This window comes from Streptomyces caniscabiei, from assembly GCF_014930365.1.
Taxonomy (GTDB): Bacteria; Actinomycetota; Actinomycetes; order Streptomycetales; family Streptomycetaceae; genus Streptomyces; species Streptomyces caniscabiei.
Genome location: NZ_JABXWI010000001.1, coordinates 550,717 through 606,252, shown reverse-complemented (window position 1 = coordinate 606,252; position 55,536 = coordinate 550,717). Strand labels below are relative to the sequence as shown.

Annotated in this window: 53 protein-coding genes and 1 pseudogene (2 of these 54 cut by a window edge); 23 read left to right on the top strand and 31 right to left on the bottom strand. The window is 71.6% G+C overall.

The genetic code is table 11. The features are described from left to right. On the top strand, positions 1–597 hold the 3' portion of the coding sequence (locus HW837_RS02970) for a Uma2 family endonuclease (protein WP_093790263.1). Its footprint begins 24 nt before the window's first position; 597 of the gene's 621 nt are visible here — the last part of the coding sequence; the start codon falls outside the window, past its left edge; its stop codon occupies positions 595–597. Between the two features lie 324 nt (positions 598–921). Further along, the gene (locus HW837_RS02965; RefSeq protein ID WP_045558616.1) at positions 922–2,265 is read left to right on the top strand and encodes a helix-turn-helix domain-containing protein; all 1,344 of its coding nucleotides are present in this window, start codon (positions 922–924) and stop codon (positions 2,263–2,265) included. A 41-nt stretch (positions 2,266–2,306) separates the two neighbouring features. On the opposite strand, the gene HW837_RS02960 is transcribed toward HW837_RS02965, so the two are convergent. From HW837_RS02960 to HW837_RS49535, 4 genes are all read right to left on the bottom strand, one after another. Beyond that, positions 2,307–3,071, bottom strand: a complete 765-nt coding sequence (locus tag HW837_RS02960) for a hypothetical protein (protein WP_237269845.1) — start codon at positions 3,069–3,071, stop codon at positions 2,307–2,309. A gap of 89 nt (positions 3,072–3,160) precedes the next feature. Further along, complete coding sequence (locus tag HW837_RS02955) at positions 3,161–3,763, bottom strand: SigE family RNA polymerase sigma factor (RefSeq protein ID WP_045558618.1); 603 nt, start codon at positions 3,761–3,763, stop codon at positions 3,161–3,163. Positions 3,764–3,895: 132 nt separating this feature from the next. Continuing rightward, on the bottom strand, positions 3,896–4,492 hold the full coding sequence (locus tag HW837_RS02950) for a hypothetical protein (RefSeq protein ID WP_045558619.1): 597 nt from the start codon (positions 4,490–4,492) through the stop codon (positions 3,896–3,898). A 118-nt stretch (positions 4,493–4,610) separates the two neighbouring features. Next, positions 4,611–5,153, bottom strand: a complete 543-nt coding sequence (locus HW837_RS49535; RefSeq protein WP_234442583.1) for an Ig-like domain-containing protein — start codon at positions 5,151–5,153, stop codon at positions 4,611–4,613. Positions 5,154–5,384: 231 nt separating this feature from the next. Between HW837_RS49535 and HW837_RS02940 the strand changes: the two genes are divergently transcribed. The 3 genes from HW837_RS02940 to HW837_RS02930 all read left to right on the top strand — a co-directional run bounded on the left by HW837_RS02940 (position 5,385) and on the right by HW837_RS02930 (position 7,943). Continuing rightward, positions 5,385–5,888, top strand: a complete 504-nt coding sequence (locus HW837_RS02940) for a SigE family RNA polymerase sigma factor (RefSeq protein ID WP_045558620.1) — start codon at positions 5,385–5,387, stop codon at positions 5,886–5,888. After that, entirely contained in the window at positions 5,878–6,828 is a 951-nt protein-coding gene (locus tag HW837_RS02935) for a L,D-transpeptidase family protein (protein ID WP_045558621.1), read from the top strand. Before HW837_RS02940 ends, HW837_RS02935 begins: the two co-directional genes overlap by 11 nt. A gap of 134 nt (positions 6,829–6,962) precedes the next feature. After that, entirely contained in the window at positions 6,963–7,943 is a 981-nt protein-coding gene (locus HW837_RS02930) for a hypothetical protein (RefSeq protein ID WP_045558622.1), read from the top strand. Here HW837_RS02930 and HW837_RS02925 read toward each other — a convergent pair. Continuing rightward, a complete protein-coding gene (locus HW837_RS02925; RefSeq protein ID WP_045558623.1) occupies positions 7,918–8,490 on the bottom strand; it encodes a TlpA family protein disulfide reductase in 573 nt (190 codons plus the stop codon). The genes HW837_RS02930 and HW837_RS02925 overlap by 26 nt on opposite strands. Positions 8,491–8,812: 322 nt before the next feature. On the opposite strand from HW837_RS02925, the gene HW837_RS02920 reads away from it, so the two are divergent. Further along, the gene (locus tag HW837_RS02920) at positions 8,813–9,253 is read left to right on the top strand and encodes a hypothetical protein (protein WP_052682909.1); all 441 of its coding nucleotides are present in this window, start codon (positions 8,813–8,815) and stop codon (positions 9,251–9,253) included. A 38-nt stretch (positions 9,254–9,291) separates the two neighbouring features. On the opposite strand, the gene HW837_RS02915 is transcribed toward HW837_RS02920, so the two are convergent. Together HW837_RS02915 and HW837_RS02910 are read right to left on the bottom strand one after the other, a co-directional pair. Continuing rightward, complete coding sequence (locus HW837_RS02915) at positions 9,292–9,804, bottom strand: DUF3515 family protein (RefSeq protein ID WP_193379393.1); 513 nt, start codon at positions 9,802–9,804, stop codon at positions 9,292–9,294. Between the two features lie 234 nt (positions 9,805–10,038). Further along, a complete protein-coding gene (locus tag HW837_RS02910; RefSeq protein ID WP_045558625.1) occupies positions 10,039–10,386 on the bottom strand; it encodes a LuxR C-terminal-related transcriptional regulator in 348 nt (115 codons plus the stop codon). Positions 10,387–10,622: 236 nt separating this feature from the next. Here HW837_RS02910 and HW837_RS02905 point away from each other — a divergent pair, with 236 nt between their 5' ends. Further along, positions 10,623–11,318 (top strand): hypothetical protein, encoded by a 696-nt coding sequence (locus tag HW837_RS02905; protein WP_045558626.1) that lies wholly within the window; start codon positions 10,623–10,625, stop codon positions 11,316–11,318. On the opposite strand, the gene HW837_RS02900 is transcribed toward HW837_RS02905, so the two are convergent. The 5 genes from HW837_RS02900 to HW837_RS02880 all read right to left on the bottom strand — a co-directional run bounded on the left by HW837_RS02900 (position 11,305) and on the right by HW837_RS02880 (position 19,865). After that, positions 11,305–12,048, bottom strand: coding sequence for a L,D-transpeptidase (locus tag HW837_RS02900; RefSeq protein WP_193383069.1), 744 nt, complete (start codon positions 12,046–12,048; stop codon positions 11,305–11,307). The two genes, HW837_RS02905 and HW837_RS02900, sit on opposite strands and share 14 nt — an antisense overlap. A 153-nt stretch (positions 12,049–12,201) precedes the next feature. After that, positions 12,202–14,862, bottom strand: coding sequence for an SdrD B-like domain-containing protein (locus HW837_RS02895; RefSeq protein ID WP_234442584.1), 2,661 nt, complete (start codon positions 14,860–14,862; stop codon positions 12,202–12,204). A 284-nt stretch (positions 14,863–15,146) separates the two neighbouring features. Further along, positions 15,147–17,975: a SpoIIE family protein phosphatase gene (locus tag HW837_RS02890; protein WP_193379394.1), complete on the bottom strand. Its 2,829-nt coding sequence runs from the start codon at positions 17,973–17,975 to the stop codon at positions 15,147–15,149. A gap of 485 nt (positions 17,976–18,460) precedes the next feature. Beyond that, on the bottom strand, positions 18,461–18,853 hold the full coding sequence (locus tag HW837_RS02885) for an SCO5389 family protein (protein ID WP_045558629.1): 393 nt from the start codon (positions 18,851–18,853) through the stop codon (positions 18,461–18,463). A gap of 28 nt (positions 18,854–18,881) precedes the next feature. Next, complete coding sequence (locus HW837_RS02880) at positions 18,882–19,865, bottom strand: ATP-binding protein (RefSeq protein WP_045558630.1); 984 nt, start codon at positions 19,863–19,865, stop codon at positions 18,882–18,884. Between the two features lie 501 nt (positions 19,866–20,366). Between HW837_RS02880 and HW837_RS02875 the strand changes: the two genes are divergently transcribed. Next, entirely contained in the window at positions 20,367–21,296 is a 930-nt protein-coding gene (locus HW837_RS02875; protein WP_193379395.1) for an LAETG motif-containing sortase-dependent surface protein, read from the top strand. 87 nt (positions 21,297–21,383) lie between these two features. Here HW837_RS02875 and HW837_RS02870 read toward each other — a convergent pair whose 3' ends face one another. The 4 genes from HW837_RS02870 to HW837_RS02855 all read right to left on the bottom strand — a co-directional run bounded on the left by HW837_RS02870 (position 21,384) and on the right by HW837_RS02855 (position 23,626). Beyond that, on the bottom strand, positions 21,384–22,133 hold the full coding sequence (locus tag HW837_RS02870; protein ID WP_193379396.1) for a calcium-binding protein: 750 nt from the start codon (positions 22,131–22,133) through the stop codon (positions 21,384–21,386). 143 nt (positions 22,134–22,276) lie between these two features. Beyond that, positions 22,277–22,663 (bottom strand): hypothetical protein, encoded by a 387-nt coding sequence (locus tag HW837_RS02865; RefSeq protein WP_045558633.1) that lies wholly within the window; start codon positions 22,661–22,663, stop codon positions 22,277–22,279. A gap of 83 nt (positions 22,664–22,746) precedes the next feature. Continuing rightward, positions 22,747–23,031, bottom strand: coding sequence for a YciI family protein (locus HW837_RS02860; RefSeq protein WP_045558634.1), 285 nt, complete (start codon positions 23,029–23,031; stop codon positions 22,747–22,749). A gap of 43 nt (positions 23,032–23,074) precedes the next feature. Beyond that, positions 23,075–23,626: a hypothetical protein gene (locus HW837_RS02855; RefSeq protein ID WP_159040908.1), complete on the bottom strand. Its 552-nt coding sequence runs from the start codon at positions 23,624–23,626 to the stop codon at positions 23,075–23,077. A 248-nt stretch (positions 23,627–23,874) separates the two neighbouring features. Here HW837_RS02855 and HW837_RS02850 point away from each other — a divergent pair, with 248 nt between their 5' ends. After that, positions 23,875–24,309, top strand: a complete 435-nt coding sequence (locus HW837_RS02850) for a hypothetical protein (protein WP_052682910.1) — start codon at positions 23,875–23,877, stop codon at positions 24,307–24,309. Here the strand turns inward: HW837_RS02850 and HW837_RS02845 are convergent. After that, entirely contained in the window at positions 24,291–24,761 is a 471-nt protein-coding gene (locus HW837_RS02845) for a DUF6174 domain-containing protein (protein ID WP_045558830.1), read from the bottom strand. The two genes, HW837_RS02850 and HW837_RS02845, sit on opposite strands and share 19 nt — an antisense overlap. A gap of 181 nt (positions 24,762–24,942) precedes the next feature. On the opposite strand from HW837_RS02845, the gene HW837_RS48365 reads away from it, so the two are divergent. Further along, entirely contained in the window at positions 24,943–25,329 is a 387-nt protein-coding gene (locus tag HW837_RS48365) for a hypothetical protein (protein WP_078853560.1), read from the top strand. A gap of 222 nt (positions 25,330–25,551) precedes the next feature. Here the strand turns inward: HW837_RS48365 and HW837_RS02835 are convergent, their stop codons facing one another. From HW837_RS02835 to HW837_RS02820, 4 genes are all read right to left on the bottom strand, one after another. Continuing rightward, on the bottom strand, positions 25,552–26,121 hold the full coding sequence (locus HW837_RS02835) for a hypothetical protein (protein WP_193379397.1): 570 nt from the start codon (positions 26,119–26,121) through the stop codon (positions 25,552–25,554). A gap of 398 nt (positions 26,122–26,519) precedes the next feature. Then, positions 26,520–27,917: a glycoside hydrolase family 43 protein gene (locus HW837_RS02830; protein ID WP_390623552.1), complete on the bottom strand. Its 1,398-nt coding sequence runs from the start codon at positions 27,915–27,917 to the stop codon at positions 26,520–26,522. Continuing rightward, positions 27,914–29,914, bottom strand: a complete 2,001-nt coding sequence (locus HW837_RS02825) for a ricin-type beta-trefoil lectin domain protein (protein WP_045558640.1) — start codon at positions 29,912–29,914, stop codon at positions 27,914–27,916. Before HW837_RS02825 ends, HW837_RS02830 begins: the two co-directional genes overlap by 4 nt. Positions 29,915–30,236: 322 nt before the next feature. Further along, positions 30,237–30,575: a winged helix-turn-helix transcriptional regulator gene (locus HW837_RS02820; protein WP_045558641.1), complete on the bottom strand. Its 339-nt coding sequence runs from the start codon at positions 30,573–30,575 to the stop codon at positions 30,237–30,239. A gap of 98 nt (positions 30,576–30,673) precedes the next feature. Here HW837_RS02820 and HW837_RS02815 point away from each other — a divergent pair, with 98 nt between their 5' ends. Continuing rightward, positions 30,674–31,555, top strand: coding sequence for an NAD(P)-dependent oxidoreductase (locus tag HW837_RS02815; RefSeq protein WP_193379398.1), 882 nt, complete (start codon positions 30,674–30,676; stop codon positions 31,553–31,555). Positions 31,556–31,659: 104 nt separating this feature from the next. On the opposite strand, the gene HW837_RS02810 is transcribed toward HW837_RS02815, so the two are convergent. Further along, entirely contained in the window at positions 31,660–35,637 is a 3,978-nt protein-coding gene (locus tag HW837_RS02810) for a glycoside hydrolase family 2 TIM barrel-domain containing protein (protein ID WP_093790767.1), read from the bottom strand. Between the two features lie 216 nt (positions 35,638–35,853). Between HW837_RS02810 and HW837_RS02805 the strand changes: the two genes are divergently transcribed. From HW837_RS02805 to HW837_RS02790, 4 genes are all read left to right on the top strand, one after another. Further along, the gene (locus HW837_RS02805) at positions 35,854–36,705 is read left to right on the top strand and encodes a DMT family transporter (RefSeq protein ID WP_045558643.1); all 852 of its coding nucleotides are present in this window, start codon (positions 35,854–35,856) and stop codon (positions 36,703–36,705) included. Positions 36,706–36,819: 114 nt separating this feature from the next. After that, positions 36,820–37,749 (top strand): hypothetical protein, encoded by a 930-nt coding sequence (locus HW837_RS02800; protein WP_093790766.1) that lies wholly within the window; start codon positions 36,820–36,822, stop codon positions 37,747–37,749. Between the two features lie 175 nt (positions 37,750–37,924). After that, positions 37,925–39,301, top strand: coding sequence for a serine hydrolase domain-containing protein (locus HW837_RS02795; RefSeq protein ID WP_045558645.1), 1,377 nt, complete (start codon positions 37,925–37,927; stop codon positions 39,299–39,301). A 29-nt stretch (positions 39,302–39,330) separates the two neighbouring features. After that, positions 39,331–39,927 (top strand): 3'-5' exonuclease, encoded by a 597-nt coding sequence (locus HW837_RS02790; RefSeq protein WP_045558646.1) that lies wholly within the window; start codon positions 39,331–39,333, stop codon positions 39,925–39,927. 174 nt (positions 39,928–40,101) lie between these two features. On the opposite strand, the pseudogene HW837_RS02785 reads toward HW837_RS02790, so the two are convergent. After that, positions 40,102–41,321: pseudogene (locus HW837_RS02785) on the bottom strand (RNA-guided endonuclease InsQ/TnpB family protein). 220 nt (positions 41,322–41,541) lie between these two features. On the opposite strand from HW837_RS02785, the gene HW837_RS02780 reads away from it, so the two are divergent. Both HW837_RS02780 and argG read left to right on the top strand, forming a co-directional pair. Further along, the gene (locus HW837_RS02780; RefSeq protein ID WP_237269841.1) at positions 41,542–41,916 is read left to right on the top strand and encodes a VOC family protein; all 375 of its coding nucleotides are present in this window, start codon (positions 41,542–41,544) and stop codon (positions 41,914–41,916) included. A gap of 99 nt (positions 41,917–42,015) precedes the next feature. Beyond that, positions 42,016–43,470: an argininosuccinate synthase gene (gene argG, locus HW837_RS02775; protein ID WP_193379399.1), complete on the top strand. Its 1,455-nt coding sequence runs from the start codon at positions 42,016–42,018 to the stop codon at positions 43,468–43,470. A 128-nt stretch (positions 43,471–43,598) separates the two neighbouring features. Here the strand turns inward: argG and HW837_RS02770 are convergent, their stop codons facing one another. From HW837_RS02770 to HW837_RS02760, 3 genes are all read right to left on the bottom strand, one after another. Next, positions 43,599–45,065: a HEAT repeat domain-containing protein gene (locus tag HW837_RS02770; RefSeq protein WP_473774452.1), complete on the bottom strand. Its 1,467-nt coding sequence runs from the start codon at positions 45,063–45,065 to the stop codon at positions 43,599–43,601. Positions 45,066–45,313: 248 nt separating this feature from the next. Further along, positions 45,314–45,508, bottom strand: coding sequence for a hypothetical protein (locus tag HW837_RS02765; RefSeq protein ID WP_045558651.1), 195 nt, complete (start codon positions 45,506–45,508; stop codon positions 45,314–45,316). 136 nt (positions 45,509–45,644) lie between these two features. Continuing rightward, entirely contained in the window at positions 45,645–45,833 is a 189-nt protein-coding gene (locus HW837_RS02760) for a hypothetical protein (RefSeq protein WP_045558652.1), read from the bottom strand. Between the two features lie 172 nt (positions 45,834–46,005). Here HW837_RS02760 and HW837_RS02755 point away from each other — a divergent pair, with 172 nt between their 5' ends. Next, positions 46,006–46,602 carry a hypothetical protein gene (locus HW837_RS02755; RefSeq protein WP_193382396.1) on the top strand — a complete coding sequence of 199 codons (597 nt, stop codon included), beginning with the start codon at positions 46,006–46,008 and terminating at the stop codon, positions 46,600–46,602. Positions 46,603–46,671: 69 nt separating this feature from the next. Here HW837_RS02755 and HW837_RS02750 read toward each other — a convergent pair whose 3' ends face one another. Continuing rightward, entirely contained in the window at positions 46,672–47,271 is a 600-nt protein-coding gene (locus tag HW837_RS02750; RefSeq protein ID WP_234379805.1) for a TetR family transcriptional regulator, read from the bottom strand. Positions 47,272–47,396: 125 nt separating this feature from the next. Here HW837_RS02750 and HW837_RS02745 point away from each other — a divergent pair, with 125 nt between their 5' ends. Both HW837_RS02745 and HW837_RS02740 read left to right on the top strand, forming a co-directional pair. Beyond that, positions 47,397–48,149: an NADPH-dependent F420 reductase gene (locus tag HW837_RS02745; protein ID WP_093790762.1), complete on the top strand. Its 753-nt coding sequence runs from the start codon at positions 47,397–47,399 to the stop codon at positions 48,147–48,149. A gap of 213 nt (positions 48,150–48,362) precedes the next feature. Beyond that, positions 48,363–49,151: a dienelactone hydrolase family protein gene (locus tag HW837_RS02740; protein WP_193382397.1), complete on the top strand. Its 789-nt coding sequence runs from the start codon at positions 48,363–48,365 to the stop codon at positions 49,149–49,151. A 42-nt stretch (positions 49,152–49,193) separates the two neighbouring features. Here HW837_RS02740 and HW837_RS02735 read toward each other — a convergent pair whose 3' ends face one another. Then, the gene (locus HW837_RS02735; protein WP_193382398.1) at positions 49,194–50,636 is read right to left on the bottom strand and encodes an alpha/beta hydrolase; all 1,443 of its coding nucleotides are present in this window, start codon (positions 50,634–50,636) and stop codon (positions 49,194–49,196) included. Between the two features lie 186 nt (positions 50,637–50,822). Here HW837_RS02735 and HW837_RS02730 point away from each other — a divergent pair, with 186 nt between their 5' ends. Continuing rightward, complete coding sequence (locus HW837_RS02730) at positions 50,823–51,518, top strand: TetR/AcrR family transcriptional regulator (protein WP_093790759.1); 696 nt, start codon at positions 50,823–50,825, stop codon at positions 51,516–51,518. Between the two features lie 16 nt (positions 51,519–51,534). Here the strand turns inward: HW837_RS02730 and HW837_RS02725 are convergent, their stop codons facing one another. Together HW837_RS02725 and HW837_RS02720 are read right to left on the bottom strand one after the other, a co-directional pair. Continuing rightward, positions 51,535–51,735, bottom strand: a complete 201-nt coding sequence (locus HW837_RS02725) for a ferredoxin (protein ID WP_093790758.1) — start codon at positions 51,733–51,735, stop codon at positions 51,535–51,537. A 26-nt stretch (positions 51,736–51,761) separates the two neighbouring features. Then, the gene (locus HW837_RS02720; RefSeq protein ID WP_237269839.1) at positions 51,762–53,030 is read right to left on the bottom strand and encodes a cytochrome P450; all 1,269 of its coding nucleotides are present in this window, start codon (positions 53,028–53,030) and stop codon (positions 51,762–51,764) included. Positions 53,031–53,187: 157 nt separating this feature from the next. Here HW837_RS02720 and HW837_RS02715 point away from each other — a divergent pair, with 157 nt between their 5' ends. Then, positions 53,188–53,661, top strand: coding sequence for a MarR family winged helix-turn-helix transcriptional regulator (locus HW837_RS02715; protein ID WP_093790757.1), 474 nt, complete (start codon positions 53,188–53,190; stop codon positions 53,659–53,661). A gap of 165 nt (positions 53,662–53,826) precedes the next feature. Here the strand turns inward: HW837_RS02715 and HW837_RS02710 are convergent, their stop codons facing one another. Beyond that, the gene (locus HW837_RS02710; protein WP_193382399.1) at positions 53,827–54,969 is read right to left on the bottom strand and encodes an SCO2400 family protein; all 1,143 of its coding nucleotides are present in this window, start codon (positions 54,967–54,969) and stop codon (positions 53,827–53,829) included. A 419-nt stretch (positions 54,970–55,388) separates the two neighbouring features. Between HW837_RS02710 and HW837_RS02705 the strand changes: the two genes are divergently transcribed. Then, positions 55,389–55,536: the start of a lysyl oxidase family protein gene (locus tag HW837_RS02705; RefSeq protein ID WP_045558662.1), read on the top strand. It continues 1,667 nt past the right edge of the window; 148 of the gene's 1,815 nt are visible here — the first part of the coding sequence; its start codon is at positions 55,389–55,391; its stop codon lies off the right edge, out of view.

Below are 55,536 nucleotides of genomic sequence, written 5' to 3'. Positions count from 1 at the left end.
GTCAGCGGTCCTTTCGACGACCCTGACGGCGACAGCGACGTGCCTGACCACACAGGTGCGAGCGTCGAGCAGGTCTTCCAGCTCTTCAGCGCGACGGCCCCCAGGGGCTGGCGCGTAGAGCTGATCGAGGGAGAGATCTGCGTGACGCCTCCGGCCGACGGGGAGCATGAGGAGATCCTGGCGGAGCTGACGGGGCAGATCATCGACCGCCGCCGTGACCGATCCCTTCGCAACTACACCGGCATCGGGCTGGACGTCCCCGGTGGCTCCATGACAGGGCACGTGGTCCCTGATCTCGCAGTCGCCCCCAAGGGAACCTTCGACGACGAGCAGGAGTGGCACGATCCCTCCGCTGTCCTTCTCGTGGCCGAGGTCACCTCGACCAGCACCGGGGACCGTGATCGCGAGACGAAGATCCTCGGCTACGCCCGCGCCGGTATCCCGGTCTACCTCCTCATCGACCGCGAGGAAGCCGAGGTCACGGTGTTCTCGGAGCCGTCCGCCGACAGGTACGCGAAGGCGGTGAAGTGCAAGCTGGGCATGGTGGTCCCCCTGCCCAGCCCCCTCGGCTTCGACGTGGACACCGCCGAGTTCTGAGCCCGCGCGGGACGGCTCGCCCCGTCAGCGCGGGAACGCGTTGGCCGCCGTCATCAGGGCGGTGATCGCGAGGAGCGCGGCTGCGGCGGAGCGGGCGTGGCGGGTGAGCAGGTCTCGGATCACGGGGCCTCCCAGCGGCGGCGACGGCGACGGCGTTGCGACGGTGGCTACGACGGTGACCGGGTGGCTGACTCGGTGAGTTAAGCGTGCTTAACGTGTCGCTTAACGTAAGGCTTTGGCCTGGCAACGGCAAGAGGCTGTATGGGAGTTGGTTGAAACGGCCGGTGTAAGCGGGCTTACTGGCATGCTTACGTCATGGCAGGTATGGCCGAGCGTGACGACCCCGACGTCATCGGGCGCAGAGTGCAGCAACTGCGGACGGAACGGGGCCTCACACAGCGGCAGTTGGCGGAACCGGCGTACACCCCGGCATATATCTCGACCCTGGAGGCCGGCCGGGTGCGGGCCTCGGAACCCGCGCTGCGGCATATCGCCGAACGGCTCGGCGTCGGATACGAGGAACTCGCCACCGGACGCCCCGCGGGCTTCGCCACCGAGCTGCGGCTCCGTCTGACCGGCGCCCAGCGCACGCTCGCCAGCGGGGCCGGCGAGGCCGCAGCCGAGGGGTTCACGGCCGTCCTCGCCGAGGCGGAGGAGTACGGCCTGGTCGCCGAAGAGGCCGACGCCCTGCTCGGACTCGGTGAATGCGCCCTGGAGACCGGTGACCTGGAGACCGCCCAGCTGCGGTTCGAGCAGGTCGAACAGCGCCTCGGCGACGCCCCCCTCCCGGCCCGCGTCCCCGCCCTGCGCGGCCGCGCGACCGCCCACTACCTCGCCGGTGAACTCCGCTACTCCTGCTACCTCTACGAGTCCACACTCGACGAGCTGAACCGCAACGGCCTGCACGACCCCGACGCCCTGCTCCTCCTCTACACCGGCGTCATCGCCCCCTACATGGACATGGGCGCCCACGCCCGCGCCGCCCAGGCCGCCGAGCTGGCCCTCGCGCTCGCCCCGCGGTCCGGTGACCCGGCCCTCGTCGCCCGTATGCACCGCTCGGTCGCCCGGACGATGATCGCCGAGGGACGGATCGCCGAGGCCGACGCCTCCCTCGCCAAGGCCTCCGAGCTGTACCGGCAGCTCCAGATCCGCACCGAGCTGGCCAACTGCCACTGGATGCGCGGCTACCTCCACGCCCAGAACGGCGACTACGCCCGCGCCGAGGAGGAACTGCGCGAGGCCCGCCGCATGCTCTCCGCCAAGCGTGCCGCGCTCTACACCAGCCAGGTCGCCGTGGAACTCGCCGACGTCCTGCACCGCCGGGGCAAGTCCGAGGAGGCCGCCGAGCTGCTCCGCGAGGTCCTCAGCGACCTCAGCTCCGAACGCGGCGCCCTGCACTCCGCCGCCGCGCACCGCCTCCTCGGCATCATCGCCGAGGACGCGCGCGACGCCGATGCCGCCGAGGAGCACTACGTACGGGCGCTGAGCCTGCTGGAGCGGGCCGGTGCCGCCGGTGACCTGGCCGACCTGTGCCGGCTGCTGGGCGACCTGTACCGCCGCGGCGGCCGTGTGGAGGCCGCGCTCGACGCCTACCGCACGGGCCTCGGTCACCGTACGGCCCCCGGCACCACGACCCTCGGCCCGGCCCCCGCACAGCCGCCGCTCTGACCCGGGTCCTGTATGAGAAGCGGTGACTCTCCTCGTGGGGCTCAGCCGAGGTCCTGCGAGGCGACCACGCCGCCGTCCCTGTCGTACACCGTGACCTTGCGGGTGATGCCCCGCATGTGTTCGGGGTTCGAGACGCCCTCCCCGACGGTCGCGAGCAGGTACCAGCCGCCCCACTCCTTGTTGCCGGCCAGCCGGACGACCGTGCCGTCGAAGGTCCTGCCGTCGTACAGCTCGATCCGTACGCCGGCCGCCTCCGTCGAACCGCCGTAGTACACGCCGGTGAGGAAGACCTTCTCGGGGCCCCGCGGAGTCTCCTGCACCGAGACACCGGGGCGGCTCCGGTCGATGTTGCCGTCGACGACACTGCTGAACTCCGGCACCTCGGAGACGCCGGGCGTGTCCCCGTACTTGCCCTCCTCGGTCAGCCAGAGCCGGGTGCCGTCGCCGATGCGCACCTTCTCGCCCGGCTCGACGACCCGCGCCTGCCCGGCCAGGGGGGTGGACAGACGCGAGGCCGGCGGCGAGGCGGACGCGCTCGGCTTCGGGCCGGGCGGGGCCATGGGCCGCACCGTGGCCGAGGAGCCGTCGGGGCGGAGGGCCAGCACCACGACCAGCGGGAGCAGCAGCAGCCCGCAGCCCGTGCTCAGCGCGGCGGCCCGGCGCCGTCGCCGACGGCTGCGGCCCTCCCGCTCGATGGCCTCCAGCGGCACGGGCGGAGGCGTGAGCCCGTACGCGGCCTCCGCGAACGCCGCGCGCAACCGCCGCCCGGTGTCGCCGCTGTCGCTGGTGTCGTCTGTGTCGCCCATGCCGCCTGTGTCGACGACAGCCACTTCTGCCTCTGTTCCTGCTGTCGCTGTCGCGGTCGTGTCCGGGCCGGTCCCGGAGGTCGGGTGGTTCATGGGCGGGCTCCGGGGACGGGTGAGGGTGGCGCCGGGACGAACGGGAGGGAGGGGGCGGAGCCGTGGCCGCGGCGGTCCGCGTAGGCCGCGCCGGTGAACTCGGGGTGGGCGCGCAGGGCTTGGAGCCCCCGGCGCACATGGGTCTTGACCGTGCCGAGCGAGCAGCCCAGCAGCTGGGCGATCTCGCTCTCGCTGAGGTCCTCCCAGAAGCGGAGCACCAGCACGGACCGCTGCCGGGCCGACAGCGCGGCCAACGCCTGGGTGACAGCCGCCCGTTGGGCGATCGACTCGGCGTGCCCGGCCTGCCGCTCGTGCACACGCTCGGGCAGGAACGGGGTCAGCAGGTGCGCCACGCGTCTCTTCCGTACGCGGCTGATGTTGTTGTTCACCAGCGAGCGCCGTACGTAGAAGTCGACGTCGTCGCGCGGTATGCGCCGCCAGCGGGCGTACACCTTCGCCAGGGTGGTCTGCACGAGGTCCTCGGCCTCGTGGAAGTCGCCGGTCAGCATGTGCGCGGTGCGCACCAGACGGGGCCAGGCGGCGGTGGCGTACGCGGCGAAGTCGCCGGCCTCCGGTGCTCCGGGTTTCTCCTGCGGCACGGGCGACGGTCCTCGGGGTCGGGAACAGGAACGGGAACGGGAACAGGTACGGCAACAGGTCCGGGAGGTGGGGGAGTTCGGCGGGTGCGGGAGCGGGGCGGTCACCCCCCCCGCCCCCGCACCGCCGTGGGCTCAGCGCAGACGCAGCTGCGAGTACACGCCGCCCTTGGTGTCGCGGACGGTCACCCCGCGCAGGAACTCCTGTCCGTCGTCCACCGCGGGCAGGTCGGCGACGGCGTACCAGACACCCCAGCCCGGCTTGCCGGGCAGTTCGAGCAGCTTGCCGTGGACCGTGCCGGTGCTCGTCCGGACCGCCACACGGGAGGCGGTCCCCTTGCCTCCGTAGTAGACACCGGAGAGGTAGTAGCGGCCCTCGAAGGCGGACGCCTGGAGCGAGACTCCGGGGCGGCTCCGGTCGATGTTGCCGTCGACGACGCTGCGGAACTGCTCGAAGTCGGGCAGGTCCGGCTCCATCCAGTGCTTGCCCTCCTCCGTCAGCCAGAACTCGAAGCCCGGCGCGGCGACGACGTGTTCACCGGGCTGGACGATGCGCGGAGTCGGCGCCTTCCTGGCGGCCGTCGCGGCCGCCGTGGCCTCCGCCGCCACCGTGGTGCCGGCGCCGTGCGCCGCCTCCCCCCGCGAGGCGGCGTACGACGTCGTCGACGCCCCCGCCAGCAGCGTGGTCAGCGCTGCGACGGCGACGAGTGTGTGCATCCGTGCCGTGGTCATGTACGGACGACCCCCAAAAGATGTGTTGGTCCAGGTGCTTGGTCTGACACTCCTGAAACCCGTGAGGCGTACGGGACGGATGACACCGGCGGAGAACTTTTTCTCCGGCTTCTCAGGCTCAGCGAGGGCCGACGGTGACGTGCCGGACGAGGTCCGCGCCTACCTCGACGGTGATCTTCGTGCCGGGCCGCCAGGAGGTGCGCGGGCGGAAGTCGACGCGCTGCCCGTCGGCGAGGGCCCGGTCCTCGACCCAGCCCCAGCCGCCCTCGGTGCCGTCGGTGCCGTCGTCCATGGTGACCTTCAACTGCCTCTCGACGGCCTCGCGTTCGGCCTTCGGGACCGGGCGGGCGAAGGTGACGGAGATCGGCATGCCGACGCCGACGGTCTGTCCCTCGGCGATGCCGACCCGCACGCCGTCGAAGGCCGGCAGCGGCGTGGTGCGGTCCCCGGCGTTCACGTTCTTCGCGCTGGTCCCGGTCCCGTCCCCGCCGGTGCCCCCCTCCTCGACCCCCTCCTCGGTCCCCTCCTCGGTCCCCTGCGCGTCCGCCCGGGCCTGGGCTCTCGGTATCTCGCTCGGGCCCTCGACCCGCACTCCCTCCCCGCTCCCCGCACAGCCCGCGAGCGCGAACGCGACCACGCACGCGGCCGTCGCGGCGATCACGCGCCCCGGCCGCCTACGCGGCCGCGCCCCCGACCGACCGCCCCGGCTTCCCCCGGCCCCGCTCCCGTCGGCCCGACTCCCCGTGGTCCCGCTCCCCGTGGTCATGGTGTCCCCCAGTCGCTTTCGGCGATGTGTTTCGATGTGCTGCGGCGTACGGTCGTGACATGTACGCACGGCGGGGGCCACCGGGTTGCATGGCGATGCACGGGACTTCGGACAACGGCGGGGGGCATGACCGAGGAAGAGTTCGACGCGTTCTACGCCACCGCGTTCCCCCGTCTGACCGGCCAGCTCTACGCCTTCACCGGGGACCACGGCGAGGCGCAGGACGTGGTGCAGGAGGCCTTCGTACGCGCCTGGGACCGGCGCCGGGACTTCCTCGCCGAGGGAGCGCCCGAGGCGTGGATCCGGACCGTGGCGATGCGGCTCGCGGTGAGCCGGTGGCGCCGGGCGCGCCGCTGGCTGGAGCTGGTGCGCCGTGATCCGCCGCCGGAACACGCGCCGGGACCCGATCCCGAACGGGCGGTGCTGGTGCAGGCGTTGCGCAGGATCCCGGAGGCCCAGCGGATGGCAGTGGTTCTGCACCATCTGTGCGACTTGAGTGTCGAGGAGGTAGCCTCCGAGACCGGTGCCCCCGTGGGCACGGTCAAGGCCCGGCTGTCCCGTGGCCGGGCGGCGCTGGCGCGCGAACTGGCCCCCGGCAAGGGTGCGAAGGAGGACGGCCGTGTCCGATGAACTCACCCTCCGGCTACGCGAGTTGGCCGAGTCCGCCGAGTCCCTGCCGCCCGGGTCCGGCGCCGAGGTCCGCGCCACCGCCGGACGCCGTCGCCGTCGGCGCCGTACGACCGCGGCGGTCGCGGGGGGCTGCGCGGCGGCGGGCCTGGCCGCCGTCCTCACCCTGAACACCGTCTCGCACGGCACCGAGCGGGACTCGGCCCTGGCCGCGAGCGCCCCGCCCAGCGCGACGGCTGAGTCTCCCGACGCCACGGTCGACCTCTCCCGCCGCGTCCTCACCGTCGCCGGCCGTGAGCTGCCCATCTCGGCGGGCACGGCGGAGACACCGACCCCGACCGGCCTGATGACCGTCACCGCCAAGGCCGACGTCAAACTCGTGCCCGGGGCGACGGTCGGCTTCGGCGACGAGTACGACGGGCAGCTGACGTGGGTCCTGGAACTGACCCCGGTCGGCACGGACGCCACTGGCGCCACGGCCGCCACGGGCGGGTCGGCCTGGACCGAGGCGACCGCCGGTACCGCCGGGACCGGCACGAACGCCGGAGCCGACGCCTTCGACCCGGCCGACCCGAGCGCCGAGCCCGACCGGACCGAGCCGACCGACGGGACCACGGGCGGGTCCGACGGGACCGGCCCGACCGACGGGACCACGGACGGGCCCACGGACGGGACCGGCCCCGGTGAGCGGTTCAGCGCAGTTCCGACGCGGCCCCCGGGCGACAGCGAGGTCTGGATCGCCGCCCTCCCCCTCTACGAGCTCTACGAGAGGGCCCCCGGCACCTCCGACATGACCTCCGGCTGGATCGGCCTGCGCACCACGGACGCCCGCTGGTTGTACGGCCGCCTGCCCACGGGCGCGATCGTGGAGATCCGGGGCACCTCCCCCACCCCGCCCACGGTGGTCCCCACCCCCGCTCCCTCCCAGACTCCCCCCGGCTGACCGACCGGCCACCTCACCAGGAACCCTGCGCTGTCCGGGGGACCACCTCACCCGTACGCCCCCGTGCGCTGGTGGGCGGGCACGAGCGGTGTTGGCGTGGGAACGGCAACGTCGTGCTCTCGGGAGGCTCCGCCATGCGTCGTCCGTACCGTGTTCTCGCCCGGGTCCTGGCCCTAGGGATGCTCGCGGGGGCGGCGGGCTGTGTCGTGGACGACCCCGGGCACCCCCGCGGCTTCCCCGAGGCCGCCTCCGTCGACGAGACGACGGCCTCCGCCTCGCCCACCGCCCCGGCCGCCTCCGCACTCACCGACGCCCGCGCCCGGAGCGCCCTGCTCCGCCAGGACGACCTCGGCGACGCCTGGTCCGGCACCCAGGGCGCGGCGACCTGGCGCGACGGCCTGCTCAAGGGCCGCACCGACCGCCCCGAGTGCCAGCCGCTCCTCGACGGGATCTATGCCGAGGACGTCCTCGGCGAGCCCAGGGGCGGCACGGCCGTCACCGGCTTCGACGACTACGAGTACGGCGCCCAGCTGCGCTACCAGGTCGGCGCGTACGACAAGGCCGACGTCGACGCCCGCCTCCGTCGCCTCGGCCAACTCGTGGGTGAGTGCGAGGAGTTCACCATCACGGGGGTTCAGGGGCGGGAGTACGGCGCCGAGGTCGCTCCCGTCGAACTGCCCGGCAATCTCGGTGACGCCCGCCAGGGCCTGCGGCTGACCGTCAGCGGTGACCCGGAGAGCGACGAGAGCGCCCTCACCCTCGACCTCGCCACGGTGCGCGTCGGCGACACCGCCGCCCTCCTCACCCACGGCGGCCTCTACGGCATCGACGACAGCGCCACCACCGAGGCGGCGAAGGCCGGCATCAAGCGCCTCCAGACCCTCCTGAAGGAAGAGAAGGAGAAGAAGGAAGAGAAGAAGAAGCCGAAGAAGCCGAAGAAGCCGAAGAAAGCGACAAAGGCCCCCGGCACGAAGGCGCCGTCCGGCGAGCGGTCCGCCGGCTCCGGCGAAGACGACGGCTCCTCGGACGAGGCCCGAGCGCGGTCCGCCGCCCGCACCGCAGCGCTCGCCGCAGCCCTCGCCGCCTCCGCTACTCCTCCTCCAGCATCGGCGTGACCACGCTCCGCACGTCCTCCTCCGTCACCGTGCTCTGTACGGCCCCGGCGATCCGGCCCGCACGGTCGACGAAGAGGGTGAAGGGCAGGATCCGCGGGTTCACCAGTCCGTCCGGCAGCTTCAGGAACTGCTTGCCGCCGGGGTCGTACAGGCTCGGGTAGGACAGGCCGAGGTCCCGCTCGAAGGCGAGCGCGTTCGGTCGCGACGCGTCGGTGCTGACGCCCAGCACCTGGACGTCCCGCCCCTTCAACTCCCGGTGCGCACGCTCCAGATCGGGCGACTCGACGCGACAGGGACCGCATGTGGAGGCCCAGGCGTTCACGACGACGACCTGACCGCGGTAGTCGGAGAGCCGGACGGATCCGCCGTCGACCGTGCCGCCGGAGAGGTCGGGCGCGACGGGCCGCTCACCGACCGGGATGCTCTTGAACAACCCACCCCCGTCGGCCTGTTCCACATCGGCGGGCAGCGGCTTCGGCGTGGCACAGCCCGTCATCGCGAGCCCGGCCACCACCGCGCACAGGGCCGCACGGGGGTTCGTCTTCATCGCCGTACAGCTTAGGGCCCTTCTGATGGATCTCCGCGGCGTCACGACGTCCGGCACGCCCGCTCGCCGCACGGTGTGAAGGGCCAGGTGGCTCCGCCACAAGACCCTTCACACCGCACGCCGAGCGCACGCTCCCCCACTCTCGGCTCCGCTCGAGCGGGAGGGACCCCCACGACGCCGCTCCTTCCTCCACGGAGATCCATCAGAAGGGCCCTAAGCAACTCCCCGGAGGATCCTGCCGATCGGCCTCGTCGGGATGGCTGGGACACTGCTGTGGTCAGCGGTTGACCGCCGGTGACGTACGGGGATGCGAGGAGCGCAGATGATCACGCCTTGGCGCAGAGCGGTCGAGTACGCGGCCGTGGTGACCCTTCCCTCATGGCTGTGGGGGGTGGCCGTGCTGAGCATCGGGGCCGGAGGGGGCTCGTGGGCCCTCGTCGGCGGCGTGGGACTGCTCTTCCCGCTGGTGGCGGTGGCCGTGCTGACGGTCGTCCGCAAAACGCTCCCCGCGCTGTCGCGCTGGCGCACCGCGACCATCGACATCTCGGTGTACGCGGCGCTGTATCTGCTGTCGCTGGTGGCGAACGGCCTGTGGGCGGGCGAGGGTCCGGGCGAGGCGGTCGACTGGGCCTTCGCGCTGATGACCGTCGCCCTGCTGGACCTGCAGTTCCTGATGGCTCTGGGGCTGTCCGCCTGGCGCTACGACCGTCTCGTCCCGACGGCCCCCTCGGGCCGTCTGAGCGGTGGCCCCCACGTGGTCTGAGGCGGTCCCTGGACCGGCCTTGGCCGCTCCGGATCTTGTCAGCGCGGGGTGGCGTCGGCCGTGGACACGCACGCGTCGTCCGGCGCCCGCCCGATCGGCCGCACCACGTCGCTGAGGTCGACCAGGACGCTGTCGATCGCCGTGATCCGGTCGTCGACGAAGGCCTGGACGGCGGGGTCGCGGCCGTAGGTGATGAGGACGCGGTAGCCGGAGCCGGTGGAGCGGTCCTCCCGGAACACCCAGTCGACGCCGTCGACCTCGACGCACGGGTCGACGGTCTCGTCCGGCGGTTCCAGCCCGCAGCGCAGCACCACGCCGCCGTTGCCCCAGGAGGTGACGCCGGTGACGGAGACGGGGTCGCGGGACTCGCCCGCGACGCGGTCGGGGTAGCGGTCGGCGATCCGGGCGCAGGCCGGGTCCGCGGCGCGGGCGGCCGGCCGGAGGTCCAGGGCGGGCGAGGAGACCTCGTGGGCCACCAGCGGTACGGCGACCGCCACCGCGCCCAGGGCCGTCCCGATCGCGATCCGGGCCCGCCGCGAGGGGCGTCTCATGCGTCAACTCCCGCCGTACGTCGTGGTGATGGCGAAGGAGGGGCCCGCTGTGGGGCCCCTCCGCTCAGACCGACATGTTCGCATTCACCCCGTAGGCCGCCGGAGTCGTCCGGGTTGTCCTGGTCGCCGAAGTGGTGCGGAAGTGATGTCGATGGGTGGTCGGCGGATGGTCGGGCCGCGTATTCAGCGAATGGTCAAAATTTCCACAAGTGAATGCCAAAACGCGGCTGTGGATCAGACGGCGGACGCCCCGACGAGCCGGGACAGGGGAGCGGCGGAACCGCACGCGCACCGTGGATCGGCGCACAGCAGCTCATGGGCGAGGACGGAGAGCACCGCGGCCTGGAGCCGTGTCTGCTGCTCCAGTTTCTCCACTATGCGCGCGACGTGCGCCTTCACCGTCCGCTCGGCGATACCGAGCTCCCTGGCCAACTGCCGGTTTCCCAGGCCCGTTCCCAGCAGAAGCAGGACTTCCTTCTCCCGTTCGGTCAGTGTCTTGAGCCTGCTGATGTCGCGAACCGGATCGGCCCCCGTGCGCCGGTAGGCGCAGGCCGTGTCTCCTACGTCAGACCTCTTGGTCATTGGTCGGCCCTTCCCGATGCCGCTTTCCCGACAGAGCCCCGTGCCCCGGGTGCGGCGGCGATCTCCCCCCAACTTAGCGTCCGCTACTGACAAGAAGCACCCCCGTAATGACACGGGCACGTCACAGACGGCCATCCCCGGAGGTCACTGCACCAAAGGACAATTTCGGCCGGGCCGGGCTCTCCCTAGGCTCGTCGACGCGCATCGAGGGACACATCGATCACAGGGGGAACACTGTGCACAGCATCACCACACGTCGCCTGACCACCGTCGCCGTCGCGGGGGCAACGGCCCTGGCGGTCCTGACCCCGGCCGCGTCAGCGTCCGCGCCCGCGCACGACGCTGTCGCGAAACTTCCGGCGAAGCTGACGGTCAAGAGCTACACGGCCTACCTCAAGGCGCAGAAGACGCCGGAGGCCAAGCAGACGCTGCGGAGCTTCTCGGCGCTGCCGGCGGCCAAGCAGTCGAGGTTCGTCGGGCACCTGCAGAACGGCAAGATCTACGCGTCGCTGTTCCGCCAGCTCAAGGGCGACCTCAACCGTCCGCTGAGGACGGTGACCTCGTACAACCAGGACGTGAAGTTCGTCCACGTGGTCGCGCCCAGGAAGAGCAAGGGCGCCGTCTCCGTCGCCTACACCGCGACCGAGACCATCTTCGGCATCCCCGTCACCAGCGAGAAGCTGACCCTGCACTACAAGATCGCGGGCGGCAAGGTGCAGCGCGGCGCCCGCGCCGTGGCCGGCGTGACCAACGTCAACGCCGCCGTCGCCATCAAGGGCGGCGCGGTCAAGGTCGCCGTCAAGGGCATCGCCCGCGCCGACGTCACCTGGAAGGCCACCCCGAGGGTCCGGTCCGTGGGCAAGCCCGTCCTCAAGGACCAGGCGGTCACGGGCCACGTCAACACCTGGACCGCCTCGGTCATCCACGGCTGACCGGCGGGACCGTCGAGCGCCAGGTCCCCGGCTTGGCGCCCCAGACGTAGACGGCGTCGTCCTCGTGCATGACGCGCCACAGGCGCTCGGCGTCGGCGTAGCGGAGGTTCACACAGCCGTGCGAGCCGCCGCGGAAGAGGTCGTCGAGGACGCCGTGGAAGGCCTGCCCGTCGTTGAAGAACTGGGCGAAGGGCATCGGCGCGTTGTTGTACAGGTCGGAGAAATGGTCGCGGTTCCTCCAGTAGACCGTGTGCCAGCCGGTACGGGTCTCCTCGCCGTCCCTGCCGGTACGCGCCGGCACCGGGGCGTAGATCACCTGCTTGCCCCGCTGCACCCACACCAGCTGACGGTCGAGGTCCACGCACGTCACCTGGTACGTCCGCACCGGGCACTTCCCGGCCGCGTTGGGGTTGGCGCGGGCCTGCACCACCAGCATGGTGCGGTAGGTGGCGAGGCCCGCGTAGCCGTCGGCCGGTTTCACGCCCGTACGCTGCTGGAAGGCGCGGATCGCCCCGCAGTCGGCGGTGGACTGCCGGCCGTCCTCCGGGAGCTTGAGATGGCGCTCCAGGTCCCACTGGTAGGGGCCGGTCCGCGCCGCGCACTCCGGCGCGGGCGCCGCCGCGACGGCGGGCGCTGTCGCGGCGGCGGGCGCTGTCGCGGCGGCGGGCGCTGTCGCGGCGGCGGGTGCCGCCGTCCACCCCACCAGGGCGGACGACAGCACCGCGACCACACATATCCGGCTCTTCTGTGTCCTGCGGGCCTTCCGTGTCCTTCGTCCCGTCAACGCGGCCTCCGGGTCTCGCTCAGTCGCCGAACCCCCTCCCAGAGATACGGCATCCGGCCCGCCCCGGAGACGTCCTGCTGGGCCGAACGGGCACCGGCGTCAGCACTTCTTGCCCTTGCAGGCCTCGCCCCGTGTGTTGAACAGCTTCACCAACAGCCCGTTCCCCCGGGCGGCGTTCCCCGGGGTGAGGACGTACGGCCCGGTGACCGGTCGTCTCGGCTTGAGGTAGCCCTCGGGGACGTCCGTCTCCACCAGGAAGTACGTGCCCGGCAGGAGTGAGCCGAAGGAGCAGCGGCCGGTGCGGGAGGTGGCGCAGTCGTTGACGAACCGGTCCTTGCCCAGGCCGTGGCGCTGGAGACCGCGGACCCGGTTGGTGTCCTGCCACAGCTCGAACACCGCGCCGGGCAACGGCTTGCCGCTCTTCCTGTCGAGCTTCACGAGCGTCAGCCGCACCGACTGGGTGAGACCGGCGTCGACCGTGTGGTTCACATGGCCGGCGTCGCCGACGCGGACCGTGGTCCGGCCGTAGGCGTCGACGTCGGAGTCGATCGCGCGGTTCGAACCGGCTCCGCGGGCCGTCCACTTGAGCGAGGCGCGGCTCGGCCGGCCCGGCAGCGCGCCGGTGTCCACGCCGCCGTGGTCGAAGGTGACCCGGTAGGTGGTGTTCGGCCGCAGCCCGCCCTGGTGCTGGCTGCCGACGTAGTACTCGCCGTTGCCGTCGGTGTACGTGACGAGGTCCGGGCCGGACGACGACGTCGGGTGGAGCGTCACCTTCACGCCCTTGACCGGCGGCTCGGACGGGTCCTGGACGCCGTCGCCGTCGGTGTCGAACCAGACGCGGTTGCCGACCTGGACGGGTGCCCGGTCGCAGATCAGCTCCAGGTCGGCGAGGCCGTTGCCCTCGCCGAACAGCATGGCCCGCCGCGCCGCGTCGGCGCTCCAGGTCCGCTGCACCAGGAGGTTGCCCTCGGTCTTGCCCTTGGTGGCGTTCCAGCGGCGTACGCCCTGCTCCCAGGAGTGCTCGTCGAACGGGTCGTGGACCGTGCTCCACAGCTTGTTCCGGTACGGCAGGAGGGCCGTGCCGCCCTGGGTGACCTGGTCCTCGTGGACGTCCGGGAGCTTCGTCGAGTCGGCGTAGAACTCGCCGTGGCCCGGCCCCTCGTCGTTGTTGGGCAGCGCGCCGTAGAGCGCGTCGCAGCGGGCGTTGTTCTCCAGCGTGTACGTCGTACGGGACGCGCACACCCGCAGGACGTCACCGGCGGCGACGGCCCGGACCTTGGCGGCGTCGCGGGGGGCGTTGAAGGGGTACGTCGCCGTGCCCTGCATGTCGGCGAACCGGTCGCGGAAGCCGAGGATCAGGTCGCCGTTGTCCGCGATCTCGATGTTGGACAGGATCGGCTGCGGCGCGGAGACGAAGGAGAGACGGCCGGGAGTGGGGACGCGCTGGTTCCACGCCTCCCACATGGCGCTCAGCGGGCTGCCGACGGTGGCGGGCTTGGCGCAGCGGGGGGCGGTCGCGGGCGGCCCGGTGAACCGGTGGGCGCAGCCGCGCGGGTAGTTCATCGCCGTGCTGAACAGCGGGCGGAACGAACCCCGGGTGAACTCGTAGACGTGCGAGGTGACCTGCGCGGGGTCGCCCCACGGGACGCTCCTGGTGACGGTGTTCTCCGCGCCGCACACCCCGCCGACGAGCACCCGGCCGCCGCGCACCCCGATGCCGTACGGGTGCCAGTGACCGGCGCACTCCTCCGGCCGGGGGATGACGTGCGAGCGGTAGGTGCCCGGGTAGACGCCGTCTCCGGTGCCGCGGATCGGTACGGAGTACAGGCGGGAGTCGTTGAGGCTGACCGCGTAGAGGGTCCTGCCGTCTCCGGAGACGTCGACGTCGCCGATGCCCTCCCGGCCGACCCTGCTGTAGACAGGGTTGTCGCGCAGCCAGTCCTCGGCCTCGTCGTGCTCGGTCAGCAGGCCCGGCAGGGTGACGAAGGTGCTCACTCCGGAGGCGCTGTTGCGGCGGTAGATCGTGTTGGTCGCGCCGGCCGGGCCGTAGCCGGCGTGCCGCTTGACCAGCGTGCCCAGGTAGGTGTTGCCGGTCCGGTCGTTGCCGATGCCGAACACGGCCCCCTGCTGCTGGTTGTTGGTCAGCCGGGTGACCGTGCCGCCGGGGTGGGTGTCGGAGAAGCTCCCCGCGAACCGCACCAGGCCCTTGTGGGTGTCGGGCGCGTCGCCCTTCGTCAGGTTGCAGGTCACCAGGTCGGGGTTCTCCTGGCAGTAGACCCCCGGCTCCCAGAAGCCGGTCGTGTACGTCACGTTGCGGCCGCCGGAGACGTTCACGAAACCGACGCTGCTGCGCATGACACCCGGTCCGTCGCCGAGGCCCGCGACCGCCGGCTGGAGCGTGCGGGAGTCGGGGTTGTAGGCCTGGACGCGGTACGTGCCGCCGCGCAGCGGGGAGGCCGACGGCTGGAACCAGGCGACGCCGTACGCGTTGGTGGTGAGGGTCTCCACGGTGCCGTGGTCGTCGGTGAGCGTGACCCTTACACCGGCCCTGCCCTTCTCCAGACCGTGGTCGTACGCCCCGTCGGTGTCCACGTCGTTGACGACCCGTACGGTCACGTTGCCGTCGCCGGGGGCCCTGCCGTCGGCGGTGCCGGTGCCGCCGGGGGCGGCGGGGACCGCCTCACCGGCCAGTCCGACCACCAGCGCCGCCGTGACGGCCAGGGCCAGACCCACACCCCCCGGTGTTCTTCGCTTCACCACGTCCCTCTTCTCCCTGATGTCTGCCGAGGCGACGGAGCCCGGTGCCCGAAGCCGACCCCTGCATTCATATGAAGTGCCAACCGGCACTAATCAGGCTGAACGGGGCACGGGAGGGGGGAGGGAGTGCCGGGCGGGATGCCGGAAATGTGGAGATTCGGGGGAGGTGAAGGGGTGGGGGGAGGGGACGGGGGAGGCGGTGCGGGACAGGGCCCGGCCCGGCGGGTTCATCCGGTCGGGTCAGCGGAGGGGGCCCCACATGGCGTACCCGCCGGATTGACGGTAGGTCAGACCGACGGCTCGGCGGACGGCTCTTCCACGAGTGACTGTTCGGCGAGTGACTGTTCCGCCCAGATGACCTTGCCCTCCGGGAGGAAGCGGGTGCCCCAGCGCTGGGTGAACTGGGAGATGAGGAACAGGCCGCGGCCGCCCTCGTCGGTGGTGCGCGGGTGGCGCAGGTGGGGCGCGGTGGCACCGCCGTCGAACACCTCGCAGATCAGGGTGCGTTCGAGGACGAGCCGGAGCAGGATGGGCCCGTCCGCGTGCCGGATCGCGTTGGTGACCAGCTCGCTGACGATCAGTTCGGTCGTGAACGCCAGCTCGTCCAGCCCCCACGCCCCGAGCTGCCGTGTGGTGGTCTTGCGGGCCTCCGCGACCAGCGCCGGGTCCGCCGGCAGCTCCCAGGACGCCACCCGGTGCGCGGGCAGGCGCCGGGTGCGGGCCAGCAGGAGGGCGACGTCGTCGGTGGGGCGGGCCGGCGCGAGGGAGTCCAGCACCCGTTGGGCGTGCCGTTCGAGGGAGGGCTCGGGCCGGGCCAGGGCACGGCACAGCACCTCCCGCGAGGCCCCGGCCAGCAGCCCGTCGGTGTGCAGGGCGATCACCGTGCCCTCGGGAAGGTCCAGCTCCAGCGCCTCGAACGGCTGCTGGCCGACACCGAGCGCGGGCCCCTCGGGAAGCTCGGGGAAGGTGACCGTGCCGTCCGGGGCGACCAGCGCCGGGGTGAACGGCCCCGCCGCGGCCATGGCGCACCGGCCCGACACCGGGTCGTGGACCACGTACAGACAGCGCGCCCCGACGGTCTGCCCGCTGCCCCCGCCCGGCTCGGCACCCTCCTGCCGCGCCGACTTCGCCACCATGTCGTCGAGGTGGGCCAGCACCTCGTCCGGCGGCAGGTCCAGGTCGGCGAGAGTGCGTACGGCCGTACGGAGGCGGCCCATGGCGGCGGCGCCGTCGATGCCGTGCCCGGCGACCTCGCCGACGACGAGCGCGACACGGGCGCCGGAGAGCGGGATGACGTCGTACCAGTCGCCGCCGAGACCGGTCAGTTCGTCGGCGGGCCGGTAGCGGACGGCGACCTCGGCCGCGTCCTGCTCGGGCAGCCGGCGCGGCAGCAGGCTGCGCTGGAGGACGAGGGCCGCGTCGCGCTCGCGCGTGTACCGGCGGGCGTTGTCGACGCAGACGGCCGCCCGGCCGACCAGTTCCTCGGCGAGGCCGAGGTCGACCGCGTCGAAGGGGTCCAGCCGGTCGCGCCGGAAGAACGTGGTGATGCCGAGCGTGATACCGCGCGCCCGCACCGGAACGATCATCACACTGTGCAGTCCGAGCGCCTCCGCGGGCACCGTCCGCGCGCCCGGGACCGCCCTCGCCCACTCCGCCGACAGGGGGTCCAGCCGCGGCTCGGACCACGAACGGCCGTCGACCAGCGCCCGCACGGGGGGCGATCCGGCCGCGTACGCGGCGACCGCGCCGACCTCCAGCACCGCCTCCGGCACCCCGTCGTGCACGGACTGCTGGGCCACCCGCCGCAGCGGGACGGAACCGTCGCCGAGGGGACCCGGCTCGGCGCCGCGCAGCACCGAGTCCAGCAGGTCCACGGTCACGAAGTCGGCGAGCGCCGGTACGACCACGTCCGCCAGCTCCTGCGCCGTGCGCCGTACGTCGAGGGTGCGGCCGATGTGTTCACCGGCGCGGTCCAGCAGGGCGAGCCGGGTGCGGGCGCGGTGCCGCTCCGACACGTCGACCACCGTGTAGTACACGCCGATGGGCCGCCCGTGGTCGTCCTCCAGCCGGGTGAACGACATCGCGTGCGCGGTCTCGCGGTGCGGCGCGGAGCGCACCCGGCCCACGTGCTCGTAGTCCAGCACCGGGACGCCCGTCTCCAGCACCTTCCGCATCTGCGCCTCGATGCGCTCGGCGTCCAGCCCCGGCTGCACCTCCGCGAGCCGCAGCCCCACCCTCTCGTGCGCCCGGCCGCCGCCGAACCGCTCCAACGCCGCGTTCGACCACACGAACCGCAGCTCCGTGTCCACGATCGCGATCCCGACCGGCGACCACGCGGTCATCCGCTCCAGCACGGTCCGGCTCATGTCCCAGCCGGGCGCTCGCGTGGCATCGGACACGAGAGCGACCCAGTGGGCGGGCCTGAGAGGGTCGGCGGGGGGAGGGGGCGCGGACGGCGAGGGGCGTGCGGGGGCGGACGGGGAGGGAGAGAAGGGCAGACGGGCGGAGGGGGACGCGGCGGGAGGCGGGGAGCCGGGGGCCGGGGCCGCCTGCCGGGCCGTGGGACCACCGGAGTGCTGGGCGGCCGACCGGACGCGCCCGGCGTGCCCCGCGGGGGACACGGGCGGCTGAGGGGCTCCCTGCGCCACCGGTGCCGCGGTGCGTGGCGGCGCGGGCTTGGGCGGTGCGGGCTTGGGCGGGCCCCCGGTGTCTCCGGCGGCCGGCCGGCCATGGCCCTCCCGAACGGGTACGCGCCCGCCCTCCCCCGCCGCTCCGCTCCCCGCCTCACCCGGCGCGGCGGGCGGTTCCTCGCGGGTGGGGACGACGCGGACCATCACCTTGAGGGGGTGGCCGTCGCGGTGGCGGGCGGTGAGGATGCCGGACCAGCCGCCGAGGGCGCGATGGGTCTCGGCCAGTGCGCCGATGCGTTCGCCGTCCCCCTCGACCAGGAGCGTACGGACGCTGCGGCCCAGGATCTCGGCCGCCGGATACCCGAAGAGCAGCTCGGCGTCCCGGGTCCAACTCGTCACGAACCCGTCCGCGTCGATCAGCAACGGCGCGGCGTCGGCCACGTCGAAGCGCTGACGGGAAACGGCACTGTCCCTGTCGGTCCCCACGGCGACCCTCTCTGTCGCTGAGACGCCCTCAGGCCCCATTATTCACCTTGTGTGATCGCAGGCAGGCCAACTTGTGACGGCGCATATCGCACGACCGCACGCCATGGCGCACGGACCGGCACGCACCGGACCGCTCACGGCTCCGCCGAGCCCCCGCCAGGCACCCGACCGCCCCGCCGAGCCCGCCAGGACCGATCACGATCGGGCGGGATACGGCGCGATAGGGACGAAGCCGCCCACGCGACCGGCCCCGAACCACCCACACGCCCGTACCGGCCCCCGCCCTCCGGTGCAGCGATACGCCGGTGACGCGCCCCCGTACGCCCCCTGAGCCCCCAAGTACGGAATCGACCGCCCCCTCCGCGAGAGGGGTGCGGAGGGGGCGGTCGACGGCGAATTCAGGCCCATCCCACGCCAGGCAGCCGACCGCCAGGCAGCCGACCGGCGGGTCGCGAGTCGGCCGGCGGGGATCGGCCGTCCGGCGCTCAGCAGTCGCGGAACTCCGGCGACTGGTTCAGGATCTGCGACCGCAGCGACGTGAAGCGGGTGTACGTCTCGCCGCCCCGCGCCTCCGGCGGGAAGACCGCCACCCGGTGGCAGTTCTGGAACGCGAGCGCCACCCCGAAGTGCCGCTCCAGGCTCCCCCGGATCGCGTCGCTGGACAGCGCCCGCAGCAGCTGGCCCCGCTCCTTCTCCGACGGCGGCGGAGTCCGGTTGTCGGCGAAGGGCGCGGCCCCCGCCCGCAGTTCACCGGCGAGCGAGGCGATGAGCTCGTAGGCGTACGGCAGCGACGTACGCACCGTTTGCACGAACTCCTCCTCCCGCACCTCGCCCTTCTCGGCATCGGCGAGCAGCTGCGGGGAGACGTCGAGCGACATGAATGGTCCTGTTCTGATCAGAGGGAGACTAGGGAGCTATGGAGGGAGCGGTGGCCCCGGCGGCGGCAAGCGCCTGAGGTCCGTGGCGGAACTCGGGGTCCACCTGGGCGGCCAGGTCGTGCCCGGTGGCGTCGTTGGCCCAGGCGGCGGCGTTGCGGAGGTGGAACTCGACGGCGTGGCGCTGGAACGTGGCCCAGTCCTTGACGCGGGCGTCGACGGCGTCCTTCAGCAGGGTCAGCGCGTGCAGGTTGTGCGCCTCCAACTCGCCCTGTGGCCGCCCCTGTTCCTGCGCGCGGACGTACGACGACTGCACGCAGTACGCGAACAGGTCGTCGCCGACGTGCTCCTTGAGGAAGAGCAGGTCGTCTTCGCCGGAGACCTTGTTGCCGACGACCGCGATCGGGATGCCGAACTCGGCGGCGTGCTCCCGGTACTGCCGGTAGACGGAGACGCTCTTCCGGGTCGGTTCCGCGACCAGGAAGGTCATGTCGAACCGGGTGAAGAGCCCGGAGGCGAAGGCGTCGGCGCCGGCGGTCATGTCGACGACGACGTACTCGCCGGGCCCGTCGACGAGATGGTTGAGGTACAGCTCCACCGCGCCGAGCTTGGAGTGGTAGCAGGCCACCCCGAGGTCGCTCTCGTCGAACGCGCCGGTGACCATGAGCGGCACGTCGCCCACGCGCTCGACGTGCCGGGAGTGCAGGTCGTCGTCGCCGAGGAGCCGCAGCAGGCGGGACCCGCGGCCCGGCGGGGTCGTCTTGACCATCGCCTCCCGCGAGACGATCCGCGGGTTGGTGCCGCGCAGCAGGTCCTTGATCTCGGCGGTGCGCGAACTCAGCGGCGGGGCGCCGAAGTCCGAGTGCTCGTCGAGACCGAGCGCGTGCGCGAGGTGCTGGTTGATGTCACCGTCGATCGCCACGAGGGGCGCGCCGGTCCGGGCGAGGTGCCGGGCGAAGAGCGCGGAGAGCGTCGTCTTGCCGCTGCCGCCCTTGCCTACGAAGGCCACACGCATGGACCGTCACCCCGCTCGCCCTCGGCGGCACCCTTGACGCCGATAATGAAAATGGATGTCATGAACGTAGATTCGGGAGCGGCGGGCGGCTTGTCAAATCCGTCCCCTATCAACTCCCTTGGGCAAAGAGGTGAGTTGGTGAACCCTTTGCGGAGGGGGTCTGCTCTTGGGGTGTTCGTGAGGAACGCATGGCGTCCCGATGGCCGCTCGATGGTCTCCCGGAGGAACTGATTCCCCTTGTGTCCCATATGTGCACCGCACGTGGGGCGGATGTGTCTGACGGACCGTCCGGCGCCGCGCCCGACCGGCGTTTCCCGAGGTTGACAGCCCCTACCCCTTGGTAAACGATGTCCCCACCCTGTGGCTCAAGTGACCCCTGAGCCCGGTGTTTTCTTCGACCACTCACCCCCGGCGCGGCTACCGGCGGCCCTGTGCTGCCGTGCCGCCGCCGCGCCCGGGGTCTCGTATGTACGACGTTCCGAGTTCGAGAATGGGATCTGCATGTCCATAGCGAGACGTGTCATCGTGAGCCGCCTGGTGGGGACGGGCATCGCCGCTCTTGCGCTGAGCGCGGCGGTCTCCGGCCCGGCTTTCGCCCATGACACACCCGGCGGCGGCGACGGCTGGGGCAAGAAGAGCTACGCCCCCGGCCAGGGCGCGGGCACGGCCACCGAGACCGACCGCTGCGAGTTCTCGCTGGACGGCGTGACGTTCGCCGACTGGGTCAAGCTCGACGACCAGAACCTCAAGCCCAGCGACGACGGCAAGGTCCACATCAAGGTCCGCGCCGCCTCCGACGCCACGACCTGCACGGTCTCCCTCGCCTCCTACCTCGCCCACGGCCCGACCTTCGCGACCTCGGGCGAGCAGGTCTTCGTCGACTTCGACACGGTCACCGTCAAGAAGGGCGCGACGGACTCCCTCGACATCGCCGTCCCCGACGCGGGCTGCTACGCCCAGGTCGACCTCTACCGGGGCGCCGTGAAGTTCGACGGCAAGCTCGACGCGAAGGACGGCTTCGAGCACGGCGACGTCCCCAAGGGCCCGGACCGCCCGGTCATCAAGGACAAGCTGATCGCGGCCTGGAACGGCGGCACGAAGGACTGCACGACGGAGCAGCCCCCGGCCGAGGAGAACCCGCCCGCGGAGGAGAAGCCCCCGGCGGACGACCAGCCGCCGGCCGAGGAGAAGCCGCCCGCCGATCAGCCGCCGGCCGACGACACCCCGAAGACCGAGTCGTCCCCCTCCCCGTCCCCCCCGGACTCCACCCCGGTCGCCCCGTCCCCCAACGGCGGTGAGCCCGGCGACCTCGCCGAGACGGGCGGCGGCAACGCCATCCCGATCGCCATCGGCGCGGCGGGCCTGGTGGCGGCGGGCGGCGCGATCTTCGTCGTGACCCGCCGCAAGAACGCGGGCCGCACGACTTCGTGACGGAACACCGGACCGTGTGAACGTCCGCGGCGCCCGGCCTCTGCTCACCGAGGTCCGGGCGCCGCGTCGGTCTGCCCTGCTCCTGTCTCAGCGCACGTCGACGTAGTCCCCGGTGGCCTTGGCCGCCGAGGTGGTGCTGTTGCCGGCGAAGGTCCAGCGCCAGTACCCGTCGGCGCCGGCCTTGACGGTGGCCCGGAGCGCGCCACCGCTCCCGCTGCGGACGGTCTTCACCGTGCTGTAGGTGTCCGACCCCTTCTTACGGAACTGAAGCTTCACCGACCGCCCCGAGTACCCCGCGCTCTTGTGGGTCCTCCAGTCGGCGCGGGCCAGCCTGCCGGTCACGGTGAGCTGGGCGTTCTTCCGCACGGGCTCCGGGGCCGCGTTGACACCGAGCGTGGCGAGCCGCCGTACGGTGAAGGTGGCGGCCTGGTCCGTGGTCATCCAGTTGTCGTCGCCGGCCGTCACCGAGGCATTGATGTACCAGGGGTCGTCGGCCGGGTCGTTGCTGTAGAAGCTGCCCGCGTCGATGGTCCAGGAGCCGGTGCAGGTCGAGGTCGTGGCGCTGACGACCGCGCAGGTGATACCGCGGTCGGATGCCCGATAGAGGTACGACGGCAGCCGCGCGTGGATGCTCATCTTCTCGATCCCGGAGCCGTGCCGGGCCGTGACGCTCACCTTGAAGGTCTTGGGCGCGGTGGGCCCCAGCGCGAGCGCGGCCCCGCCGTTCACGACGACATCGGTGATGACCGGGCCATCGTCGGCGTGGGCGGCCGGAACGGCGAACGCCGAGAGAGCGAGCGCGCCGCTCAACACGGCGGCCAGGGAACGCGTACGCACGCGACTACCTCCACATGGATCGTCGGCACCGACCGTCGATACAGACCGTCGGTCACATGAACCCGGCCCACTTTCCCAGCCGCCGCTCCGAAAGAGATCGGTGAGACTACGGAATCGGTTACGTACTCCCGTCCTCCTCCCGGCTACAGCACCGCCCGACGAAAACGCTCCAGCAGGGCCTGAGCCTCCTCGGCGCCGGCGTCGAAGAACTGCGTGGCCAGGGCGGGCGGCACGGCGGGCCCCTGCATCCGGACCTCGTCGCAGCCGAAGCAGAACGCCGCCTCGTACAACGGCAGGTCGAGGACATCGTCGTACGCCCGTACGCCCCACCCCGGCGAGAACCCGCAGCGGTGCTGTGTGCTGCCGGGCAGACTCGCGATCAGGTCCAGGATGTCGCCGACCTCGTCCCCGGCCCAGTGGGCGACCACCGCGCCGGGGTACGGGGCGCCCCGCCTTCCCGGCAGCCCCGAGATCCTGACGACTTCGATCAGCGCGGTGGCCGCGACGACGGCCGGTGCGGGAAGTTGCATGACCGGCAGTCTGCTCGGTCGGCCTCGGTCAGCACGGCGAAGCCGTCGCTCGTGTCCGTCCGGGCGCGCACCGGTTCCGCTGCTCAGGATGGATCGCGCCGCGGTCCGGACAGACCCACGACCGGCGCCCATTCGCGCACACCGACCACCTGGACACCAGGGGTGCGGTAGTACGGATCGGTGTCGAGTATGCGGTCCAGCTCTGCGCGGTCCGTGTCGAAGACAAGCAGCGCACCAGTGTCGTCAGCGAACGGACCGGCGGCGACGAGACATCCCTCCTCGTGAAGGCGGTTGAGGAGTGCGCGATGCGCCGGACGTGCCGCGAGGCGTTCAGGTGAAGCGGTCAAGGCAAGTTCGACGATCAGCATGCGCCCGACCGTAGCAGCGACAGCATCTGGCCATGGGGATGCCCTACTTGCCTGTCAGTTCCACTTCGCAGTCCAGTGTCTGTGTGTATGCGCGGCCGCTCTGCCGATAGTCGAACTCGCAGTAGCGGGCGCTTCGGGAGGGCAGGCTGGTGATCTTCAGCCGTGCCAGGTAGTAGATGTCGCTGGAGGCGTGTGGAGCCACTTTCACGGGCTTGTCGGAGTGGTCGCGCAGCGCGGCGAACCGTGGAGCCAATTCCTCGCCCTCCTTCGCCAGCAGCGCCAGCCCTTCGGTGTCTTCCAGGCTGTAGGCGCCGTATCCCAGGACCTTCATCCCTGTGGGAACCTCGACGAGTGACACCCCGGTGATTTCGATCGGCTCGGCGGATTTGTTGGTGGGCACGGGGAGCGCGAACCACCAGATGTCCCCGACCTGCACGTTCTCGCTCCCGACGGTTCCGCTTTCCTGGATTCCGCCCTCCAGCGCGGCGCCTTGAGGACTCTGCCCCAGAGTGGAACACGCTGTGACGAGGAGCGCGGCGGCGACGGCGACGCCGATGCGGAGAGAACGTGCCGGGCTTGTCGATTCCGGGATCATCTATTCCCCAAATGAAGTGCCGGCCAAGGGATTTGGCCACGGCCCTTTGCGCGTCGCTTGTGCTCGCGGTCACGAAATCTACGCCTGGAATCCGCGGCGCAGCGTGCCGTTGAGCTACTTCTGAGGTGGGGATTCGGCCGTCGACGTCACTGTTTCGACCGGTGGTGAGCATCCGGCCGCGTCCCTACGTACCTCTTGGCGAGTGCACTCGGGTACGAAGTACGAAGAACGCGAACGGAGATCCGGACGTGATGACGAAGCTGGCGCGGGGCGGTGTGTTGGCTGCGGGGCTGGCTGTCCTGCCTCTGGTGGCGGCCTGTAGCGGGGGCGGTGGTGACAAGGGCTCGGGCAAGGCGAGCGAGGGGTCCAGTCCGGTTGCCGCGGTCGTCGCGCCGGCCAAGGTCGAGGTGATCGCCGAGCTCACCGGATGCGAGGTGAAGATCCGGACCGAGGCCGAGGAACTCCGCGAGGGCGTGTGCCAGACCGGGGCGGGGGACTACCTCATCACCACCTTCCCCAAGGACGAGCTGAAGGAGGTCTGGCTGGAGTCGGCCTCGATGTACGGCGGCAAGTACCTCGTCGGCCCCCGCTGGGCCATCTCCGCCAAGCCCGACGTGCTCAAGCAGCTCAAGGCCAAGGTGGGCGGCACGGTCCGGGACCTGAGTCAGCCGAGCGCCTCGTAGTCGCTGAGGTCGTACGCCGCCTCGTCGTCGATCGCGTCCTCGTCCCAGTCGATGGCGAGCGTGAGCGGACGGCCGTCCGACGCGTACGTGCCGTCCACCGTGTCCGCACCCTCTTCGCGGGCCACCGCCGCCTCCCGCAACAGGTCCGCGATGGTGGGTATGTGCTGCGGCGACCGGTCCACCACGTGCCGCCCGCTGTCGTCGAGCCCGACGGCCCGCACGACCTTCCCGTCCCGGACCGTCACCCTGAACGTCCCGATCAACGGCCGCTCGCCCTCCGTCGACCTCAACGTGTAGGTGTAGGACGCCGGTTCCTTCCAGGCGGGCGCCGAGGGCTTCGTCGCCGTCGCCGGTTCCTCTCCGCACCCTGACACCGCCCACATCAACGCCCCCGCCGTCGCGGCGGCGGACAGCGCGCGGGGACGGAGTCGTACGGCAGTGGTGGTCGGCATGGCGGTGGCCCCTTCGTGGACGGTCACCACTGGGACGCCGGACGGGGCGACAACGTTCGGCGGATCCGTCGAGTCCCCGGTGCCGAGCCCGGCCGAGCCGACACGGTTTCCGGCCGTCGTCGCCGGAAGGCTCCGCCCGGGAGAGCGTCACGGGCAGGATGGCCGTATGACGAAGCCGTCCATGCCATCCGTGCTGTCCTTGCCGTCCGGCCGCTGTTCCTCCTCCTCGGCCTCCCCCTCCGGGTCCGTGCTGTCGTTGTGGTCCAAGGACTCCCTGCTGTCGATCGGGTCCGTCGGGTCGGTGCTCTCCGTGGGGTCCGTCGGGTCGGTCCTGTCGGTCGGTTCGATCGGGAGCGCCCTGTCCGCCGGCTCGATCGGGTCCTCGCTGTCACTGATCTCGACCGGCTCGTGGCTGAGTACGGGGTCCCTGTTCTCCGCGCAGTCACGGTGGTCGGTGCTGTCGTGGCGTTCCAACGGGGGCTTCATGGCCGCCGGAGCGGTGGGGGCGGCAGCCGTGGTGGCGGCCGGGGGAGCCCTGTTGCTGGGGCGGCAGCGGCAGAGGGGCTAGGGGACACCTCAACGCGATGAGCCCCGCTTCACATGCTGTGAAGCGGGGCTCATTCTGTGGAGCGCCGGGCAGGCCTTGCACCTGCATTTCCCCGCAGGAAGCGGGGCGTCTTTCCTTGGACCACCAACGCATCGAGTGCTACCGGGATTTCGATTTCCGGTGAGCGGCTCGAGATCAACTATAGCGGATCTTCAGGGTCGTTGCATCCTCGGTCGTGGCCGGTCAGAGCAAGTGCGCCTGCGGGGCGTACTCGACGCGGAGGTACTTGGCGTTCCGCTCGCCGTACGCCTCGTGGAGGATCGGCTCGGCGGTCTCGGGGTCGTCCACGCCGACGTGGACGAAGCCGGTGCCGTCCAGGCCGACCTCGCGCAGGGCGAAGGTGCCGTCCCAGCGGCTCATGTCCTCGCTGACGCGGTCGAGGAGGGCGTTGAGGTCCTTCTCGTTGATGTCGCGGTCGTGGAGCCGTACGGTCACGCCCTTCTCGGCGCCTTCGCAGACGGCCGTGTCGAAGGGGGCGGAGGGGATGCGGTAGACGTCCAGGGAAGCCGCGTCCTCGTCCAGGACCATGCCCGTGTAGACCGGGGCGTGGCGGCCGGCGACCAGCTCGTCCACGTAGCTCAGGGTGCGTTCGAGTGGGGTGTCCTCAGGGACGCCGTCCCTCGCGTGACCGGCGAGGCTGCCCTTCGGCTGGGTGCCGTGGCAGGTCCTCGTCGGGGTCGACACGATCTCCACGCTCTGGGCGTCGGCCGCCGATCCCTGGATGCCGCCGAGTACGACGAGGGAGCCCAGCACGGCCGCGGCGGCTCCGCCACGGGAACGGGAGCGGGTACGGGTACCCGGGCCGCGCCCGCTCCGCGTTGACGTCCAGGTCCGGGTCCACGTCCACCCGCGCTCGTCCGGCTCCCCCATGAGACCCTCCGCGTTTCCGCTCGTCCGACCGCACGATCGGTACTGAGACGCAGGGGCGCGCCTGAACGTTCGATCCGCCCCGTCCGGTCCGCCGGCTTCGCCTTCTCCCCGTACCGGAGTTGAATCGGGCCCGACGAAGACCGACGAGGAGGACCGGGCCATGGGGCGACGGACGGCTGGCATCTCTTCGACGACGGCGCGTACGACCACCAACGTGTCGTTCGGCGCGGCCGAGCTGGTCCGGGGCCGCTGAGGCTCCGGACCAGCCGGGGGCATGGGTGTCAGTAGCCCACCCGGAACGTCGCGTCCGCCCGCTCCGTCGCCGTCGAGATCGGGTCGATGCGGAGCAGGTAGTTGCTGTGCCGGATGTAGCGGGTCGGGTTGTTGTACGAGCGGAACGAGGACCACGTCGAGTCGGCGAGGCCGGCGACGCGGGTGAACGTGGCGTCCGCGGCGAACGTCGACGTGCCGTCGTTCGCGTCGAGGCGGAGCGCGTAGTTGTAGTGGCGCAGATAGCGGGTCGGGAAGTTCACCGACTGGAAGGAGACCGCCGAGGAGTCCGCGAGGCCCGGGACCAGCTTCCACTGGGAGTCGGTGAACGGGTCGAAGGGGTACTCGTCGATACGGCCCACGTAGCTGCTGTGGCGGACGTAGCGGGACGGGAAGTTGTACGACTTCAGGCGGTTCCAGGTGGGGGCGCCCCACTTGGCCAGCAGGTTGGTGTACTCCGTCGACGTGATGGGGTGGATGCCGCAGTGCTTGGAGTTGAGCGGCTGGGTGTAGAGCTTCTGGTCGAGGGCGGTCCAGGTGCCGGAGGCGAGGTCGTTCGACTGCCAGACGTAGAAGACGCCGTTGGGGGTGTACGTGTCCCCCCAGAGGTACCAGGCGGAGGACGTCAGGGACTTCACCACCGTGGGGGCCTCGGTGCCGCCGTGCGCGACGCCCGTGCTGAACGGGGTGAAGCTGCCCGGGTTGAGGGTGGTGGAGCGGGCGCCGACCAGGGTCTGGTTGACCTTGTAGTAGAGGTAGTTGACGCCGTTGACGCCGACCGTGAGGTTGCCGTCGATGATGTCGTAGCCCGGGTCGAAGAAGACCTGGGGGTTGGTCGACGTGACGAAGTCCGTGGTGTAGCTGACCATGATCACGTTGTGGCCGCTGCTGTTCACGGAGGAGTAGAGGATGCCGTACTGGCCGCGTGAGGCGTCCCAGTAGGCCTCCGGCGCCCAGCTGTGGGTGCTGGTCATGTCGTGGAGCTTCAGCCGCCGGTAGCCGGTGAAGGTCCGCAGGTCGGCGGAGTCCCAGACATGGATGTACGTGCTGTTGTAGTTCCAGTCGGTGCCCTTGAGGTCCGTCGCCAGGACGACGAACGTGCCGTCCTGCTTGCGCATCAGGAACGGGTCGCGCAGGCCGCCGGCGCCCTGGGTCGGGGTGACCAGCGGGGCGTTCTGGTTCAGCGGGGTCCAGTTCAGGCCGTCCTGGCTGACGGCCAGGTGCAGGCCGTAGTCGGCCTCCAGCATGGTGTTGGACTCGGTGAAGTAGACCATCGCGTACGCGGAGTCGGCGGCGTGGGCGGTGCCGGCGCCGAGGGTGAGCACACCGGTGGCGGCCAGTGGCACGGTCGCCGCCGTGCCGAGGAACATGCGGCGGGAGAGGCCGGGCCCGCTGGTCATGCGGCTCATGTCAGGCTCCACTTCTGGTTGTTCTGGCCGTTGCAGGACCACAGGACGAGCTTCGTGCCGTTGGTGGTCGCGGCGTTGTAGGCGTCCAGGCAGAGACCGGAGTTGACGTTGACGATCGTGCCGTCGGCGTTCACGTTCCACTGCTGGTTGGTGCCGCCGTGGCAGTCCCAGATGACGACGCGGGTGCCGTTGGAGGTGCCGCGGTCCCAGGCGTCGAGGCACTTGTTGCCGTACACGACGAGTTCCTTGCGGGAGGTGTACTGCCAGACCTGGTTCTGCCCGCCGGAGCAGTCCCACAGCTGGGCGTCGGTGCCGTTGGTGATCGTGTTGTTGTTGATGTCGGCGCAGCGGCCGGAGCCCGTGCCGGTGATCACGGTGCCGTTGGTGCCCGGCAGCGGCCGTACGACGATGCCTTCGAGGGTCGGGGCGCCGGAGAAGGTGATCGTGTTGGCGCTGCCCTTGGTGAGCGACATGGCGACGGAGATGTTGCCGGGGGAGGAGCCGGTCGGCGGGAAGGAGACCTTGGTGGAGGTCTGGCCGTTGACGGTGAGGGTGCCGACGCGGGCCGTGGAGGTGTTGTTGGTGTAGGAGACGTCGACCGTCTTCAGGCCGGTGTTCCCGGCGACCACGCCGGAGAAGCTCGCTGTGCCGTTGTACGAGGCGGCCGACTGCTCGGTGCCGCCCTTGACGGTGAGCATGACCGAGGTGCCCGCCGGGACGCTCGTGGTGTAACTCGTGCCGGGCGTACCGACGTTGGTACGGCTCCACAGGTTACGGACGGTCGCGGAGGCGTTCGTCAGACCGAGGTCGGACCAGCGGACGGTCATGTTCTGCGTGGTGGAGGTGCGGTTGAGCAGGACGACCGCGCGGTTGCCGGTGCCGGAGAGGACCTTGCCGTACACCTGGAGACCGGTGGTGTCCTCGGCGACCTTGACGCCCTGGAGGCCGCGGGGGTCCTGGTCGACGGCGATGACCTCGGGGTTCTTGAGGATGTTCGCCGTCTCGGTGGTCATGGTGGAGAGGTCGTTGCCGGCGAGCAGCGGGGCGCCGGAGATCGCCCACAGGTTCATGTGGGTGCGGTCCTGGGCGGCGGTGAGACCCATGCCGATCATCAGCATGTCGGGGTCGTTGTAGTAGCCGGTGTGCTGGGCCGTGGGGTGCACGTTCCGGTCGTAGTTGGTCAGCATGCCCGCGTACGTCAGGCCCTGGCCGTGGTAGAAGATGTCCGTGTTCGTCCGCCACATCGGGCCCATGCCCGGCGCCCAGTTCCAGGGGTTGGAGTAGCCCCAGTTGCACAGGGAGAGGGCGAGGGGGCGGCCGGTGGTGGCGGTCGCGGTGGCGACGGCGTCGCTGATCGCCTGGTAGGTCGTCTTCGGGTCGAGGCCCTCGGCGTCGCCGCCGCACCAGTCGACCTTCACGAAGTCGAAGCCCCACTTCGAGAACTGCGTCATGTCCTGGACGTAGTGGCCCTCGCTGCCGCTGCCGGGAGCGGCCGGGCGGCCGGTGGGGAAGTAGTAGCCGCAGCCGTCCTTGCCGGCGTCGGTGTAGATGCCCGCCTTCAGGCCCTTGCTGTGGATGTAGTCGGCGATGGCCTTCATGCCGCCGGGCCATTCGGCCTCGTCGATGGTGATGTTGCCCGCGCTGTCGCGCGTGCCCTGCCACCAGCCCTCGTCGATGTTGATGTACTCGTAGCCGGCCTCGGGCAGCCCGGCCGCGACGAACGCGTCGACCTGCTGCTTGATCACGTTGTAGTCGACCTTCGCGGCGAAGGCGTTCCAGGAGGCCCAGCCCATCGGGGCTTCGGGGACAGGTATTTGACGGTCCGTCACCGCTACGGGTGCGGCGTCGAGTTCGGTGACGGGTGACGTCGGCGCGGTCGTCGGCTGGGCGAAGAGCAGGGCGGCCGTCGCGGTCGTCGCCAGGGCGAGGGCGCGTACGGCGGCGTTTCTGCAACGGCGCCCGAAGCCGGGGGAGTCAATGCGGGGAGGGGGGAACATGCGGCTCCTTCGATGGATATCGCCGTCGATATCTCGAACAAGGATCGGCTCGCCGAACGTATCGGCTGGCCGAAAGTAGAGCCACGCGAGAAGGAAGTCAACGGGTGTGACACGGGTGGTTTTTGAACCGGTCACATCGCCCCGACGGACCGCCTCGACGTCGAGGGGCGGACGGGGGTCAGCCCCTGCGGCCCGCCACCTTCCCACCCGCGCGTTCACGCGTGGGCGGCATCACGATCACGTTCGTGCGCCCGAGGGCCCAGGGCTTCGTGGACGCCACAGCGGTGCACAGGGACGCGCAGCCCGCGAGGCGCCGGGGCGCCTACCGCGTCGACCGCTCCCGGCCCCAGGAGGCCAGCGGTTCGAGCGCGGTGTTGAGGCGTGTCCCGTCCTCGGTCAGCGAGTACTCGACGCGGGGCGGCACCTCGTCGTAGGAGACGCGACGCACGATCCCGTCCGTCTCCATCTCCCGCAGATGGGAGGCCAGCACCTTCTCGCTGACGCCCGGAAGCAGCCGGCGCAGCTCACCGAATCGGCGACCGGGCTGCTCGTGCAGCGCCCACAGGATCAGGACCTTCCACCTGCCGCCGATCACCTCCATCGCGGTGTCGATCCCGCAGATGTGCTCGTCCGGTGCGCCCGGCCGGTTCAGCGTCGCCATGTCCCCCACCCCTCCGACGTGCTCGCTCACCTCAGGGTAACCACCCACTCCGAAGTGCGTACTTGATCGGTTTCGCGCCCGTGACCAGCCTGTTCGGCATGACACAGAACCCTTCCGAGAAGACCGCCGTCACCTCGCTGGGCCTCGGCGCGATGGGCACGGCGCTGGCCCGCGCGTGGCTGGCCGCGGGCCATCCGCTCACCGTCTGGAACCGCGCCCCGGCCCGTTCCGCGGTGCTCGCCGCCGAGGGCGCGAGCGTCGCGGACAGCGCAGCCGAGGCGGTCGCGGCGAACAGCCTCGTCGTCGTCTGCCTGTTGGACGACGCCTCCGTGGACAAGGCACTGGCCGATGTCGACCTCACCGGCCGCGACCTGGTGAACCTGACCACGACGACCCCCGCCCAGGCCCGCGCCCGCGCCGAGTGGGCCGAGGCTCGGGGCGCCCGCTACCTGGACGGCGGCATCATGGCCGTCCCTCCGATGGTCGGCGTCCCCGAGGCGGGCGGTTACATCTTCTACAGCGGTTCGCGGCAGTTGTTCGACCAGCACCGGGCCACCCTGGCCGTCCCGGTCGGCACCACCTACGTCGGCGAGGACGCGGGCTTCGCGGCCCTGCACGACGTGGCCCTGCTCAGCGCGATGTACGGCATGTTCGCCGGTGCCGCGCACGCCTTCGCCCTGATCCGCGAGGAGAACATCGACCCCGCGTCCTTCGCCCCGCTGCTCGCGGACTGGCTCGCCGCGATGGCCCCGTCCGTGCACGGGACCGCCGAGCAATTGCGCGGCGGCGACCGCACCACGGGCGTCGACTCCAGCCTGGCCATGCAGGTGGCCGGCATCCCGACCTTCCTGGCCACCGCCGAACAGCAGCGCGTCAGCCCCGAGTTGCTCGCCCCCTACTTCGCGCTGATGCGCCGCACCCTGGCCGAGGGCGACGGAGAGGAGGGCCCGACGAGGATGATCGACCTGCTGGTGCGCTGACCGGCGCACCGGGCAGGGAGCGAACGGCACCAGGGAGGGACGACCGGACGCTCGGCCGGGAGGGCCCGGTCGAGCGTCGGTCGTGTCGGCGGCTGCGTCAGGTGTCACTCCGTCGCCGTCGGCCTCCTCGACAGCTTGGTGGCGAGGTCCACGTCCGTCAGCGGGCGCAGGCGGTACGTGTACGCGTAGTCGCGGCCCGCGAAGAGCTTGTACTCGTCGTGGGTGTGGGCGCCCCAGCTGTTGTCGCCGCCGACGCCCATCTGGCGGTGGTTGACCCGCAGGACGACCGTGTCGCGGGGGGTGAGGTGGTAGTCGTGGCGGAGGCCCGTCGAGAGGTCCTCCGGGGTGAAGAAGGAGGCGTTGACCTCGATCAGGGAGTCGCCCGAGATCAGCAGGCCCTCGCCGTCGCGGTCGGTCAGGGCGGCCCAGCGGATGTCGGTCTTGTTGCCGTTCTCCTGGGGGCGGATGTAGCCGGACCACTGGTCGGCGACGCCGCCCGAGTGGAGGCCGACGTCGGTGCCGTTGTTGCGGTCCCAGTGGTTCTCCTCCGGGCCGCGGCCGTAGTAGTGGAGGCGGTCCAGGCGGCGGGGGAGGTGCAGGAGGGTGCCCACCTCCGGGATGTACGGGAGGGAGGCCGCGCCCGGGTGCAGGGTGTTGTCGACCTTGATCTCGCCGTTGCCGAAGACCGTGTAGGTGGTGGAGTACGACGACTCGGTCGTCGTCGGCAGGGTGCCGGTGACCTTGATCTCCACCGCCCGGCCGTCGCCCAGGGCCCGCACGGTCACCTCGGTCACCTTGCGGTTGGCGCCCGCGTCCCGCCAGGTCTGGTTACGGGTGTGCTGCCCGTTGCCGTGGTCGTTGTCGGTGGGGGCCCGCCAGAAGTTGGGGACCGGGCCGGAGGTGAGCAGCCGGGTGCCGGCCGACTTGTAGGAGGTGAGGACGCCGCTCTCCCGGTCGACGGTGACGGAGAAGCCGCGCCCCTTCACGCCCTTGCCGCTGACCTTGATCTCTTTCGGACCGTCCGTGTACGTCAGCTTCGGGACGGTCGCCAGCGGTGCCGGCGCCACCGCCGGGCTGCCCGCGTCCACCGGCAGTTGCTGCCGGGCCACCTCGAAGCCGGACTTCGCCCAGGGGGTGCGCTCCTTGGTGGTGAAGGAGAGTTCCAGGAAGTACTCGGTGCCGGGCGCGGGGGAGGAGGGGAGGCGGAAGGGGACGGTGATGTCCTTGGTGGAGAGGGGGCCGACGTCCAGCTGGGCGCGGGTGAGGCGGCCCCGCTGGATCTCCTTGCCGTCCGCCACCAGGGTCCAACTGCCGTCGAACTCGCGGAGGTTGGTGAAGAGGTACTCGTTGGTGAGCGTGATCTTCCTGGAGGTCAGGGCATCGGTCGCGGCGCCGGTGGCCGGGGTCGCGTGGATCGCCTGGTAGATGCGCTTGACCTCGGCCGCCTTGCCGGTGTGGCCCCGGTCGGCCTTGACGATGCCGTCCGCGACGAAGGCCCCGTCGTTGGGGTTGTCGCCCCAGTCACCGCCGTACGCGAAAAACGAACGTTCCTTCGCGAAGCCCTCGCGCTTCCGCTCCCCCACCTCGACCGTCGCCGCGTCGAACCAGAACCGCACCCCGTCGTCCCCGGGCCCACGCCCCCCGGACGCCAGCTCGGCCCCGCTCAGGGCGCGCGCGTACACACCCGCCCGCCGGATCGTGCCGCTGAACTCGCGCGTCGGGTTGTCCGTGTCGGTGCCGAGGGAGAGGGGTGCCGTGTTGACGCTGGGCCGCCGGGTGGTGGTGCGGGTGGCCTTCGCCTCGCCGTCGACGTAGAGGGTGAGGGACCCGGCCTCGGCGTCGAAGACACCGGCGACATGGTGTTCGCGGCCGGTCCAGCCGTCGGCCGGGAGGTTCCAGCTGACGCTGACCCACTGGCCGCCGCCGTAGATGAAGAACTCGACGCTGTTGTTGGTCTGCTTCAGCGCGTACTGGGTGTCGCCCTTGGCGACGAGGGGCTGGTGGCCGCCGGTGACGTGCGGGGTGATCCACGCCTCCAGGGTCAGCGAGCCGGTGAGGTCGAGGGCCGGGTCGCGGGTGAAGCCCGTGGCGCCGGACAGCCCCTTGCTGCGGCTGAACGTGCCTGCGGCGGTGAGGAGTTGGCCCTTCAGCGCGCTCGGACCGGCATCCGTGAACACCCTCAGCCTCGGCACCGGCCAGGTCAGCGACTGGTCGACGAAGTCCCAGATCCAGCCGCCCTGGAGGACCGGGTAGCGGCGGATGAGGTCCCAGTACTTCTTGAAGTTGCCGGTCGAGTTCCCCATGGAGTGCGAGTACTCGATCATCACGTACGGCCGGGTGTCGGAGGTGTCCTTGGCCCGCTGCTCGACCCGCTGCGGGCTGTCGTACATCTCCGAGCGGATCTGGCTGATCGTCGGCCGGTCGTCGCCCTCGTACTGGATGACACGGGTCTTGTCGTACGACTCGATCCAGTCGCGCATGGCGACGAAGGTGGAGCCGCCGCCCGCCTCGTTGCCGAGGGACCAGATGACGACGGAGGCGTGGTTCTTGTCGCGGTGGACCATCGCCTGGGCGCGGGCCACACAGGCCTTGGACCAGTCGGGGTCGTTCCCGGGGAAACGGTCCCGGATGCCGTGGGTCTCCAGGTTGGTCTCGTCGACGAGGTAGAGGCCGTACTCGTCCGCCAGCTCGTACCAGAGCGGGTTGTTGGGGTAGTGCGAGGTGCGGACGGTGTTCATGTTGAGCCGCTTGATGATCCCCATGTCCTTGACCAGGTCGGCGCGGGTGAGCGCCATGCCCCGGTCGGGGTGCATCTCGTGGCGGTTGGTGCCCCGGAGGGAGACCGGCTTGCCATTGATCCGCATCAGCCCGTCCTTGAGCGCGAACTCGCGCAGGCCGACGCGGTGGGAGAGGGTCTCGACGACCTTGCCGCGCGGGTCGCGCAGCCGGAGCACGGCCGTGTAGAGGGTGGGGTGTTCGGCGGACCACAGCTCGGGCGAGGGCACGGACTTCTTCGCCTGTACGGTCACGTCCTCGCCGGTCGTGGACGCGCCGACGGCGACGGACTGCACCAGCGGCCGCGACCAGACGGCGTGGCCCCGGGCGTCGTAGAGCTGCGTCTCGACCGAGTACGCCCCCGCGTGCCCGGCCGCGTAGGCGCGCACGCTCGCCGTGACCGACAGCTCGGCGGACGTGTAGCCGTCGCCGAGCGGGGTGTCCAGCCTGAAGTCGCGCAGGTGCACGGCGGGCGTGGAGTAGAGGTAGACCGAGCGGAAGATACCGCTCAGCCGGATCATGTCCTGGTCCTCCAGCCAGTCGCCGTCCGAGTAGCGGTAGACCTCGACGGCTATCCGGTTCTTCCCCGGCTTGAGGTGTTTCGTGATGTCGTACTCGGCCGGGTCGTACGAGTCCTCGTGGTAGCCGACGAGTTGGCCGTTGATCCAGACGTAGTGGGCCGACTTGACGCCCTCGAAGTGCAGGAAGGTGCGGCGGTCGCCGGCCGTCCAGTCCTTGGGGAGGTGGAAGGTGCGGCGGTACTGGCCGACGGGGTTGTAGCGGGTCGGCGCGGTCGGCGGCTGGGCCTCCTCGCCGAGGCCGTTGGGCCCCCACCACGGGTAGGTGATGTTGATGTAGATGGGGAAGTCGTAACCGTGCAACTGCCAGTTGGAGGGCACCGGGATGGTGTCCCAGCCGCTGTCGTCGAGGTCGGTCCGGTAGAAGTCCTCGTCCCGGTCGCCCGGCCGGTCGACGTACGCGAACTTCCACGTCCCGTCGAGGCTCAGCCGGTACGGGGAGCGGGTGCGGTCGCCGGCGAGGGCCTGTCTGACGTCCGCGTACGGCATGAGGGTGGTGTGCGGCGGCTCCGCGCCGACCTGGAAGAGCGCCATGTTGCCGGACCACTCGGGGCTGTCGGCGTCCGCCGTCCCGGAGCGGGGGGCGGCGTACGCGTCGCCGCCGGAGAGGGCCAGGGCGCCGAGGAGGGCGGCGCCGCCCTCCAGCAGCCGGCGGCGGCTCACCACGGGGCGGACTGCGGGGGTGCCGGGGTGCGGCTGCGGAGGGGGTTGCGGGTGCGGGTGCTGCATTGCCGGGGCCTTCCTCGCGGTGAACAGGGGGGTGCACGTACGGAGTGACGTGTGGGACGAGGAGCGTCGGATGCTGTCCGATTTTTGTCTGATGTTGTTGAAAACCGGGCCCACACTAGGACTTCGAACAGAAGCGGATCAATAACTCTGTCGGACTTTGTGCGGTCGTGAGGGTGGGAGCGTGACGCCACCGGGCGAGCGCCCTACGGTGCCCCCATGGTGGCGGGTGTGGCGTGGGCGCTGTGCGCGGCGGTGTGCATGGGGACGGCGACCGTGTTCCAGGCGCTGGGCGCGCGCCGGGTGGCGGCCGCGCGGGGTGACTTGGGAGCGCGCGACCGGGGGCGGACCGTGGTGGAGGTGCTGCGCGGCTGGCCGTTCCTCGTCGGGGCGGGACTGGACACGCTCGGTTTCGCGGCGCAGGTGGTGGCGTTGCGGCTGGCGCCGGTGTTCCTGGTGGAGGCGGCGGTGGCCGCGTCGTTGGCGGTCACGGCGGTGGCCGGCACGGTCGTCCTGGGGCTGCGGCCGCGGCGGGCCGAGTGGGCCGCCGTGGCCCTGGTCTGTCTGGGGCTGGCGACGCTGGCGGTGTCCGCCGGACGCGCGGGCGACGGGGACGGCGACGCCCCGCTGCGGGTGGCGGTGCTGGTCGCGTCGGTGCTGGTGGTGGCGGGCGGCTGGGTCGTGGGCGGCCGGCTGCGGCGGGGCCGGACCGTCGTCCTCGGCGCGGCGGCGGGGCTGAGCTTCGGCCTCACCGCGATCGCCGTACGGCTGCTGCCGGACACCGGTGTGCTCGGGGTACCGGCCCAGCCGTCCGCGTACGCCGTCGTCGTCTCGGGCCTCGGCGGTTACCTCCTGCTGGTGCAGGCCCTCCAGTCCGGCTCGGTGACGGCGGCGACGGCGGCGATGGTCATCTGCGAGACCGTCTGGCCGGGGGTGTTCGGGGTGGTCTGGCTCGGCGACTCCACCCGCCACGGCTACGCGTGGTCGGCCGTGATCGGGTTCGTGTGCTGTGTGGCGGGCGGGGTGGCGCTGGCGCGGTTCGGGGAGGCGGGGGAGGCCGAGCAGACCTGACTGGCGGTGAGCCGGACCGAGTTGGTTCGGAGGGGCAACCTTTTCTGGTGGTGGCGGCGACGGAAGGGTGAACGGAAGGCACGTGAAATCCCGACCCCACAAAGGGAGTTCACCATGCACGTCACACGCACCCGCATCGCGAGACTGCTCACCGTGCTCGTCGCGGTCCTGGCCGTGCTGCTCGCACCCGGTCTGACCACCCCGTCCGTCGCGCAGGCGGCGAACGACCGGACGGACCGGGCACAGGCACAGGACAGGGCGGTGGCGGCCGCGGTCGCCGCCGCACCCGCCGCCTGGAACCCGCCCTCGAACCTGGTCCAGCCCCTGAACGAGGTCTGGAACCACGTCGAGTCGACCTACGGCAACCTCTACGGCTTCCGCAACTACGGCTGGGACCAGATCATGGCCAACCGCGGAAGCGTCAACTACTGCGTCCGCTGGGAGTCGGACCAGCCGGTCAGCGTGGCCCTGCGCGACCAGATCCACGCCGCGCTGAAGAAGCAGTTCGGCAAGTGGATGGCGGCGATGGTCGACAACGGCACGGGCACCGACGCCTGGCCGTACACCAACGTCCCCGTCAACATCGTCGGCTGGGCGGTGAAGAACCGCTCGACCCTCCAGTGGAGCGACAACTCCGTCGACATCTACACCAACATGCTGGACGGCGCCGGAGCCCCGCAGTGCAACCCCGACTGCGGCCGCTTCTTCCACCAGGACGGCAACTACTCCCGCTGTCCCGGCGGCGCCGCCCGCCACTACGACCAGTCCCTCTGGCTCACCGAGGGCTTCGGCGGCGGCGCCGGCGGTGACTGGGGCCAGCGCATGGGCCGCTCCTACTTCACCGGCGCCCTGAACCAGGAGAACATCCACATCTATCTGCACGAGGTCGGCCACACCTTCGGCCTCGACGACTTCTACGACTGGACCCCGACCGGCCAGTGCTGCTTCCTCATGAAGGCGGGCAGCGCCACCCAGATCACCGAGTTCGACAAGTGGATGTTCCGGGACTTCTGGCGCCACATGAAGCCCCGGTACGGCCTCTGACCCCCCTCGTCCGCCGATCTCCGCGGGACCATGACGGATGTCATGGTCCCGCTGTGAGAGTGATCGTCCCCGGGAAGGATGTAGTGCGCACCGGTTCTTCGTGACAATCGCCTGACAGGGCAACGGAGTTGACCGTCCGGGGCCGTCGGAACGTCAGGATCGAGGGGGACACGTCGTGCGTGTGCAACGTCTCGTGGGGACAGTGCTGGGGACCACACTTCTGCTGGGCGCGGCGGTACCCGCCGCCGAGGCGGCCGGCCCGGCCGCGTCGGGGGAGCGGCTGGACCGGGCCGAGTTGCGTGGGACGCTCGACGCGGTCCACGAGGCCGGGATGTACGGCACGTACGCGTCCGTGCGGGACGGCCGGGAACGCTGGACCGGCGCGGCCGGGCTGGCCGACGTGGACACGGGCCGTGAGGTCACCCCGGACATGCGGCACCGCGTCGGCAGCATCAGCAAGACGTTCACGGCCGTGGCGATCCTCCAGCAGGTGGAGCGGGGCCGGATCAGCCTCGACGCCCCGGTCACGGACTACGTCCCCGAGCTGTTCGAGGGCACCGGCACCGACGGGGACGCCCGGGAGCGCGGGGACGCCGTCACCGTACGGATGCTCCTCAACCACACCAGCCACATAGGCGACTACGTCGTCGGAGCGTTCCCCTCCCTCGCCCAGAACTCCACCGCCAGCCTCGACGAGCACCGCTTCCGCTCGATCCGCCCCCGCGAGCTCGTACGGCTCGGCCTCGCGGCCCCCGCCACCGGGCGCCCCGGCGCGCAGCCGGGCAGCTACTCCAACACCAACTACGTCATCGCCGGCCTGATCCTGGAGAAGGTGACCGGCCAGAAGGCGTCGACGTACATCACCCGCAACGTCATCGACCGCGCCGGGCTGCGCCACACCTCGTACCCGCGCACCGCGTACATCAAGGGCCCGCACTCCCGGATGTACGAGTCGTTCTACGGGCTCATCGACCCGCCCCGCGACTACAGCGTCTACGACATGTCCTGGGCGTACACGGCCGGCGCGATCGTCTCCACGACGGACGACCTCAACCGGTTCTACCGGAAGCTGCTCACCGGTGACCTGCTCCGCCGCTCGTCGCTCGCCGAGATGCGGCGCACGGTCCCGGTGGAGCTCGCCCCGGGCGCCGCGATCGACTACGGCCTCGGCATCTACACCCTCGACGTGCCCGGCTGCGGGCGGTTCTGGGGCCACGACGGCGGAGTCTTCGGCGCGGGCACCATCAGCCTCACCAGCGCGGACGGCGACCGCCAGCTCTCCATGGGCTGGAACCTGATGAAGTACCAGCGCCTCAACGCGGACGGCACGGCCCTGGAGCCGAGCCCGATCGACGACGCGATCAACGAACACGTCATCGAGGCGCTGTGCCCGACGCCGGAGGACCCGGGGGCGGATGCGGGGGACGGGTCCGGGGCCCGGTCGGATTCCGGTTCGGACTCCGGTTCGGGGGCCGGGGCGAAGTCGCGGCTGGCGGCGGGGGACGCCCGGCGGTTCCTGCCGGACGGTCTGCTGGGTAGGACGCTTCCGTAGCCGTCCTCGCACACCCGGGAGCCAGCGTCTTGTCCACGTTCGTCATCTTCGACCTGGAGTTCACCACCTGGCCGGGGGCCATGGAGCAGGAGTGGTCGGCCCCCGGCCACCTGCGGGAGATCGTGCAGATCGGCGCGGTGCGGGTGAACGAGGAGTACTCCGTCGTGGCGGAGTACGAGACGCTGGTCCGCCCGGTGGTGAACCCCCGGCTCTCGCCGTTCTTCACCACCCTCACCGGTATCGACCAGCGCAGCGTGGACCGGGACGGCCTCCCGCCGGCCCGGGCCCTGGGCGACTTCCTCGGCTTCTGCCGGGACGGGGCGGTCCTCTCCTACGGCAACGACATGGTCGTCCTCGGCGAGAACGTCGGCTGGGCCCGGGCCCGGGGCGAGCAGATCGAGCACAGCGCGCTCACCCCGGGTTTCCTCAACGTGCGGCCGTGGCTGAACGCCGTCGCCCCGGCGACGACCGGTGTCAACTCGGGCCGCCTCTGGCAGACCCTGGGACTCGCCCGGCCCGCCGCCCCGGGCGACGAACACTCGGCCCTCTTCGACTGCCACTCCACGGCGGCGGCCCTACGCCACCTGGCGGGGGCGGGGGTCACACTGCCGGAGGGACTCGTCTGACCGCCCCACGATCACCGTTCTGTTCCCCGACCCCGAGTAGCCCAGGAGCTGTTGTGCCCGACGAGACCACCCCCGTCCGCGAACTCCGGCTGGTCGTCACCGCCGCCGACTACGACGCCGCGCTGCACTTCTACCTTGAATCCTCCCCTCCCTGAAGGGAAGGGGATTCCTGGCTCAGGCCGCCTCCCGGAGCAGCGCTCCAGGAGGTCTTGCGCCATCAGCACCAGCCGGGTTGAGACCTGCCCGGACGAGCATGACGCGTGCGGAGTTCTTGTCCCTGGGGGACACGTTTCCGCACACGGTGCAGGTGTAGGTGCGCTCACCCAGCGGCATTGCGTGCTTGGCTCTCGCATCGCAGTGCGCGCAGTCCATCGTGGTGTACGCGGGGTGGACGAGGCGGATGTCCCGCCCGTGCTTGCGGCCCATCTCGACCAGAGCGGTCTTGGTGGCGCCGATGGCGGCGTCGGCGGCCTTGCGGGCCATGGTCGTCCTGGCCAGGAACTTGGGGCGGAAGTTCTCGACGGCGATGGCGTCGTGGTCACGGACCACCTTCTTGGCCCACTTGCGAGCGGTGTCCTCACGCTGCCTGGCGACCTTCTTGTGCGCCTTCGCCCGCAGTTTCTTCGCCTCCCGGTAGCCCTTCGACCCGGGCTTGCCCTTCTCCGGCCTGCGGCGGGCCATCATCCGGTCGTACCGGGTCAGCTGGGCCTTGGCTTTCCTGCCGTGCCCGGCGTGGGGGAGGTCGTGCGCGTCGGAGGTGGTGGTCGCGGTCTCCTTCACGCCCCAGTCGACGCCGAGTGCACGGCCGGTCTCCGGCAGGGGCTGGACCTGGGAGGGGACGACGAACGAGGCATACCAGTGCCCGAGGCTGTCCTGGTAGACGCGCACCGAGGACGGCTCGGTGGGCAGGTCCCGCGACCACACCACTGTCACGACGATGCCGCCCGCCAGATGCAGCCGGCCGTCCTTCAGCCGGAACCCACGCCGCGTGTAGTTGAGGGTCGCCAGTGCCTCGCGCTTCTTCTTGTACGTGGGCATCCCGGCCCGGCGCGTGATGGGCAGGCGCGCTTCGATGTCCTTGTGCGCCTTGGCGCGGGAGCGGCCGAAGTCGCGGATGACCTGCTGCTGGACGACCGACGAGCCCTCGCGCAGCCACGGCGTACGGGCGCGGGCCTCGGTCAGCATCCTGTCGAGCTGAGCCGGGCCACACGTGGCCTTCCCGCCGGGGTCTTGCTGTGCAGGTGTACGGCCCTGGACTTGGCGACGCATTCGTTCCACACCCAGCGGCATCGGTCCCACTCCGCGGCCAGTGCGGTGCGGGCAGTGGACGACACGCGCAGCCGGTACGTGTACCAGGCATGCCCGGACTCCGCAGCGGCCGTCACCTGCGCCATCTCGCCCCCTCACGCTCCCCGGCCGGGACATCGTGCCGTCCCGAACCCTGCGAAGGACCATATGTACGACAGCCGCACAAACGCCCCCCGACCCCGCAGCCACCACCCCGACCAGCGACTACAGGCACACGCGTTCCCATCACCTCCGAGACACCGACAGCGCTACGGGCGCTCCGCGCCCTGAACCGGATGCGGCGACGCTCCGCGTCACGACACCCGGATGCGATTCCTCCCCGGCGTGAACGCCGGGGCCTCCTCGCAAGAAACAGGTGATGTGCTGGGGCTGCCCGAGCGGGCGGCGTTCTCGTCCGACGGGGGGCGGGTGTCGATCCTCGAAGCGGGGCGGGCGACGCTGGAGATCACCGATCCGAAGCACGCGGAGTTCATCGACGAGGTGGAGGTCGGCCGCCGGGTGGCCGGCCACATCCGGGTCGCCTTCGAGGTGGACGACTCGACCGCGACCACGGCGAAGCTGGCGGCGGCCGGTGCCGAGGTGATCGCCGAGCCGACCCGCACCCCCTGGAACTCCCTCAACTCCCGCCTCGAAGCCCCCGGCGCCCTCCAGCTGACCCTCTTCACCGAACTCGAAGGGTGAGGGGATCGGCGGACGGATCGTGTCGGTCGGGTCGGGCGTGAGGGCCGTCACCGGACGGCGGCTTTGCATGATCATGCATTGCCATGCATAATAATTTCTATGTCCAAGGTCCTCACCTCTCTTCCGGCCGGCGAGCGCGTCGGCATCGCCTTCTCGGGCGGGCTCGACACCTCGGTCGCCGTCGCGTGGATGCGTGACAAGGGTGCCGTCCCCTGCACCTACACGGCTGACATCGGCCAGTACGACGAGCCCGACATCGCCTCGGTGCCCGGCCGCGCGAAGACCTACGGTGCCGAGATCGCGCGCCTGGTCGACTGCCGGGCCGCGCTGGTCGAGGAGGGCCTGGCCGCGCTGACCTGCGGCGCGTTCCACATCCGCTCGGGTGGGCGGGCGTACTTCAACACGACCCCCATCGGCCGTGCCGTCACCGGTACGCTGCTGGTCCGGGCGATGCTGGAGGACGACGTCCAGATCTGGGGCGACGGCTCGACGTTCAAGGGCAACGACATCGAGCGGTTCTACCGCTACGGTCTGCTCGCCAACCCGCACCTCAGGATCTACAAGCCCTGGCTGGACGCCGCCTTCGTCACCGAGCTGGGTGGCCGCAAGGAGATGTCCGAGTGGCTGGTCGCGCACCAGCTGCCGTACCGGGACTCGACGGAGAAGGCGTACTCCACCGACGCCAACATCTGGGGCGCCACCCACGAGGCGAAGACCCTGGAGCACCTGGACACCGGCGTCGAGACGGTCCAGCCGATCATGGGCGTCCGGTTCTGGGACACCGAGGTCGAGATCGCCACCGAGGACGTGACGGTCGGCTTCGACCAGGGCCGTCCGGTCACCATCAACGGCAAGGAGTTCGCCTCCGCCGTCGACCTGGTGATGGAGGCCAACGCCATCGGCGGCCGCCACGGACTCGGCATGTCCGACCAGATCGAGAACCGCATCATCGAGGCCAAGAGCCGCGGCATCTACGAGGCCCCCGGCATGGCCCTCCTGCACGCCGCGTACGAGCGCCTCGTCAACGCCATCCACAACGAGGACACCCTCGCCCAGTACCACACGGAGGGCCGTCGCCTCGGCCGCCTCATGTACGAGGGCCGCTGGCTGGACCCGCAGGCGCTGATGATCCGGGAGTCCCTCCAGCGCTGGGTCGGCGCGGCCGTCACCGGCGAGGTCACCCTCCGCCTGCGGCGCGGCGAGGACTACTCGATCCTCGACACCACGGGCCCGGCGTTCTCGTACCACCCGGACAAGCTGTCCATGGAGCGCACCGAGGACTCGGCCTTCGGCCCGGTCGACCGGATCGGCCAGCTCACCATGCGCAACCTCGACATCGCCGACTCCCGCGCCAAGCTGGAGCAGTACGCGGGCCTCGGCCTGATCGGCACCGGCAGCCCCATGATCGGCGCCTCCCAGGCCGCCGCGACCGGGCTGATCGGCACCATGCCGGAGCTGCCGCAGGGCGGCGCCGAGGCCATCGCCTCGCGCGGCGAGGTCTCCGAGGAGGACGCGCTGCTGGACCGCGCCGCGATGGAGTCCGGCACGGACTGACCACCGACGGACACCCGGAACCGCCGACGGACACCCGGAACCGCCGACGGACACCTGGAACCGCCGACGGACACCTGGAACGGCCGGCTCGACGCCCACCGCGTCGAGCCGGCCGTTCCACGTTCTGGTCAGGCCTTCCCTTCCTTCTCCAGCTTGTCGAGGATGCGGCCCGCCGTCAGCCGGATGTTGAAGGAGGTGATGGAGGAGTAGGGGCCGTGGGCCAGTCGCCCGATCTCGTCCCGCAGGGTTGTTCCGGCGGCTGCGAGGGGCAGCTCTCCGTGCGTGTCCACGTACCGGCCGATCCCCCACAGGGCTTGGAACCGGACCGATTCCGACGGATCGTGGCGGTGCGCGAGGAGCGTGTCCCTATCGCTCTCCTCGTTCGCGTCGAGGAGGGAGAGCACGGTCGCCCTGACCTCGTCCGAGGGGTGGTCGATCAGCCGCCGTACGGCGGGGAGGGTCTCGGGGTAGTTGCTGAGCGCGTTCCGGGTGTCGTGGAGGATCGCCTCGTCGGTCGTCAGGAGACCGAGCAGCGCCTCGACCACCGCACGCCGGTCCGCGTGCTGCTCCGCGCCTCGCGGCTCGTGCCGCCCGAGTTGCATCAGACCCCGTACCGCGCCACGCCGTACCCGCTCGTCGGGATCGCGCAGGAGCGGCAGCAGCAACTCGGTGGTCCTCGCGTCCCCGCGCTCGCCCAGCGCGGTGGCGGCGGCGTCCCGGACATCGGGACGCCCGCGACCGGGCACCGGCTCGGGGCCCGGCCCGCCGGCGACCACCGTCCTGATCCACTCCCAGGCCTCCGGCGTGTCCAGGCGGGCCAGTGCCCACACGGCGGTGGACCCCGACTCCGGGTGGTCCAGCCACCGCACCGCGAGCGGTTCGGCCCGCTCCTCGCCCCACCACCCGAGGGTGTGGAGCATCTGCCGGGCAGCCTCCGCGTCGGTCTCGGCCGCGAGCGCGGCCAGGACCGCCGTGCGGGAGCGCCGGTCGTCGGGCAGCTTGGACGCGGCCATGCCCCGGACGGCAGGGCACTCGTCGCGCAGGCCCTCGATGAGCGAGCCGCGCAGCCGGGCCAGGTCCTTCGAGGGCAGCATGTCCAGGACCCGGGCCCGGGACAGACCCCGGCCGTACCGGGCGGTGTGCAGGACCTGCTCCCGTACGCGCCGCTTTCCCAGCAACGGGTAGAGGGCCATGCGCGCGTGCCCCCACACCGGTGTACCGGTGTCGCCCAACAGCCGTATGAGGACGGCCGTTTCGGGGTTGCCTTCGCGTCGGGCCAACCCGAGCAGACCGTTGAGCCGCAGGTGCCAGTCCGAGTCGTCGGACATCAGCCGCCGGAACGCCCCGACGACGTCCGGCCCCTCCAGCGCGAGCCGCTCGGCCGCGAGCGACGCGCGACGCCGTACGCCGCCGTCCGGGTCCCCCATCAGACCGAGGACCACCGCGCCCGCGCCGTCCCCTCCGACGGGCCCCAGCCGGCCGAGCGCGTCCGCCGCCCCGGCCCGCACCACGGCCGCGGGGTCCTGAGCGGCCCGTACGACGGCCTCCGCCACACCGGCGACCACGTCCCCGTACGCCGCCGCCCAACGCCCCACCCGCCCGAGCCCCTTGACGGCGGCAGCCCTCCGCCCGGGTTCCGTGGCCGCCGACTCCCTCAGAAAGTAGGCGATTTGATGTGCCGCGCCGTCGGCTCCGCCACCCCTGACAACTCCCACGTGTCCCCCTCGGGGTCCCCTGCACCGCCCCCACGGGGGAGATGTCACTGAGGATGACCGCTCCGGGGGCCCGGGAGTTGTGCGGGCGGGCGCGCGTGCCGGTCCTGGCCGTACGAGCCGGGCGCGTCCTAGTCGTTGTCCCCGTTGCCGCCGCGGGACTTGCTGTTCGCGCTGAGGGCCAGCTCGCTCGCGACCTCGGTCGTCCGGGCGATGCCCCGTGCCCAGCGCGGGGCGTCGCCCCGGGCGGTCCAGTAGACGCATACGCAGCCGCCGATGGCGAGCAGGAGGACGACGGACAGGATGGCTATGAACACGGTGGTCATTCGCTCTCTGTGTGACTGGCCGACGCCGGGCGGTGCCTCGGTGAGCTGGACAACGGAAGGGACGCGTGTGGGCGGCACGGGGTTCCGCGCATACGGCCCACGTCACCGAGACTCGTCGGCTCGCCGGCGGTGGCGCTCAGGCGTGCTGCCGCTGTCCTCGGCCCCGCAGCAGGCTGACGCCCGCGCCGAGTGAGACGACGCCCATGCCGACGGCGGTGGCCACGCCCTGCGCGCCGTCGACGACCAGGGGAGCGACCGCGGCGACGACCAGGTTGAACAGGAACAGGAACCACAGGACGGGCTTCGAGCCGAGCAGGGCCTTCATGGGAGATCCCTTCGGGGATTCGGGGGTGAGGAGGGGAGGGGTGAGGTCCGTTCGACCTCGTGCTTCAACGATCCCGTTCGGCCGGCCTCGCCACGAGGGAGTGACCTCCCGGATCGGGGGTGTAGCTCGCTACACCCCCGCGCTGTCAGTGGCACGCGGTACGTTCCGGGCCATGGGCATCTACCTGGTGAGCGTCGATGCGGAGGACTGGTTCGGTGAGGACGAGGAGGAGGGGCGGGGGCGGGTGGCCGCCGCGCTGAACGAGGAGTTGGCGCGGCGGGGGCTGCGGCCCTACGACTCGGTGCCCGGACGGACGGACTTGGTCCGCGGCTCGGGGCTGGCCTTCGAGGAGAAGCTGGTCCCGCCGATGGACGGGTTCGTCACGCTGTGCGGGGCCCACCTCACGCGCGAGGAGACGGAGACCCTGCTCGGCTGGACCGTGCTGGTGCCGCTGTCGCTGGAGGAGGACATCCGGCTGGACGACGTCGAGTCCGGCTACACGGATGAGACCGTGGTCGCGGGCGCCCCCCAGGTGCTGGCGCTCGCGGAGCGGCTCGCGGCGGCCGTCGAGCTGCCGACGGCCGAGGTCCCGGAGATGTGCGACAACCTCGACCTGACCATGTGGTTCCTGGACGGGCCGGCGAAGCGGCTGGCGGCGACCCGGCCGGGCCCCTGGGCCGACGACCTCGACATGGCCTTCTACGTCGCCCTGTACCTGCGCGCGGCCCAGCACTCGATCCGCCGCGCCTGCCCGATCGTGTACGTCTGACCTCTACCTCCATGGCGTCAGCTACGGCTACCTCCATGGCGTCAGCCACGACTGCCTGTATGGCGTCGGCTATGGCGTCAGCGTCGCGAAGGCCTCGTCCAGGAGGGCGACGAGGTCGAGGTCGCCGTCCGAGGCGGTCCAGTGGTCGAGGGCGATGTTGAGGCAGTCGAGCGCGGCGGCGGCCCGTACGGTCTCCGCGAGGGTCGGGGGTCCCGAGGAACCGTGACGTTCGGCGAGGGCCTTCGCCAGTGTCGGCCGCCAGCCGTGCTGCTTCTCCAGCTGGCGTGCGCAGAGCGCGGGGGTGTCCCGGACGAGCCGGGTGGTGGCGAGGGAGCCGACCGGGTCCTGGTGGTAGCGCTGGATGACCGCGTCCAGTGCCCGGCGCAGCGCCGTCCAGTCGTCCTCGTCGGCGGGGCGGGCGCGCAGCGCGTCCGCGACCCAGCCGCCGTGCGCGTCGAAGGCGTCGAGGACGGCGTCCTCCTTGGTGCCGAAGTACCGCAGGAACGTGCTCCGGGACACCCCGGCCGCCGACGCCAGATCGTCGAGCGTCACCTTGTCGAAGCCGTCGCGGCGGAACAACTCGAAGGCGACCTGGGCCAGTTCGGCCCGTACGGCCGCTCGTGCGATGTTCCGCGTGTTCGCGCGGGCCGCTCCGCTCACCTCACTCACCCCGCGATGTTAACCCTGCCCGACCCCTTGCTTGCGGGTCTGGTACTCAGTGGCTAGCGTGACACTCAGTTCCATTTGCGGAACTTGTTATCACGTTACTCGACAGCAAGGAGCGATCCGACGCCATGACCAAGACCCTCGGACTCATCGGCGGCGGAATGATCGGCGGTGCGCTGGCCCGGCTGGCCGTCGCCGCGGGGCTGGACGTCGTCCTGAGCAACTCGCGCGGCCCCGAGACCCTCGCCGACCTGGTCGCCGAACTCGGCGATCGCGCCCACGCCGCCACCCCCGCCGAGGCCGCGCGGGCCGGTGACCTGGTCGTGGCGACCATCCCGCTGCACGTCTACACGCGGCTCTCCGCCGCCGACCTGGCCGGCAGGACCGTGATCGACACCATGAACTACTACCCGGAGCGCGACGGCCGCCTCGCCGAACTGGACGACGGCGGCCTGACCTCCAGCGCCCTGGTCCAGCGGCACCTGGCCGACTCGTACGTGGTCAAGGCCTTCAACACCATCGACTTCCGGCGGCTGCTCACCAGCGCCCGGCCCGCCGGGGCCGCCGACCGCAGCGCCCTGCCCGTCGCGGGCGACCACGCGGCGGCCAAGGACGAGGTGATCCGGCTCCTCGACACCCTCGGCTACGACGCGGTCGATCTCGGCCCCCTGGCCGAGAGCTGGCGTGCCGAGCCGGGCACGCCGGTGTACGTCACGCCGTACCTGGCGGAACGCCCGGCCGGGCTCGGCCAGGAGGAGGCGGGGCGCTGGTTCTTCGAGACCCCCGGCGTCCCGGTCCCGGCCGGCCGGGTGAGGGAACTGACGGACGCGGCGGTACGGGGCGAGCCGGGCACCGCCCGCATGGCCCTCGCCGACGACTGACGTCCCGACGGCTGACGTTGCGACGGCTGACGTTGCGACGGCTGACGTTGCGACGACTGACGTTCTGGCGAACGACGACCTGACGACCCGACGACCCGACGGCTGGCGTCTCCCGGCTCCGTCCGGCATCGGCGACCGGACCGTCTCCCGGCTCCGTCCTCCCGAGCCTCCCGTAAGCACGCCAACTCACCTTTCACGCAAGGGAATCAGCCCATGACCCCCTCTTCCGGTCCCGCTCCGCGCCCCGCCCTGTCCGTCCAGACGTCCCCCGTCGACATCCCCACCCCCGACGGGACCGTCGACGCGTACGTCTGTCATCCGGCCGATGATGGGCCGCACCCCGCCGTCCTGCTCTACATGGACGCGTTCGGGGTGCGCCCGCACCTCAAGGGCATGGCGGAGCGGCTGGCGGCGGCCGGGTACGTCGTCCTGCTGCCCAACGTGATGTACCGCGGCGGGCGGGCGCCCCTGGTGGAGCTGCCGGCGTTCATCGACCCGGGGGAGCGGCCGGAGATCATCGAGCGGATCCGCCCTGCGATGCGCGGGCTGACGCCCGAGGCGTCGATGCGGGACGCCGGGGTCTACCTGGACTGGCTGGCGGCCTCGCCCCTGACGAACGGCGGCCCGGTCGGCATCACCGGCTACTGCATGGGCGCGGGACTGGCGCTGCGGACGGCGGGGACGTACCCGGAGCGCGTGGCCGCGGCGGCGGGGTTCCACGGCGCGTACCTCGCGACCGACGCACCCGACAGCCCTCATCTCCTCGCCGACCGCATCACCGCCGAGCTGTACTTCGGGCACGCCGACAACGACTCCACCAACCCCGCCGACCAGATCGCCCGCCTCGACAAGGCCCTCACCGCCGCAGGCGTACGTCACCGGGGCGAGGTCTACGCGGGCGCCCACCACGGCTTCACCCAGGCCGACACCGCCATGCACAGCCCCGAGGCGACGGAACGCCACTGGACGGCCCTGCTGAACCTGTTGGCCCGCACCCTCTGAGGGCGGCGACAAGCCGCCCGCGGCCGTCACCGGGCCCGGCCGTCACCGATCCCCTGTCGTCCCCGTCACCCTCCCCACGAACTCCCCCAGCGTTCGCGTGGCCGTGTTGTGGGGTGTCGCGGCGAAGAGCGGGTCGAGGTGGTTCATGCCCTCGTCGGACGCGTACGCGGCGTACGGGACGCGGGACTCGGCGACGACGCGGCGGGCGCTCTCCACGACCGTGCCCTTGGAGTAGCTGGTCTGGAAGGCGTAGAGGGGTATGTCGAGGCCGGCGGCGTGGCGCAGGCGCAGTCCGAGGGAGCGGGCGAGGTCGGTGTCGGCGTAGGCGTCGCTCACGTCCAGGTCGACGGAGAGACGGGCCGGCCAGTACCACTCCCACACCCCGGGCACGGGCCCCGCGTACGCCCGCGCGACCCGCCCGATCGGTGTGATCCCGTCGTCGACCCACCCCCGTACGCCACCGTCGTCCCCTGCGGGGGCGAGGTGCCCGGAGTGGACGCTGATGTCGTTGGGCCAGCCGAAGCCGGCGTCGACGAAGCTGCCGAGCAGCGCGGCGTTGGTCACGGGGAACGGCACCCGCAGCGCCTCGGGCACCCGGTCCTGGAGGACGGACCGGCCCTCGGGGTCGTGGTGGGCGTACCACCCGGCGAGCTGGTACCAGATCTGGGTGCTCTCGGCACGGGCGCCCAGTCCGACCCCGCTGAGCGTCATGTCGAGGACCCGCCCGCCGGCGATCGCCGCGAGCCGCTCCCGCACCTCCTCCGGCGAGTCCCGCACGGGCGCCCCGGTGCCTTCGAACGCGCCGCGCACGCCCCCGTCGAGGACCGCGAGCCCCGCGAGGTCCCGGTACCCGGGCCGCCCGTCGAAGTCCCAGGCCGCGTACGCCAGCGCACTGGTCGCGCCCCAGGAGTGCCCGCCGAGCACGACCCGCCGCCGTCCGCCCGCGCGAGCGGCGAGCACGACGCACCGCAGGTCGTCGAGGGCGCGCTCCAGCCCCCAGCGCCCGAGGTACCCGGCGGAGGCGGGCTCCAGGGCCCGGTACCGCCCGTCGAGGTAGTAGCCCACGGGGTCGGGCGCCGTGCCGGTGAACCCGGTCCGGTCGGCGAGGTTCTCCTCCCGCCGGTCCAGCGCCCACACCTGCACACCGGGCACGGAGGTCACCAGGTCCCGGGCCATCAGGCGGAAGTCGCCCGCCGCCCCGAACATCCCGGGCACCAGGACCACCACGGTCTCCGCGTCCCGGGGGCCCACCTTCAGCACATGCACCCGGTCACTGCCGACGGGCCCGCCCCCGGCCCCGACGGCGACCGGCACATACACCTCCGCACCCGCACCGGCAGCCCCCCGTCGCGACCCCCGGCTCCCGGCGGGGCTCTCGGCGAACCTCCCGGCGGCCGAGGCGCTCCCGCCCCCGACCCCCGCCAGCACCAGCCCACCGGCCACCCCACCACGCACCACCGCACGCCGCGTCTGCCGTCTCGTCATATCCGGTCGTCTCCTTGGGAGTTGGGGGGACAACGACTTCGGATCAAGCTTCTCCCGCCGCGAGCGCGGGGAGACCACCGGGGCCTCGGACGCCGGCGTCGTGGGCCACCAGGACCGTCCCGCTCCCGGTCGGGCCGGCGCTAGCATCGGGGTCGCGGAGTCGCGGGTTCTGGGTGGAGGAGCGGGATGGGCGTCGGTGCGGAACGTGGGGCGCCGCCGCCTCGGCGGCGGGATGCGCGGCGGAACCGGGAGTCGCTGGTGGCCGCGGCCCACGAGGTGTTCACCGAGCAGGGGCTGGAAGCGCCGCTGGATGTGATCGCCCGCCGGGCCGGGGTGGGCAACGCCACGCTGTACCGGCACTTCCCGAGCCGCGCCGCCCTCATCGACGCCGTCTTCCACGATCAGCTCGCCGGCACGATGGCGGTGGGGGACCGGGTCCGCGACGCGCCGGACGCCTGGACCGGGCTGACCGAGTACCTCGGCGCGGTCTTCGACACGCTGGCCGCCGACCGGGGCACGAACGACCTCATGACCACGCGGGTGCGGGGGGTGGACGTCCTGGAGGGCGTCCACGAGCACAATCGGCGGACCGTCGAGCTCCTGCTGCGGCGCGGCCGCGAGGAGGGCACGGTGCGGGCCGATGTCACCACCGAGGACGTCCTCTTCGCCCTCGCCGCCCTCGGTCGCGCCGTTCCCGCCCTCACCGCCGTCACCACCCCCGACGCCTGGCGCCGCCCCCTCACCCTCCTCCTCGCGGGCCTCCGCCCCTCCGCCTCCACGCCGGACCCGCAGCCACCCCTGCCGGAGCCCTCCCTCACCGCCGAACAACTCCAGTCCGTACTGGGGGAGTTGGGGCCGCACCGGGCGGCTGCCAGGGAGTAGTGCCTGCTCGGTCCCTTCACTCCACCTCGTCGAGGGTGATCGCCGCCGTCGGGCAGACCGCGGCCGCCTCGCGGACGGCCGGACGGTGCGGTGGGGACGGCGCCGGGTCGAGGAGTACGACGATGCCGTCCTCGTCGCGTTGGTCGAACACCTCGGGGGCGAGGAGGACGCACTGGCCCGCCCCGCAGCATTTCGTCTCGTCCACGTGGACCTTCATCGGGACACCTCCGGGGGAGAACTCCGTCACCAGCGGACCGGGACCTCGCGCAGGCCGCCGACCAGCAGTCCTTCGACCTTGCGCAACTCGGCTGCGGGCACGGCCAGTTCGAGGGTGGGGAGTTTGCGGAGGAGGACTTCGAGGACGACCTGGAGTTCGGTGCGCGCGAGGGCCTGGCCGAGGCAGGAGTGGGGCCCCGCGCCGAACGTCAGGTGCGGGTTGGGGCTGCGGGTCAGGTCCATCTCGTCGGGTGCGGCGAAGACCCGGTCGTCCCGGTTGGCGGAGGACATCCCGCAGAACACGGTCGTGCCGCCCGGCAGCAGCTTCCCGTCCAGCTCCACGTCCTCGCTCAGATAGCGCCGCATCCCGAACGCGCCGAGGTTCGCGTCGAAGCGCAGGACCTCCTCCACCGCCGTACGCACGAGGGAGGGGTCGGCGAGCAACTGCTCCCAGCGGCCGCGGTCGGCCAGCAGCAGCGCGACCATCTTGCCGATCATGTTCGCGGTGGTCTCGTGGCCGGCCACCAGCAACCCCATTCCGGTCGCGAGGAGTTCGGCGTCGGTGAGCCGCTCCTCCTCCGGCAGCGCGGCGCTCTCCACGATCAGCGTGGAGAGCAGGTCCTCGCCCGGCGCGGCACGCCTGGCCTCGACCAGGGCGGACATGTAGCCGGCGAACTCGGTGAACGCCGTCCGGGTCTCCTCCTTCGTGAAGCGGCTGACGTTCAGGAACGCGTCCGACCAGTGCGAGAAGCGGTCCCGGTCCTCGGCCGGCGCGCCGAGCAGGTCGCAGATGACGTAGACCGGGAGCGGGAAGCCGAGGGCCGCCTTCAGGTCGGCGGGCCCACCGGGCTCGCCGCGCGCGATCATCTCGTCGAGCAGGGACTCCGCGATCCGCGCCATGCCGGGGCGCAGGGCCGCCATGCGTTTCGCGGTGAAGTACCGGCCCACCTGACGCCGCCAGCGCAGGTGCTGCTCGCCGTGCTCGGGGATCGCCAGCGTGTACTCGGGGCTCGCGTCCGCCGCGACCCCGCCGGAGCCGTCGGCGGAGAGCCGTGCCGCGTCGTCGCCGGCGCGGGGGCGTGAGAAGCGGGAGTCGGAGAGGAGGGCGCGGACGTCGTCGTAGCGGCTCACGAACTTCGCCCGGTCACCGCTCGGGAGTTCGACCGTGGCCACGGGGCACTGGGTGCGCAGCCGCTCCCACGCGGCGGGCGGGTCCAGCGGTCCGTCGGCGCGCATCGGCAGCCGGACCACCTCGCCGTCGCTCGTGCCGGTGCTGCCTGTTTCGACCTTGCTCATCTCGGCATCTCCTAGTGGGGGGAGGGAGGGAGATGGACATGCACGCTACACAGGTAGTGCATCGTGCATCAATGGTGCATCATGCACTCTCCATGCATGGCGCAATCTCGACGTAGGGTGAGGAGCCCATGGAGGCCAGACAGGCAGGAGGAGACCGGTGGATGCCCGAGAGGCGGGGGAGCGCATCGAGCGGGAGCTGCTGATCCTGACGCGCAACCGCGAGACGTCGACGCCCCGCGGTGTCCGTGACGGCGGTGCCCTGGACCGCAGCGCCTACGTCCTGCTCACCAGGCTGGAGGCCCAGGGGCCCATGTCCATCCCGGACTTCGTGGAGGCGTTCGGGTTCAACGCGTCCACGTTCACCCGGCAGACCTCGGCGCTCCTGCGGGACGGCCTGGTGGAGCGGACCCTCGACCCCGAGGGGGGAGTGGCCCGCAAGTTCCGGATCACCGACAGGGGTTCGACGCGCCTCGCCGCGCAGCGCGAGGAGTTCGTCACCGGTCTCACCGGCGTCATCGCCGACTGGCCCGCCGAACGTCTTCGGCGCTTCGTCGCGGACCTGGAGCAGTTCAACACCGACATCGAACGTGTCAGCGGACGTTCTTGGCCACGCCCGATGGCCGAGGGCTGACCTGGCCGCCGAGCGCCTGACGGCGGTCGACGGCCGGCCCTCCGACGCGCGCACCCGCATGAGCGCGCACATCACACGCATCACACACGGCCACGCATCACATACGGCCGTGCGTCACACATGGCCGCGCGTCACGTACGGCCGTGCGTCACGTACGGCCCTGCGTCAGTTCACGCACACGATCCCGAGCAGGCAGAGCCCCGAGGGGGACGTCGTCGCCGTGTCGGAGCTCGAACCGTCGGATGCGCCCGTGTCCGAACCGGAGCCCGATCCCGTGTCCCCGCCCGAGCCGCTTCCCGCTTCCGAGCCGGTGTCCGAGCCGTTGTCCGCGCCGGAGCCCGCTCCCGTGCCGGTGCCCGCGTCCGACGAGGCGCCGGGGTCGTCGGTGGCCGGCGGCGTGGTCGTCCCGTCCGACGGGGTGGCGGCGGAGTCGTCGGCGGCCGACCTGCCGGCGCCGGAGGAGCCGGTCCGCGCCTCCTGGACGGACGGCGTGGCAGAGTCCGTACGGGGGGAATTGGGCTGCTCCGCGCGGGAGTTCGACCGGTTCGCGGCGGAGCGGTCGCGTGCGGGGTCGCCGGACGGGGACCACGACGGGGAGTCGTCCGGGGTGCGCCGGGCGTCGTCGGTCTCCGTCGCCGACGTACGGTCGCGCTGCGAGCCCTGTTGCTCGACGGAGCCGAGGCTCTCGGCGTCCGGGGCCGTGGCCGCCTGGGTGCGGTCGGTGGACTGCCGGTCCATACCCATGACGGTCAGCCCGCCGCCGACCAGCGCCACGGCGGTCGCGACGACGGCCCGGCGCTGGTTCTTCTTCCACCGGGCCATCTGACGCCGCCGCGCGGCCCGCCCCCGCGGCGCCGCCGGCACGCCCTCGACGTCCACATCGCGGGCGTCGTCGTCCATGTCGCGGACGTCGTCCATGGCGGCGTGGCGGTCGACACCGTCGTAGTCATCCACGGCATCCATGCCGTTGATGCCGTTGATGCCGTTGATGCCGTCGATGTCGGACGCCTGTGCGAACGAGGTCGTGCCGCCCAGCGTCCCGTCCGTCGTGAATCCACCTGCCGGCGCCCCGCCGGGCCACCCCTCGTCCGTCGCCCCGTACTCCCACGTCGGCGCGGGCAGCACCGGCGCCGCCGGTGTCGTCTGCGGCATGGGGATCATCAGCGGCGCGGTCGCCGTCCCGGCGTGCTCGGACGGGGCGACACGGCTGTCGATCGCGGCCGGGGCTATGTCGGGCGCGTAGGCGCCGCAGCCCGGGCACACGAGGGCGCCGTTGAGATGTCGGCGACATGAGGAGCAGTAGTCCATCGAGGTCTTCCTGTGTTGGCATGCCGTCGACCCGCCGGGCCGCGGCCCGGTACCTCACGTTCGCACGTGGGATCGAGCGGATCGAGCGGTCAGCAACGCTAACGAGCCATTCTCAGGGCTGTGTGCAGGCTGTGTGACGCTCCTGCGCGGATTCCCCGGGGACTTGGAACCGGTTCCGCAGGGATGCGTGGGCATGTGTTTGAGCCGTGCTCGCCACACCGTCCGTTGAATTCCGTCCCAACAGGCAACCCGGGCACGCCTTTTGCCGGTCTCACAGGTTGCTCACAGGGCGAGTGGACCGAACCCGGTCGGCCCGGGGTGCGTGGGGGTGCATCCGTTCGGCAGGCCGCCGGTCGGCCGTCGTCCGTGAGCTGTCCAGTCCGATGCCCCTGACCAGGGCACTCGCAGACGAGGAACCGATGACCAGCCAGATGACCAACTCCTCCAGCCCGACCGACGGGACCGCTCCGGCGGGTGCGACCGGCGCGACCGGTGGCACGGACCGCCGCCGTCGGCTGAAGCGCCCGGGTCTCGCCGCCCTGGCGTCGCTCACCGTGGTCGCCGCCG

What these genes read in the sequence shown, in the direction of transcription:
- HW837_RS02940 (WP_045558620.1), top strand. Translation starts at nt 5,385, where the DNA reads ATGACCGAGGAAGAGTTCGACGCGTTCTACGCCACCGCGTTCCCCCGT.
- HW837_RS02780 (WP_237269841.1), top strand. Translation starts at nt 41,542, where the DNA reads ATGCGATTCCTCCCCGGCGTGAACGCCGGGGCCTCCTCGCAAGAAACA.
- HW837_RS48365 (WP_078853560.1), top strand. Translation starts at nt 24,943, where the DNA reads ATGCCATCCGTGCTGTCCTTGCCGTCCGGCCGCTGTTCCTCCTCCTCG.
- HW837_RS02740 (WP_193382397.1), top strand. Translation starts at nt 48,363, where the DNA reads ATGACCCCCTCTTCCGGTCCCGCTCCGCGCCCCGCCCTGTCCGTCCAG.
- HW837_RS02805 (WP_045558643.1), top strand. Translation starts at nt 35,854, where the DNA reads ATGGTGGCGGGTGTGGCGTGGGCGCTGTGCGCGGCGGTGTGCATGGGG.
- HW837_RS02880 (WP_045558630.1), bottom strand. Translation starts at nt 19,865, where the DNA reads ATGCGTGTGGCCTTCGTAGGCAAGGGCGGCAGCGGCAAGACGACGCTC.
- HW837_RS02915 (WP_193379393.1), bottom strand. Translation starts at nt 9,804, where the DNA reads ATGAGACGCCCCTCGCGGCGGGCCCGGATCGCGATCGGGACGGCCCTG.
- HW837_RS02760 (WP_045558652.1), bottom strand. Translation starts at nt 45,833, where the DNA reads ATGAAGGCCCTGCTCGGCTCGAAGCCCGTCCTGTGGTTCCTGTTCCTG.
- HW837_RS02810 (WP_093790767.1), bottom strand. Translation starts at nt 35,637, where the DNA reads ATGCAGCACCCGCACCCGCAACCCCCTCCGCAGCCGCACCCCGGCACC.
- HW837_RS02745 (WP_093790762.1), top strand. Translation starts at nt 47,397, where the DNA reads ATGACCAAGACCCTCGGACTCATCGGCGGCGGAATGATCGGCGGTGCG.
- HW837_RS02860 (WP_045558634.1), bottom strand. Translation starts at nt 23,031, where the DNA reads ATGCTGATCGTCGAACTTGCCTTGACCGCTTCACCTGAACGCCTCGCG.
- HW837_RS02710 (WP_193382399.1), bottom strand. Translation starts at nt 54,969, where the DNA reads ATGGACTACTGCTCCTCATGTCGCCGACATCTCAACGGCGCCCTCGTG.
- HW837_RS02950 (WP_045558619.1), bottom strand. Translation starts at nt 4,492, where the DNA reads ATGACCACGGCACGGATGCACACACTCGTCGCCGTCGCAGCGCTGACC.
- HW837_RS02875 (WP_193379395.1), top strand. Translation starts at nt 20,367, where the DNA reads ATGTCCATAGCGAGACGTGTCATCGTGAGCCGCCTGGTGGGGACGGGC.
- HW837_RS02800 (WP_093790766.1), top strand. Translation starts at nt 36,820, where the DNA reads ATGCACGTCACACGCACCCGCATCGCGAGACTGCTCACCGTGCTCGTC.
- HW837_RS02765 (WP_045558651.1), bottom strand. Translation starts at nt 45,508, where the DNA reads ATGACCACCGTGTTCATAGCCATCCTGTCCGTCGTCCTCCTGCTCGCC.
- HW837_RS02855 (WP_159040908.1), bottom strand. Translation starts at nt 23,626, where the DNA reads ATGATCCCGGAATCGACAAGCCCGGCACGTTCTCTCCGCATCGGCGTC.
- HW837_RS02865 (WP_045558633.1), bottom strand. Translation starts at nt 22,663, where the DNA reads ATGCAACTTCCCGCACCGGCCGTCGTCGCGGCCACCGCGCTGATCGAA.
- HW837_RS02735 (WP_193382398.1), bottom strand. Translation starts at nt 50,636, where the DNA reads ATGACGAGACGGCAGACGCGGCGTGCGGTGGTGCGTGGTGGGGTGGCC.
- HW837_RS02965 (WP_045558616.1), top strand. Translation starts at nt 922, where the DNA reads ATGGCCGAGCGTGACGACCCCGACGTCATCGGGCGCAGAGTGCAGCAA.
- HW837_RS02925 (WP_045558623.1), bottom strand. Translation starts at nt 8,490, where the DNA reads ATGAAGACGAACCCCCGTGCGGCCCTGTGCGCGGTGGTGGCCGGGCTC.
- HW837_RS02820 (WP_045558641.1), bottom strand. Translation starts at nt 30,575, where the DNA reads ATGGCGACGCTGAACCGGCCGGGCGCACCGGACGAGCACATCTGCGGG.
- HW837_RS02755 (WP_193382396.1), top strand. Translation starts at nt 46,006, where the DNA reads ATGGGCATCTACCTGGTGAGCGTCGATGCGGAGGACTGGTTCGGTGAG.
- HW837_RS02730 (WP_093790759.1), top strand. Translation starts at nt 50,823, where the DNA reads ATGGGCGTCGGTGCGGAACGTGGGGCGCCGCCGCCTCGGCGGCGGGAT.
- HW837_RS02725 (WP_093790758.1), bottom strand. Translation starts at nt 51,735, where the DNA reads ATGAAGGTCCACGTGGACGAGACGAAATGCTGCGGGGCGGGCCAGTGC.
- HW837_RS02830 (WP_390623552.1), bottom strand. Translation starts at nt 27,917, where the DNA reads ATGAGCCGCATGACCAGCGGGCCCGGCCTCTCCCGCCGCATGTTCCTC.
- HW837_RS02720 (WP_237269839.1), bottom strand. Translation starts at nt 53,030, where the DNA reads ATGAGCAAGGTCGAAACAGGCAGCACCGGCACGAGCGACGGCGAGGTG.
- HW837_RS02960 (WP_237269845.1), bottom strand. Translation starts at nt 3,071, where the DNA reads ATGGGCGACACAGACGACACCAGCGACAGCGGCGACACCGGGCGGCGG.
- HW837_RS02885 (WP_045558629.1), bottom strand. Translation starts at nt 18,853, where the DNA reads ATGTCGCTCGACGTCTCCCCGCAGCTGCTCGCCGATGCCGAGAAGGGC.
- HW837_RS02910 (WP_045558625.1), bottom strand. Translation starts at nt 10,386, where the DNA reads ATGACCAAGAGGTCTGACGTAGGAGACACGGCCTGCGCCTACCGGCGC.
- HW837_RS02930 (WP_045558622.1), top strand. Translation starts at nt 6,963, where the DNA reads ATGCGTCGTCCGTACCGTGTTCTCGCCCGGGTCCTGGCCCTAGGGATG.
- HW837_RS02825 (WP_045558640.1), bottom strand. Translation starts at nt 29,914, where the DNA reads ATGTTCCCCCCTCCCCGCATTGACTCCCCCGGCTTCGGGCGCCGTTGC.
- HW837_RS02845 (WP_045558830.1), bottom strand. Translation starts at nt 24,761, where the DNA reads ATGCCGACCACCACTGCCGTACGACTCCGTCCCCGCGCGCTGTCCGCC.
- HW837_RS02920 (WP_052682909.1), top strand. Translation starts at nt 8,813, where the DNA reads ATGATCACGCCTTGGCGCAGAGCGGTCGAGTACGCGGCCGTGGTGACC.
- argG (WP_193379399.1), top strand. Translation starts at nt 42,016, where the DNA reads ATGTCCAAGGTCCTCACCTCTCTTCCGGCCGGCGAGCGCGTCGGCATC.
- HW837_RS02815 (WP_193379398.1), top strand. Translation starts at nt 30,674, where the DNA reads ATGACACAGAACCCTTCCGAGAAGACCGCCGTCACCTCGCTGGGCCTC.